The organism is Azospirillum endophyticum (genome assembly GCF_016595245.1).
In the GTDB taxonomy this organism is placed as follows: domain Bacteria; phylum Pseudomonadota; class Alphaproteobacteria; order Azospirillales; family Azospirillaceae; genus Azospirillum; species Azospirillum endophyticum.
In genome coordinates this window covers 55,566-104,278 of the sequence record NZ_JAENHM010000028.1, presented here as the reverse complement: position 1 = coordinate 104,278, position 48,713 = coordinate 55,566, and the positions used below count along the sequence as shown (strand labels likewise).

Genomic DNA, 48,713 nt, shown 5'->3' with positions numbered 1-48,713 from the left:
GGGTCGGCAAAACGCCGTTGGCGTTTGGCCGATCCCGCCCCGCAAGGGGAGAAGGGCTATTTACCACCAGAGGCTGTACCTTCTTCGCGGATGCGAGATCTGTGAATGCCGTAGCCGCTGGGCGGGGGAGGGACTGCCGCCGCCTTCCCGATCAAGCACTCAATCCCCTCCCCCGCCCAACTCTCGCACAAAGCTATGCTTTGTGCTGACGCGGCAGGCGGACCGTAGGTCCGCTGAGAGCGGGGGAGGGGCAGGGTGGGGGCAATCGAAGACTGAACGTCCTCAATCCAGCTGCAGCACGATCGCTTTCAGATAGGCCGATTCCGGCAGGTGCGGGTGGACCGGGTGGTCGGGACCGGCGCCGGCGCTGCGCAGGATACGGCCGGTGCGGCCGGCGTCGTGCAGGCCGCGGGCGACCTGTTCGGCGAAGGTGGGCGAGTCGACATTGTGGCTGCACGACCCGCAGAGCAGATAGCCGCCCGGCGCCGTGATCTTCGCAGACAGCCGCGCCATCTTGCGGTAGGCGCGGCTGCCGGCCGCCAGATCCTTCTTCGACTTCACGAAGGCCGGCGGGTCGGCGACCACCACCTGGAAGGTCTCGCCGGCCGTGCCCAGCCGCTCCATCTCCTGGAAGGCGTCGGCCTTGCGCGTCTCGAAGCGGTCGGCGACGCCGTTCGCCTCGGCGGCGCGGGCGGCGTTCTCCAGCGCCAGGGCGGAGCGGTCGACGGCGACCACCTGGGTGGCGCCGGCCACCGCGCACTGGATGCCGAAACCGCCATTGTAGCTGTAGAAGTCGATGGCCCGCCCGCCCGCGGCGAGCGAGGCGATGAAGGCGCGGTTGTCGCGCTGGTCGTAGAACCAGCCGGTCTTCTGGCCGTCGAGCGGATTGGCGAAGAAGGTCACGCCATTCTCTTCCAGCCGGATCGGACCGTCGATCTCGCCCTTGGCCAGCCGGGTCTCCTCCGTCAGCCCTTCCAGCGCGCGCTGGCTGCCGTCGTTGCGCAGGATCACCGCGCGCGGCGCCATCACCTCGTCGATGGCGGCCAGGATGTCGTCGATCCGGAGATCCATGAAGACGGAGTTGGCCTGCACCGTCACCACATCGTCGAAGCGGTCGACGATCAGGCCGGGCAGCCCGTCGGCCTCGGCATGGACGACGCGGTAGAAAGGACGGGAGAACAGCCGGTCGCGCAGTTCCACCGCGCGGCGCAGCCGGCCGGCGATGAAGGCCTGGTCCACCACGGTCGCCGGATCGCCGGACAGCAGCCGGGCGGCGATCAGCGTGTGCGGATTGAAGGTGTAGATGCCCAGCGGCACCCCGCCGGGGTCCAGCAGCCGCACCGGGCTGCCGGGCGGCACCGCCTTGGCGGTGGTGTCCATCTGGACTTCGTTGGAATAGACCCAGGGATGTCCCTGCATGACGCGCCGTTGGCGGCCGGCCTGCAGGTGGATCGCCGGGTATTTCTTGACGGGTTTGGTGACGGTCTCGCTCATGGGCCCGCATCCTAGCGGCAAATCGGCGGCGCGCAATGGCCGCGGTGTTCCTGCCATTCCGCTCCGGCGGCGCCTTCCCGTTCGCTGCCCGGTCCGCTGCTCGATCCGCTGCCCGCTTCGCCGATATGGATCGCCAGCCACACCGTCGGCCCGCCGGCCGCCGTGGCGGCGACGCGGTGGCGGGTGCGGGCGGGCAGCAGCGTCCAGTCGCCGGCGGTCAGCCGGCGGTCGCCCTCTCCCTCCACCTGCAAGGTGGCGGTGCCGGCGACCAGCAGGACGAACTCGTCCCACCCCTGATCGTACCAGAAGCCATCCGGCGAGGCCTGCCCGGTGGAGACGATCCGCTCGATCCGCACATTGGGCAACGCCGCCAGCGTCGCGAAGGTTTCGTCGGGCTGCGGGCCTGAGGGAAGCCCCTCCAGCAGGCTGCCGAATCGCGCTGCGCTCATCCGCAAAGTTCCGGGTTCGGTGGGGGCGGCGCGGCACCGTCATGGGCGAGACCGCGACCGCGATCCTGCACCAGCCGCAGCGGCGGGTCGAGATCGAGGAAGCGTCCTCTTGGTCCGTCGGGTGCTATTCCGCGCCGAGCTGGCCGTCGGCCGCCGCCGGGGCGTTGTCGTTGACCACCAGCAGATCCTTGCAGAAGCGGACCGTTTCCTGCCGGTGGCCTTCGATGTGGAAGCAGTCGGGGATCGGGCTGCGGCGGGACGCCCGGGGCAGGTAGCGCTCCGGCAGGGTGGTGTGGATGGCGGTGCAGCCGAGCCGCCGGGCCAGCCCCTCCATCGCCCGCAGCAGCGTCTCGGCGATGCCGGCGACGTCGAACAGGTCGAGCACGACGAAATTGTCGACGCAGAGCGTCCGGCCATGGAAAAGCTGCGGCTCGACCGCATAGGAAAACAGTCCGTGCATGTAGCCTTGGGCGTTCTGCACAGTCATGATGCCCCTGTCCGCCGGCGGACCGCTTCCGGTGCCGCCGCCCGTTCCGCCTCCCCGGGTTGCATCGTCCAGCACCGCTGCGGCAAATGCGCGCCATTGGTCGACCCCCAGTCCAGGCGCGATGGCGCAGACCAGCGGGTAGGCCTGGTCGATCTGGCGCCGACCAAGGGGTTTTGCGATGAAGCCGTCGTCCATTTCTGCCTGGCCGATTGCAAGGACGCTGAACGATGGCAGCCCCGGGCCGGAAGGGTCGTTGACGTAGATCAATGTTGCTGGCGCCCCCCCTCCACATAGTGGGGGCCATTGGAGACAGGCGCGCCCGGCGTCCCTCTTGGCATTTCCGAGTGCAACCTGTCCCGCTCCTTAACAGTACGTACCCAGTGGTGGTGCAACCCAGAAGGCGCGGCCTCGCGGCCGCCCGGGGCAAACGGGAGAGATTGTATGACATCAGCGACTCTGACTTCAGGGGCCACCCTGGGCAGCCAGCGGGTGTCGGAAGACGTGCGTTACCATGAGGACGCCATCCGACTCTTCGTCATCGCTGCAGTGTTCTGGGGCGTCGTCGGTTTCCTGGCCGGCACCTTCATCGCTCTGCAGCTGGCCTTCCCGGCGCTGAATCTCGGGCTGGAGTGGACAAGCTTCGGGCGCCTGCGCCCCGTCCACACCTCGGCCGTGATCTTCGCGTTCGGCGGCAACGTGCTGCTCGCCACCTCGCTCTATTCGGTCCAGCGGACCTGCCGCCAGCATCTCTTCGGGGGCGAAGGGCTGGCGAAGTTCATCTTCTGGAACTACAACGTCTTCATCGTGCTCGCGGCGCTGAGCTATGTCATGGGCTTCACCCAGGGCAAGGAATACGCCGAGCCCGAGTGGATCCTCGACCTGTACCTGACGGTCGTCTGGGTGCTCTATGCGGTCCAGTTCATCGGCACGGTGATGACGCGGCGCGAGTCGCACATCTATGTGGCCAACTGGTTCTTCATGGCCTTCATCCTGACCGTCGCCATCCTGCACATCGGCAACAACGTCAACGTTCCGGTGTCGCTGTTCGGCATGAAGTCCTACACCTACGTGTCGGGCGTTCAGAGCGCGATGGTCCAGTGGTGGTACGGCCACAACGCGGTCGGCTTCTTCCTGACCGCCGGCTTCCTGGGCATCATGTATTATTTCGTGCCCAAGCGCGCCGAGCGGCCGGTCTATTCCTACCGGCTGTCGATCGTCCATTTCTGGACGCTGATCTTCCTCTACATCTGGGCCGGCCCGCACCACCTGCACTACACCTCCCTGCCGGACTGGGCGCAGACGCTGGGCATGACCTTCTCCGTCATGCTGTGGATGCCGTCCTGGGGCGGCATGATCAACGGAATCATGACCCTGTCGGGCGCCTGGGACAAGCTGCGCACCGATCCGGTCCTGCGGTTCCTGGTCACCTCGGTCGCCTTCTACGGCATGTCGACCTTCGAAGGCCCGCTGATGTCGGTCAAGCCGGTCAACGCCCTGTCGCACTACACCGACTGGACCGTCGGCCACGTGCACTCCGGCGCGCTCGGCTGGGTCGCCTTCGTCTCCTTCGGCGCGATCTACTATCTGGTGCCGGTGCTGTGGAAGCGCTCGCAGCTCTACAGCATGCGTCTGGTCAGCTACCACTTCTGGACCGCCACCATCGGCATCGTGCTCTACATCACCGCCATGTGGGTGTCGGGCATCATGCAGGGCCTGATGTGGCGCGCCTACGACAACCTGGGCTTCCTGCAGTACTCCTTCGTGGAGACCGTCGCGGCGATGCACCCGTTCTACGTGATCCGCGCGATGGGCGGCGTCCTGTTCGTCACCGGCGCCCTGATCATGGTCTACAACCTGTGGCGCACGGCGAAGGGCGATGTCCGCATCGAGAAGCCCTATGTCACCACGCCGCACAAGGCGACGGTCGGCGCGGCCTGACGCTAGGGAAGGATGCGAGAAATGGCTCAGGATAAAAAGGGCTTCAGCCACGACCTGATCGAGCGGAACACCCTTCTGCTGATCGTGCTCGTGCTGATCACCGTGTCGATCGGCGGTCTGGTTCAGATCGTCCCGCTCTTCACCATCGAATCGACCATCGAGAAGGTGGAGGGGGTCCGTCCCTACTCCCCGCTCGAACTGGCCGGGCAGAACATCTACTTCCGCGAAGGCTGCTACAACTGCCACAGCCAGCAGATCCGTCCGTTCCGCGACGAGGTCGAACGCTATGGCCACTACTCGCTGGCGGCGGAGTCGATGTACGACCATCCGTTCCAGTGGGGCTCCAAGCGCACCGGTCCCGATCTGGCCCGCGTCGGCGGCAAATACTCCAACGACTGGCAGGTCGCCCATCTGGTGAACCCGCGCGCGGTCGTGCCGGAGTCGATCATGCCGACCTACGGCTGGATGAAGGATCGTCCGCTGAGCTACGGCGACATCGCCGATCACCTGAAGACGCTGAAGATCGTCGGCGTTCCCTACACCGACGAGCAGATCGCCAACGCCAAGGCCGACGTGGAAGCGCAGAAGAACCCGGACGGCGACACCGCCGGGCTGATGAAGCGCTACCCGAAGGCCGTGGTCGCGAACTTCACCGGCAACAAGACCGTCACCGAAATGGACGCTCTCGTCGCCTACCTGCAAGTGCTGGGCACGATGGTGGACTTCACCAAGTACCAGTCCAAGCAGCTGCAGCAGTAATCGGGGGAGGAATCCATGGACTTGGATTCGATCACGGTGATGCTTCGGTCCTTCTGGACGGTGTGGTTGATGCTGCTGCTGACGGGCATCCTGGTTTACGCCATGTGGCCCGGCAACCGCCGCACCTTCGACGACGCCGCCCAGATCCCGCTCAAGGATGATGGTCAGGAGCTTTAGACCATGGCACAGAATTACAAGGACGAGCTGTCCGGCGTCGAGACCACCGGCCACGAGTGGGATGGACTGCGCGAGCTGAACAATCCGCTGCCCAAATGGTGGCTGTACCTGTTCTACGTCTGCATCGCCTGGGCGATGGTGTACTACGTGTTCTACCCGGCCTGGCCGCTGGGCAAGACCTACACGAAGGGCATCCTGGGCTATTCCCAGCGCGAGGAGCTGGACACCAAGCTGGCGGAGGCGAAGGCCGGCCAGGCCAAGTACCTGACCGCCATCGCCGCCAAGTCGGTCGACGAAATCCAGAAGGACAAGGACCTGCTGGGCTTCGCCATGGCCGGCGGCCGGTCCTATTTCAACGAGAACTGCGCCGCCTGCCACGGCGCCGGCGGCCAGGGTGCCAAGGGCTTCCCGACGCTGGCCGACGACGTGTGGCTGTGGGGCGGGGCCTCCGCCGACATCTACAAGACCATTCAGCACGGCGTCCGGTCCGACGACGGCGACACCCGCGGCACGCCCAACGTCGGCATGACCGCCTTCGGCAAGGACGGCATCCTCACCCGCGAGCAGATCGATCAGGTGACGGACTATGTGCTGTCGCTGAACGGCAAGCCCGCCGAGGCCGGCAAGGTCGCCAAGGGCAAGACCGTCTATGACGAGAACTGCGCCGCCTGCCATGGCGACGCGGCCCAGGGTGCGGTCGCCGCCGGCGTCGACGGCGTCGGCGCTCCGCCGCTGAAGCAGGCCAACTGGCTCTATGGCGGCGACAAGGCGACGCTGGTGGAGACGGTGACCAACGGCCGCGCCGGCGTCATGCCGGCCTGGTCGAAGCGCCTGGACGACGCGACGATCAAGTCGCTCGCCGTCTACGTCCACAATCTGGGCGGCGGCAAGTAAGCCGAACGTCCGGGCGGACCAGTTCGGAACCGACCGGAAGGGCGTCGGGGAGGTCTCTCCCCGGCGCCTTTTCTTTACGGCTCGGGCGGCCAGCCGGCCGGTTCGTTAACTTCCTGTCATTTGATCCATCGCAATGTCCCTGCGGCAATCGGTCGCCATAGTTTCCGCGATCAGACGCCGCCGACCAGTCGAAGGGCAGCCAGCGACCATGAGCATCAGCACCACCACCGGAAACCGCCCCGTCTCCCCGAAACGCCTGCCAAAGCTCCCTGGGGCGCCGCGCCAGCCGGGATGGTACATCCCCTGGATCTTCGTCGGCGTCTTCATGGTCGTCCTGGCGGTGAACGGGGTGATGGTCCATTTCGCGCTGTCGAGCTGGACCGGGATCGAGACCGAGAACCACTTCATCAAGGGGCTCGGCTACAACAACGATCTGGCCGGTGCCCGCGCCCAGGCGGAGCGCGGCTGGCAGATCCAGCCCGAATTCACCAGCACCGAACCGCGCAAGGGCCTGATCGCCATCACCGCCCGCGACAAGCAGGGCCAGATCCTGAAGGACGCCACCGTCACCGTGACGATGATCCGTCCGATCGCCGAGGGGCACGACAAGACCCTGTCGCTGCCCTATCTGGGCGAGGGCCGCTATGGCGCCCCGGTGGAGCTGGATCTGGAAGGCCAGTGGGACATGCGCTTCGTCATCACCCACGTCACCGGCGACTACCAGGACCAGAAGCGCGTCTGGGTGCAGTGACCCGGGTGCAGTGGCGACGGCGTGATGGCCGGCATTCTCCAAGGTGACGTTGAGATGACCGTCTGCCTCCATTGCGGACAAGAGCTGGGCGAAGGCGCACAGACCGGTACGATGAAGACCGGTACGATGACTGCCGGTGACGGCACGGGTCCCTTCTGCTGTACCGGCTGTGCCGCCGCCTACGACCTTGTCCGCGGGCTGGGGCTGGAGCGTTATTACGAGCGCCGCAGCGTCGATCCCACCGCCCGCCCGCTGCGCCCCGACGACGCTCCGGCGGTCGATTACGAACCGCATGCGCGCGACGAGGCCGACGGCAGCCGCAGCCTTCACCTGATGGTCGACGGCATGCAGTGCGCGGCCTGCGTCTGGCTGATCGAATCGGCGCTCAGCCGCCGGCCGGGCGTCGGCCATGCCCGCATGAACATGACCACGCGCCGGCTGACCGTGCGCTGGGATCCCAAGGCGACCGACGCCAACGCGGTGGTCGGCACCGTGGCGCAGCTGGGCTATCGCGCGGTGCCCTTCGACCCCGACCGGCTGGGCGGCGCCCAGGCCAGGAGCGAGAAGGAACTGCTGCGCGCGATGGCGGTGGCGGGCTTCGCCATGGGCAACGTCATGCTGCTGTCGGTGTCGGTCTGGGCCGGCCACAGCCAGGGCATGGGCACCGCCACCCGCGACCTGATGCACTGGATCTCGGCGCTGATCTGCATGCCGGCCATCGCCTATGCGCTGCGCCCCTTCGCGCGCTCAGGCTTGTCGGCACTGCGCCACGGCCGCACCAACATGGACGTGCCGATCACCATCGGCGTCCTGCTCGCCACCGGCATGAGCCTGTTCGAGACGATCCACAGCGGCGAGCACGCCTATTTCGACGGCGCGGTGATGCTGCTGTTCTTCCTGCTGATCGGCCGCTATCTCGACCAGCGGGCCCGCGGCCGGGCACGCTCGGCGGCGGAACAGCTGCTCGGCCTGCGCGCCAACGCCGTCACCATCCTGAACGAGGACGGCACCAGCGCCGTGGTGGCGCCGGAGCAGATCGGCATCGGGACCATCATCCTGGTCGCGGCCGGCGAGCGTATTCCCGTCGACGGGCGGGTGTCCGACGGCGTGTCGGACCTCGACACCGGCCTGATCACCGGCGAGACGGTGCCGGGCACCGCCCGGCCCGGCGATCAGGTCTTCGCCGGCACCCTCAACCTGACGGCGCCCCTGCGCCTGACCGTCACCGCGGTGGGGGAGGGCACGCTGCTGGCCGAGATCGTCCGGCTGATGGAGGTGGCGGAGCAGGGCCGCGCCCGCTATGTCGCCATCGCCGACCGGGTGTCGCGCCTCTACGCCCCCGTCGTGCATCTGGCCGCGCTGACCACCTTCGCCGCCTGGATGCTGCTGGGCGGGGTGGTGTGGCAGGACGCGCTGATGAACGCCATCGCCGTGCTGATCATCACCTGCCCCTGCGCCCTGGCGCTGGCGGTGCCGGTGGTGCAGGTGATCGCCAGCGGCCGGCTAATGCGCCAGGGCACGCTGCTGAAGAGCCCGACCGCGCTGGAACGGCTCGCCGCCATCGACACGGTGGTGTTCGACAAGACCGGCACCCTGACCGAAGGACGGCCGCTGCCGCAGCTCGGCGGGCTGCCGGCGGAGGATCTGACGCTGGCGGCCTCGCTGGCGGCGGCGAGCCGCCATCCGCTGGCCCGGGCGCTGGCCGCCGCCGCCCCGGAGGTTCCGGTTGCCCTCGGCGTGCGCGAGATCGCCGGTGCCGGCCTGTCCTTGCCGACGGCGGACGGCGAGGTGCGGCTGGGCAGCCGCCGCTTCACCGGTGCGCCGGCCGACGCCGAGGATGCCGCCGGTCCGGAGCTGTGGCTGGCCCGTCCGGGCGAGGAGCCGCGCCGGATCGTCTTCCTCGACGCCCCGCGCCCGGACGCCGCCGCGGTGGTGGCGGCGCTGAAGGCGCGCGGGCTGGAGGTGACGCTGCTGTCGGGCGACCGCAAGGGGGCGGTGGCGTCGGTGGCGGAGCGGCTGGGCATCGCCGACTGGCGGGCCGAGCAGACGCCGGCCGACAAGACCGCGGTACTGGCCGAACTGGCGGCACGGGGCCGTACCGTGCTGATGGTCGGCGACGGGCTGAACGACGCCCCGGCGCTGGCCGCCGCCGCGGTGTCGATGTCGCCCTCCACCGCGGTGGACGTCAGCCAGACCGCCGCCGACGTGGTGTTCCAAGGCCGGCTGCTGCGTCCGATCGTCGAGACGGTGGAGGTTGCCCGCCGGTCCGGCCGTCTGGTCAGGCAGAATTTCGGCATCGCGCTGGTGTATAACCTGTGCGCCGTGCCGCTGGCGATGGGCGGCATGCTGACGCCGCTGCTGGCGGCGCTGGCGATGTCGTCGTCGTCGCTGATCGTCATTCTGAACGCGCTGCGGCTGGCCCGCGGCGCCGTCGTCGAGGATCTTCCCGCGCGGGACATCGCCGTCCGGGAATTGCCGGGTAAGGATTCGGGTGATGGACGAGCTTCTCTATCTGATCGCGATCGCGCTCAGCCTGGGCGGTCTGGGGCTGGCGGCCTTTCTGTGGGCGCTGAAATCCGGCCAGTTTGACGACCTGGACGGGGCGGCCCATCGCGTCCTGTTCGACGACGATCTGCCGCCGCCCACCCGCAACGGGCGTGAAGCAGCCGACCCGGTGGAAGCCGCCCACGGAAAATAGTGCCAAATTTCATATGGGCAAAGAAAAGGTTGTATGCCTGCGAGGTTGCGATTCCTGGCGATTGGCACCAATATGAGCCCATGCGGAATGAAAGGCTGGGTTCCTCCATGCCACCCTTCGATACGGTCCGCGCTCGGGAAAAGAGCGCTGCGACGGAAATGAATCCCTGCGGTGCCTGTCCCGTGCGCAGCCTGACGGTGTGCGCCGCGCTGGAGCCGGAGGAGCTGCGCCGTCTTGCCGACATTCTGCAGAATGTGCGCATCGATGCCGGCCACACCCTGTTCGCCGAGGGGGACGCCTCCGACGCGCTCTACAACGTCACCTCCGGCACGGTGAAACTGTACAAGCTGCTGCCGGATGGGCGCCGCCAGATCACCGGCTTCCTGGTGACCGGCGATTTCCTGGGATTGGCCGTCAATGACAGCTATGCCTACACCGCCGAATCGGTGACCAGCGCGTCCCTCTGCCGCTTCCCGCGCAAGAAGATCGATGCGCTGCTGGAGGAGTTTCCCAAGATGCAGCGGCGCCTGTTCTCGATGGCGTCGAACGAGCTGGCCGCCGCCCAGGACCAGATGCTCCTGCTCGGCCGCAAGACGGCCAAGGAGAAGATCTGCTCGTTCCTGCTGATGCTGTCGCAGCGCGCCGCCCGCCGCGGCCACAAGGAAAACCCGGTCTTCGTGCCGATGAGCCGCGCCGACATCGCCGACTATCTGGGCCTGACCACCGAAACCGTCAGCCGCACCTTCACCCAGTTGAAGACCGTCGGCGTGATCTCGCTCCAGGAAGGCAACAAGGTCCTGATCGCCGACCTCGACGCGATGTACGACCTGGCCGAAGGGGCGTGACGCTCGAACTCGCGCTTTTGCGAGGGGCGGGCGTGTTTTGCAAGATCGACACGGATTTCACGGATGTTTCCCCGCAAGTCGTAGGCTTGCCGGGGAACGTCCGCTTTGGCAATCCATAGAAAAATCCGTGAAATCCGTGTCTAAATTCGTGTAATCCGTGTAAATCTTGCCGCCCGCGCCCACACGCCGGCAAGACTACAGCGCGAATTACCCGCGCCCAACCGGCCGCAGCTCGAACAGCAGCCACACCAGCATCGACACCACCATGATCGCGCCGGCCTGATGGGCGGCGGCGACGGGGATCCAGACCACGGTCAGCAGCGTGGCGATGCCCAGCGCGATCTGCAGCAGAACCATGGCGGCCGACGCCAGCGCGGCGCGGCCGGCGCGGCCGGGCAGGCCGGCATTCAGGACGCGGCCGGCCAGCACCAGCACCACCACGCCGGTCAGGATCGCCAGCACGCGGTGGATCAGCTGGATCGCCGCGGTGTTCTCGACCGGGTTGAGCCACCAGGGGGTCAGCGTGTTCACCTCCGGCGGGATCCAGTGGCCGGCCATCAGCGGGAAGGTGTTGTAGGCGAAACCGGCATCCGATCCGGCGACGAAGGCACCCCAGACGATGGTGACGGCGACCAGCCCCAGCGCCCAGCGGGCATGGCGGCGGAAGGACGCCGATTCCGGCCGCCAGCCCGCCAGCGGCAGCGGATCAAGCAGGCCGAGCGCGGTGCGCAGCAGCAGGGCGTAGATCAGGATGGCGGTGCCGAGATGCAGGGCCAGCCGGTAGTGGCTGACATTCGGCGAATCGACCAACCCGCTCTTCACCATGAACCAGCCGATGCCGCCCTGGAGACCGCCCAGCAGGAACAGGCCGGCCAGCTTCGGCCACAGCTCGGACGAGATGCGCCCCTGCATCCAGAAGCGCAGGAAGGGGATCAGGAAGACGAAGCCGATCAGCTGGCCCCACAGCCGGTGGAACCATTCCCACCAGAAGATCGACTGGAATCCGGCCAGATCCATGTGATTGTTGTAGATCCGGAACTCGGGCGTCGCCTTGTAGAGGTCGAAGACCCGGTTCCATTCAGCCGAGGACAGCGGCGGCAGAATGCCGATCAGCGGCTTCCACTCCACCATCGACAGCCCGGATTCCGTCAGCCGGGTGATGGCGCCGATCACGGCCATCGCCAGCACCATGGCGGCGCAGACCAGAAGCCAGACGGCGATGGGCCGGTTCGGGTTGGAAGGGGCGGCGGCGAGACGGTCGGAGGCAAAGGCGGTCAAGGCGGCATTCCGGAGCGCGGCGGTGGGATGTCCGCAAATGTGGGGCGAACCTCCCGTCCCGTCAAACGCCTCTTGTTCCGCCGGCCTGTCGGGAGAGCCCCGGAGCGCTGGTCGGCGCCGGTTCAGGCGGTGCCGTCGGCCGTGGTCACCCCGGCCCGGGTCTGCGCAGTCTGGCCCTGGAACAGCGCGGCCTCGGCGGCCCGGCGGGCGACGAGGCCCGGCAGCTTGGTCGGCTTGCCGTTGACCGTGGCATAGACCCAGCGGCCGAACTGGCCATCGGCCCCGGCATAATCGCCGGCGTTCAGCAGCTTCAGCAGGGTCGAGCTCTGCAGGCTGCCGGCGCCCAGGTTGAAGACGAAGGAGGACAGCGCGCCGCGCTGGTCGTCGTTCAGCGCCACCGTCACCAGGGCATCGACGTGGCCGGCCGCCGCGGTCAGGTCGGCGGCGAGGAAGGCGTCGGCCTGCTCGGCGGTGATGGTCTCGCCCATCGTGACGTTCGCGGTGTGGCCGTAGCCGATGGTGGGAACGCCTGCCGGGCAGAGATAGGCGGTGAGATAGAGCCCTTCGAAATGCTTCACGAGATCGACCGCTGCCTGACAGATCGGCTTGGTGGTCATGACTGGAAACTCCCGGCTGGCGCGCTGTACGGACGATCGCCGGCCGCATCGACGGTGATCCTATCCGGGATGCACGCGTAGCGGGAAGCATGGGTTGAAATTTGTCGCAACTGTCGAAAAACCGGAGCGGCGGATGTGCGGCAGGGCCGTCGGGCCGAGAGAGCCTCAGGGCGAGAGAGGCTGCGCGACGCCGAACAGCACGATCAGGGCGAACAGCAGCGCGAACAGCCCGGCGATGGTCGTGAATTCCAGAATCGCTTCCACCAGCCGGGTCTCGTGATCCTGCCAGTTCTCCGCTTTCCGCTTCGCCATCATCGCGTCCTCCGCCTCTCCAATGCCGGTATGCGTAAAATTTTACCGAATGGCGGAGGGTGGCGCTGTGATGGCAATCACAGGGAAAGGGGTCGGCACGGCCGTCCTGTCCGTGACCGTTTGAAGAAATCTTGATCCGACACGGGAGTGGATTGTGATGAAAAAATCGATTTTTCTCAATGGGTTATCAGATGGTGTGTTTGGGTGTGAACGGCATTTGCATCAATTTCCGCAACGAACCTCTTGAATCGGAAAACCGCTTCGATTAGCTGTCTGGCACTCGCCGGGCGTGAGTGCTAACAGCATCCGACCCGCGCCAATTCTCGTCAGTCAGAAACAAGCCTTGATCCAAGGAGGCATTCCCATGAAGTTCCGCCCGCTGCACGACCGCGTCGTCGTCAAGCGTCTGGAGTCCGACACCAAGACCAAGGGTGGGATCATCATCCCCGACACGGCCAAGGAAAAGCCGCAGGAAGGCGAGATCATCGCCGTCGGCCCCGGCGCCCGTGACGAGGCCGGCAAGGTCGTGGCGCTGGACGTCAAGGCCGGCGACCGCATCCTGTTCGGCAAGTGGTCGGGCACCGAAGTGAAGATCGAAGGCGTCGATTACCTGATCATGAAGGAATCCGACATCATGGGCGTCATCGAGGCCTAAAGACCTCCGCCCGTTCCCTTCGATACTCGACATTCAGAGGAATTGAGACATGGCTGCCAAAGACGTCAAGTTCGGCCCCTCCGCGCGCGAAAAGCTGCTGCGTGGCGTCGACATCCTCGCCGACGCCGTCAAGGTCACGCTGGGCCCGAAGGGCCGCAACGTCGTGATCGAGAAGTCCTTCGGCGCTCCGCGCATCACCAAGGACGGCGTGTCGGTCGCCAAGGAAATCGAGCTGGCCGACAAGTTCGAGAACATGGGCGCCCAGATGGTCCGCGAGGTCGCCTCGAAGACCAACGACCTGGCCGGTGACGGCACCACCACCGCCACCGTGCTGGCCCAGGCCATCGTCCGCGAAGGCGTGACGAAGGTCGCCGCCGGCCTGAACCCGATGGACCTGAAGCGCGGCATCGACATCGCCGTCGCCACCGTCGTCGCCGACATCCAGGCCCGCGCCAAGAAGGTCACGACCAACGACGAGATCGCCCAGGTCGGCACCATCTCCGCCAACGGCGAAGTCGAAATCGGCAAGATGATCGCCCAGGCGATGGAGCGCGTCGGCAACGAGGGCGTCATCACGGTGGAAGAGGCCAAGAGCCTGGACACCGAGCTGGACGTCGTCGAGGGCATGCAGTTCGACCGCGGCTACCTGTCGCCGTACTTCATCACCAACGCCGACAAGATGATCGCGGATCTCGAGAATCCGTACATCCTGCTGCACGAGAAGAAGCTGTCGGGTCTGCAGCCGCTGCTGCCGGTCCTGGAGTCGGTCGTGCAGTCGTCGCGTCCGCTGCTGATCATCGCCGAGGACATCGAGGGCGAGGCCCTGGCCACGCTCGTCGTCAACAAGCTGCGCGGCGGCCTGAAGATCGCCGCCGTGAAGGCCCCGGGCTTCGGTGATCGCCGCAAGGCGATGCTGGAGGACATGGCCATCCTGACCGGCGGCCAGGTCATCTCGGAAGACCTCGGCATCAAGCTCGAGAACGTCACCCTCGACATGCTGGGCACTGCCAAGAAGGTCGTGATCTCCAAGGAGACCACCACGATCGTCGACGGCGCCGGCGAGAAGGCCGACATCGAAGCCCGTTGCGGCCAGATCCGCGCCCAGGCCGAGGAGACCACCTCGGACTACGACCGCGAGAAGCTGCAGGAGCGTCTGGCCAAGCTGGCCGGTGGCGTCGCCGTCATCCGCGTCGGCGGTGCGACCGAGGTCGAGGTGAAGGAGCGCAAGGATCGCGTTGACGACGCCATGCACGCCACCCGCGCCGCGGTGGAAGAGGGTGTGGTCGCCGGTGGCGGTTCGGCCCTGCTGTATGCCGGCAAGGCGCTGGACAAGCTGGTCCCGGTCAACGACGAGCAGCGCGTCGGCATCGACATCATCCGCCGCGCCCTGCAGGCCCCGGTCCGTCAGATCGCCTACAACGCGGGCACCGACGGTTCGATCGTGGTCGGCAAGCTGCTGGACCAGAACGACGCCAACTACGGCTACGACGCCCAGAAGGGTGAGTTCACCGATCTGGTCGCCGCCGGCATCATCGACCCGGTGAAGGTGGTTCGCACCGCCCTGCAGGACGCGGCCTCGATCGCCGGCCTGCTGATCACCACCGAGGCGATGATCGCCGAGAAGCCGGAGAAGAAGGCTGCTCCGGGCGGCATGCCGGGTGGCATGGGCGGCATGGACGACATGGGCTTCTAATAGCCCGTCGTTCGACCGTTCGTCGGTTCGGGAAGGGGCGCCTCCGCAAGGGGGCGCCCTTTTCCTTTGGCGAATGGGGATCCCGGTTGTCGCATCCCGCCGTCCCGAAAAGTCTCAGCGTCAAAAAGTCCCAGGTTCGAAAAGCCCCAAGTTCGAAAAGTCAAGGTGAAGTCCGCCTTGCTTTGCCGCGGTCGCCTCCCAATAATCCGCCCCTCTCGCCGGCCCCCCCAGTGTGGGGCACCGGCCTCCGACTTCCGTATTTTTGAACGAGGGCTTGTTCCATGCGCTCCTTCGAGGGCCAGCATTCCGACAACGTCGCCATCAAGCGCAGCCGCGAGGAGAAACAGCGCCAGCTGGTTCAGCTCAAGGAACAGCTGGCGATGCTGAAAGCCCACGCAGCCCCCGCCATCCGTGAAGCGTTGGTCAAGCGCATCACCGAACTCGACGCCGAACTGCGCCAGCCCGCCAAGCCGCCGCGCGAGGGGCGGGAAGGCCGTGGCGAAGGTCGGGAGGATGCGCCGCGCCAGCCTCGCCGCGACTCCCGTGCAAGCGTCTTCCGCGCGGAAGACAGCACCGACCGCAGTGCCGCCCTGACCGCATCCAGCGTCTTCTCCTCGCCCCGCCGCCGCAGCTGAGGACGGACAGTTCGATGGCCACCGACCGCGCCGCCCCAGCCAAAGCTGCCCGTCTCGCCGATCAGGCTTGGCTGCTGATGATGCTGCCGCCCCTGTTCTGGGCGGGCAACGCGGTTCTCGGGCGTGCGGTCGCCGGGGCGGTGCCGCCCATCGGGCTGGCCTTCTGGCGTTGGTGCCTGGGCATGCTTGTGGTGCTGCCCTTCGCCTGGCCGCATCTGCGCCACGACATCACGCCGATCCTGGCGCGCTGGAAGAGCGTCCTGCTGCTGGGCACGCTCGGCATCGGCGTCTACAACACCTTCCAGTACATCGCGCTGAACGCGACGACCGCCCTGAACTGCGTGATGCTGCAGTCGTCGATGCCCGTGATGATCGTGCTGATGAGCCTCGTCCTGTTCCGCGACCGGATCGGGGCGATGCAGGGGCTGGGCATCGTCGTCTCGCTGACCGGCGCGATGACCCTGATCTCCCATGGCGACCCGGCGACGCTGTTGGGGCTGGAGCTGAATGCCGGCGACGTCTGGATGCTGGCGGCGGTGGTGATCTATGCCGCCTACACCACGCTGCTGCGCCGCCGACCCGCCATCCACGGCCTGAGCTTCGTCGTCGTCACCTTCGCCATCGGCGCGGTGGAACTGCTGCCCTTCTACGTCTGGGAGAGCCTCAGCGGGCATCCGGTCCAGGCCAGCGGCATCACGATGCTGGCGGTCGGCTATACCGTGCTGTTTCCATCCATCGCCGCCTATCTCTGCTTCAATCGGGCGGTGGAACTGCTCGGTCCCAACACCGCCGGTCTCGCCATCCATCTGGTGCCGGTCTTCGGCAGCCTGCTGGCCATCCTGTTCCTGGGCGAGCAGCTGCATCTCTATCATGGGATCGGCATTGCCCTGATCGCCGCCGGCATCGTCCTGGCCGCCCGCCGCCGAGCTTGAGCGACGCTGGAAAGTAGGCGGGAAAGAAAATTTCCAGCAAATATAATTTTCCTCTGTATCGATGAAATGATGCGAATTTGACGCTTTCGTCCTGGGTGAGTTAAAAATGAGTCGCAATTCCTCGACGGCGACTGGGTGCCCCATTGCAGGATTCGCGAAAATACTTCTGCTGCTCGCCGTCTGGTTTTGACGGATAGCGGGGTGTAGCGCGAGAATTGGGAGTCTTGTTGAGGGGTGCGCGCGTATAGTATCCCCGATATCCTTTTAGACAGCCCCGCTATCCCTCGCGCCAGCAGCGGTCAATAGGGGATGACCGCTAAAATGACGGCCATGATGACGGTCCGGCGCTGATCGGTCGTCATGTGGAGCCGGCGCTGTCCGCCGGTCCGATGTGGGGGAGGTCCCAAGATGCCCGTGCAAATGTCCATGTCCGCTCAGCCGCATACCGCCTGTCTCGTTCATATCGTCGACGGCGACCTGCTGTCGCGCAGCACGCTCTCGCGGGCATTGGGCGCCGTCGGGATCGCCTGCCGGGTCCACAGCACCGCCGCCGACGCGCTGGCCGTGCTGGGCACAGGGTCCTCCTGCATCGTCCTGCGCAGCGACCTGCCGGATATGACCGCGGTCGAATTCATGGCCGAGGCCTCGCTCCACGGTCACGACCTGCCGGTCCTGGTGGTGACCGAGCAGGGCGACGTCGACGCCGCCGTGGCTGCGATGAAGGCCGGGGCCGTGGACTGCATCGCCCATCCCTTCGGCATTCCGGCTTTCCTGGAGCGCCTGCGCGCCTGTCTGTCGTCGGGCAGCCCCCATGTCCAGCAGCGCGACCGCAGCCGTGATGCCGTCCGCCGGCTGGCTCTGCTGAGCCGCCGCGAGTCGGAGGTTCTGGAGTTGATCGTCGACGGCAAGCAGAGCAAGACCATTGCCTGGGAATTGGGCATCAGCATCAAGACGGTGGAGGTTCACCGCGCCCGCATCATGGAAAAGACCGCCTGCCGGTCGATCGTCGGGTTGGGCCGCCTTTGGGAATCGGCGGAGATGCTGCGCGGGCGGGAGTGGTCGCAGACGCTCCCGATCCGCCGGACCGCTCAGCCGGTGCTGATGGAGGCGGCGGCGTCCTGACCCGGCTCCGGATGCCGACCCCTCCCGACCATCGCCGACCTTGCCGGCTTCTTGAAGGATGGGCCACCGTCGGCGCCGATGGGTTGAAAAGTGCGAACGGTCGAGTCCTTTTCTTGGGTTTGACCAGAAGAGGATTGTAAAGTTCTGGAGAAGAGCAACCAGAACGCCGACAGGAGCGCTTCGATGTTCCCCGACCATGGTCACCGTCGCATCGCCGTGGCGTCGCCCGACGATATCGCTACGGCACGTCGGATAGCAGCGGAGCAGGCCGAGGGAGTGCTGGCCGCCGACGAGGCATCCCGGCTGGACCGCTTGGTGACCGCGGCGGCCGACCACGCGCTGGGCCGCCCGTCCGGGACGCTGCTGATCGCGCGGATGCGATCGGGGGCCGGCATCGAATGCTTGGCCTACGACCGTGATCCCGCCACGGCCGAGCTGCCGGTGTCCTCCGCCGAAGACGCTCCGCGCGGGTTGAGCGCTGCGCTGGACGCCGTCCGCACGCAGGCCGACCGTTTCCACATCCATGCCACTCCGGGGATCGGGTCGGCGCTGCTGGCCCGCGTCCTGCGGCTCGGTGCCGATGACGCGCCGCCGGACGATGCTCTGGCGCAGGCCGGGGCGGTGATGGTCGAACGGAGCGGGGGCAAGGCCGCCAGGGGCGGTCCCTTCCTCGACCATTGGTCCGTCACTTGCGCTCCCGCCCGGAATGGGGACGGTCCCTGCGGAATCGCGTTGATGATCGATGGCGACACGGCGGCCGATGCCGTCGACGCAGTTTCCGGGGTGGGGTCCGGGGCCGATTTCGCGGAGGATGGCGGCAAAGGCGACGGCCATTCCCCAGCTTCCCTCACCATGATGACACCGGAGGTGGTCCGGCAGGTGGAGGCGGTGGTCGGCGCCACGGTGCCCGGATTGCCAGCCCCCGTGGTGGTCAACGCCATCCGGCGCGACCTGAAGGGGCGGCCCGAGCTGGGGCTCTCCCACGACCGCACCCTGGCGCGGATCGGGCGGTCCGCCGTCGCGGTCCTGCGCTTCGACGCCGATGCGGTGGACTATACCGCGCTCGGCACCCTGGCCGGGGCGGTGGTGCGCCCGCAGGAGATCACGGCACTCGGCGCGCGCTGGGCAATGGTCGGCTTCAATCCGCTGGCCCCGGCCTCGGTCCATCTGCGGTGGGGACCGGGCGAGCATGTCGTGCTTTACACCGGCGGATGCGCCCGGCTGCCGGCGCTGTTCATTCACCGCCGCCTGCACGAGGTCGAGCCGACGCTGGCGGCGCTGGTCCTGCTGCGCGACGGCGTGGTGCGCGACGACGACCACACCATCCTGGTGCTGCGCAACCGCGCCGACCGCATGCCGGCCGTCCCGGCCGTCTGAGTTCGACGCAAGCTTCCCGATCAGCGCCAGCCGCGCGGTCCGCCGGGACCCCACCCACCACGCCCCCGGCCGGACCAGCCGCGGTCGCCATGCCAGTGGTCATGCCACGGACGGCCATAGTAGCCGGGTCTCACCACCACCGGCGGCGGTACCGCGTAGACGGTCGGCGGCGGAACCACCACCGGTTCGCTGTAGGCGGGATAATAGGGATCATAGGCGACGCAGCCGGACAGCGAGGCAGCACCCGCGGTCAGGAGCAAAGCGGTCAGTATGGTAGAGCGGATGGTGGGCATGGCCTTGCTCCCTGCCCAGGCGCACTGCCCGAGCTTTCTGTCTGGAAAAGACCTGAATCGGCGACGAAACCGGTCATCGGTACAAACACCCCGACCCGGCGGGCTATTCCATACCCCTTCGGCGCAATTCTCCCGGGGGAGCTGACTTCCCCCGGCAGATCGTCCATCGCGGATTCGGATGGGTGAAACAAGAACTATGAATTTCACATATCGGACCGGTACCGCCATCTTTCGTCTCGACTTCCTTCCCATGCTGAAGACGAGGCCATCATGAAAGCCATCGGTTACCGCAAGTCCCTGCCCATCGGTGATGCCGACGCGCTGATCGACGTCGAGATCGACCGCCCGACCCCCACCGGCCGCGACCTGCTGGTCCGGGTGGAGGCGGTGTCGGTCAACCCCGTGGACACCAAGCTGCGCCGCAACGCCTCCCCGGCCGAGGGCGACCTGCGCATCCTGGGCTTCGACGCCGCCGGTATCGTCGAGGCGGCCGGTCCGGACGCGACCCTGTTCCGTCCCGGCGATGCGGTGTTCTATGCCGGCTCGATCGACCGCCCGGGCACCAACAGCGAATATCATCTGGTCGACGAGCGCATCGTCGGCGCCCGCCCGGCCAGCCTGAGCGTCGCCGAGGCCGCCGCCCTGCCGCTGACCGCCATCACCGCCTGGGAAATGCTGTTCCACCGCTTGGGCCTGCCGCGGGATGCCCATGAGGGCAAGGGAGGCGAGGGCAAGTCGCTGCTGATCGTCGGCGGGGCCGGCGGCGTCGGCTCCATCGCCATCCAGCTGGCCCGACGGTTGAGCAAGGTCCGGGTGCTGGCCACCGCCTCGCGGCCGGAGACCGCCGACTGGGTTCGCGAATTGGGCGCCCATGACGTGATCGACCACAGCCGGCCGATGGCGGAGCAGGTGAAGGCGCTGGGACTGGCCGGTGTCGATTACGTCTTCTCCACCAACGCGACCGACCGCCATTTCCAGGATCTGGTCGAGCTGGTGGCGCCTCAGGGCCATATCGGCCTGATCGACGATCCGGAGCCGATCGACGTCCGCCTGCTGAAGCGCAAGAGCGTCTCGCTGCATTGGGAGCTGATGTTCACCCGTCCGCTCTACCAGACCGACGACATGATCGCCCAGCACGAGCTGTTGACCGAGGTGTCGCGGCTGGTCGACGCCGGCACGCTGCGCACCACCCTGACCGAAACGCTGGGCCGCATCGATGCCGCCACCCTGCGCAAGGCCCATGCCCTGATCGAGTCGGGCAAGGCCCGTGGCAAGGTGGTGCTGGAGGGCTTCTGATCCGCGTTCCCCGGCCCGCTCCTACCCTGCGAGGGCGAGCGGCGGGCGGGCCGGGCGCAGGGACGACAGGCTGTCCAGGATGAAGCCCACCAGCGGTTCGGCGAGGCGGCTGTTGCGCGCGGTCTCGCCGAAGACCGCCATTTCGACGTCGCCCAGTTCGGGCAGGCCGTCCTCCGCCCCCAGCCGGCGCACGCCGTCGGGCACCGAGGACTCGCTCAGCACCGCCACGCCCAGCCCGGCGCGGACGGCGGCCTGCACCCCCATGACGCTGGCGCTGGTATAGACCACCCGCCAGGGCCGCCCGGTCTCGCCCAGTGCCGCCAATCCGCGGTTGCGGAAGACGCAGGGCGCCGGCAGGGCGCAGAAGGGCAGGGGGCCGTCGGCCGGGATCTCCAGCCCAGGGGCGGCGATCCAGCGCATCGGCTCGGTCCAGATGACCCGGCCGCGGCTGTCGCCCGCATCGCGGCGGGAGATGACGAGGTCCAGTTCACCCCCATCCAATGCCGACACCAGATCGCTGCACAGGCCCACCCGCACGTCGATGTGCAGGCGCGGGTGCAGCTTGGCGAAACGTCGCAGCACATTGGGCAGATGGTCGGACAGGAAATATTCGGCCACGCCCAGGCGCAGCTCGCCCTCCGCGGCCGGCTCGGCGAAGCGCCGCACCGTCTCATCGTTCAGGTCGAGCAGGCGGCGGGCATAGCCGATCAGCAATTCGCCGTCCTGGGTCAACGCCAGCGATCGGCTGGTGCGCTCGAACACCCGGCGGCCGAGGACATCCTCCAGCTTCTTGATCTTGACGCTGACCGCCGACTGCGTCCGGCCCAGCCGTTCGGCCGCTGCGGTAAAGCCGCCGGCCTCCGCCACGGTGACGAAAGCGCGCAGCGCGTCGATCTCCAGATCGGGCAAGGGCATGGGGATGCATTCCGGATAATCATCAATCTGCAGAATGCTATTCGATATGTTCATGAATTGCGAGTGGGGCATTGGGGCAAGCGGCGGCCCGGCCGTTGAAGCGCGGTGGGGGCGTCCTCATTGTCAGCCTTCCGGGCCTCGCCGCCCGGATGCCTGACGATCTTGTGGAGAGAGACGCCCGATGACCCGTTTTTCCGCTCCGGCCGGCAGTCTGGCCCTTGCGCTTGCCGCTGCGGCGCTGCTCGCCGGCTGCCAGATGCCGGGCCTCATGCCGCCGCCGCAGCAGACCGCCGCGCTTCCTCCGCCCGCCGCGCCCAAGCCGCCGCCGGAGGCCCGCGGCATCTGGATCGTCGGCAGCCCGGCCCTGCGCGGCACCATCGATCAGGCGGCGGTCAACTATGCCGGCGGTCCCGACACCAAGCCGCACCTTGATGCCCACGGCACCGCCGCCGGCTTCCGCACCTTCTGCGGCGGTGTCGGGCTGGACCATCCCGACATGGTCGCCGCCGACCGGCCGATCACCGCCGCCGAGTATCAGCGCTGCCGCGCCGCCGGCATCACGCTGACCGAATACGGGTTCGGGCCGAAGCGCTTCGTCTACGTCAAGGATTCGCACATGATGGCGGTTCCCGGCGTCAGCGACTTCGTCACCAGTTGGAGCCAGAGCGGCAAGCCGGTCAGCGCACCGACGGCAGGGAGTTGATGGGCCGGGAGTTGAGGCGCGCAGGGAAAGCTTCACTCTCTTTTCCCTTTCACAGGGCCGCTCCATGAGCGGCCCTTTTCCTTGTCGCGGATTTTGCGCGAGAGCGGGACAAGACGATCAATTTAATGGAAATAAATCCATTATAGTGGAATCCTGGCTTGATCGCCGATGGCACTGCATTGGCGACGTGAGCCGGAGAAGCGAACCATGACACACGCCATACGGGCGGCGACGGATGCCGACCTTCCTGCAATCCTCGCCATCCTGAACGAGGCCATCCTCAACACCACGGCGGTATGGAGCCTGACGCCGACCACGCTGGAGCAGCGCCGTGCCTGGATGGCGGAGCGTCGGGCGAAGGGGATGCCGGTGCTGGTTTCCGAGCTTGACGGCACCGTGGCCGGTTTCGCGTCCTACGGCGAATTTCGCCCCTGGGAAGGCTACAAGCACACCGTCGAGCATTCGATCTATGTGGATTCGACAATGCGGGGCAGGGGGATCGGGCGAGGTCTGCTGGCTGCCCTGCTGGACGATGCCAAGCGCAACGGCAAGCATATGATCGTCGCAGGCATCGAAGCGGAAAACACCGCGTCGATCCGTCTGCATGCCGGTTTCGGTTTCGTCGAAGCCGGTTGCCTGCGTCAGGTCGGCCGCAAGTTCGACCGCTGGCTCGACCTTCTGCTCCTGCAAAAGCAACTGGCCGCGTGAACGCTCACCCCGCCGCGAACAGCCCGCCCTCGTCGGGGGCGTCGGCTGCATCAGCGGTATCGGCGGCATTCGGGTCGCCCAGCGCGGTTTCCCAGCCGAGCGCCGGCAGGGTGATGGCGCGGGTGTTGCCGAGGCCGCTGCGGCTGGCGATGAAGCCGCGCTGTTCCATGTAGGTCAGCAGGCGGCGGCCGCGACCCTTGGACCGGCTGCCGCAGGCGCGCGCCACGTCGGCGTCGGACGGGCAGGGGGCATGGTCCAAGGCGGCGCGGGCCAGCATCAGGAAGACCGGCTGGATGTCCTCCGCCAGGGTGGCGGCGACCTCCGTCGCGCGCTGCCAGGCGGGATCGTCGCCGCTGCCGGCCCCGGCGCGGGCGGTCGCCAGACGGCGGCGGAAGGCGGGCAGGGCCAGCCGGTCGCCGTCCACCCCGCGGCCCCGGCAGCGCACCAGGAAATCCTGGTACAGCACGGCCAGCGAGCGGTAGGGCGCCTCCGGGTCGGCCAGCACCTCGGCCAGCACACCGTCGTACTGGGCCTCGCGCTCGGCCGCCTGTTCGGGCGTTTCCTCCGGCTCCAGCGGCAGCAGGGCGGGTTGGTCCTCGTCGTCGGCATCGTTGCCGGGCGACGGCGGCGGAACGGCGGTCCGGCCGCGCGCCAGCTGCGCCATCAGGTCGGCGCTGGCCGAGGTGGAGGGGCGGCGCACGTAGCGCGGCGGCTCCGGCCCGGTCGTGGTGAAGATCAGGTCGCGCGCGTCCTCCACCGGGGTGGCGGGGGGCGGCATCAGGGTCGGGCTGCCGGTGCGGCCCTGGGTCTCCACCGCGCCGATGCGCAGCGGCAGCGGCCGGCGCGACAGGGCGGGGCCCAGCGCGATGAAGTGGCCGCGCTCCAGGTCGCGGAACATCTCCGCCTGCCGACGCTCCATGCCCAGCAGGTCGGCGGCACGCGCCATGTCGATATCGAGGAAGGTGCGGCCCATCAGGAAGTTGGAGGCCTCGGCCGCGACGTTCTTCGCCAGCTTCGCCAAGCGCTGGGTGGCGATCACCCCGGCCAGCCCGCGCTTGCGCCCACGGCACATCAGGTTGGTCATGGCGCCGAGCGAGACCTTGCGCGCCTCGTCCGACACCTCGCCGGCGGCGGACGGGGCGAACAGCTGCGCCTCGTCCACCACCACCAGCATCGGATACCAGAAATCGCGGTCGGCATCGAACAGCCCGCCCAGGAAGGCGGCGGCGTGGCGCATCTGCATTTCCGAGTCCAGCCCTTCCAGGTTCAGGACGACGGAGACGCGGTGCTGGCGGACGCGGGCGGCGACGGATTGCAGCGACGCCTCGCTGTGTTCGTCCGCCTCGACCACCACATGGCCGAAACGCTCGGCCAGCGTGACGAAGTCCCCTTCCGGATCGATCACCGCCTGCTGCACCCATTGGGCGCTCTGTTCGATCAGCCGGCGCAGCAGGTGCGACTTGCCGGAGCCGGAATTGCCCTGGACCAGCAGACGGGTCGCCAGCAGCTCCTCCAGGTCGAGCGTCGCGGCGCCGCCCGCATTCGTCGCCCCCATGTCGATGCCGACCTTCATGCCGCTCGCCTCCCGCTCACCCGAACCGCCCCGTGAAGAAGGGGGGCTCTCCTATAGCGCAGGCGGGCGCGGCGATACGAGGATTCGATTCGGGACAGGCGGGCCAGGGCCGGGCGGCCATTCTCCGGTCGATTGAACGGGGAGGGCCTGGATGACCGCTCCGGTGGTGGGGCGGGTCTTGCGGCGGAGGACGGTTTGACCATATTGTTGCGGACAGGAGGGTGCGGTGCCTGCCGCACCCCCCGTCCGGTCCGGTTACTTCAGCAGATCGAGGATCGCCTTGATCAGCTGAAGCACCAGGACCAGGAGTACGAGTGTCTTTTCCACTCGGTGCTCCTCGGTAAGTGGGACGCGGGCGGTGGCCACTCCGCCGCCCGGTTCCCACGCCTGCATGCATAGCGATGCGCAGCGGGGTGGACAATGCGTATTCCACCATGCCGTGCGTTCATGGCCCGTCGATCAACTCAAATTCCAGGCTTGCTCGCTCTCCCGACTCTCCGGCGGGTGATCTCGTCGCACAACAACGTGACGCTGCGGTCATGAAACCGCAAACAAGCTCTGTTACAAACGAGTGCTGATTCTATGCGGGACCGGCGCTGGCGGACCGAGCGATGACTGTGCTGACCACGACTAAAGCCGGAGCCAATTCCGGGAGGGCGGAAAGCGACCGTGCCGGGTCCTATGGCGCGGGCTGGACCGCCATCGGCTCCGCGGACGGCGCTGCCGAAGCGTTTGACTGGGCATCGGCGGTCGGTGCCCTGCGCTACGCCTTCCAACCCATCGTCCAACTGCGGTCCGGCCGCTGCCATGGCTATGAGGCTCTGCTGCGCGGCTTCGAGCGCACGAGCTTCGCCAATGCCGGTGCGTTGCTCGACGCCGCCGAGGCCGCCGGACTGCTGGCGACGGTGGAGACCGCGCTGCACGCCAAGGCGGTCGCCGCGTATCGCGCGCTGGCGGGCTGGAGCGAGTCGAAGCTGTTCCTGAACCTCGACGCCCGGCTGATCGGCCATCCCGACTCGCCGTGGTTCACCCATGACCCGGCAGCCTCGCGCAACAGCGGCATCGTGCTGGAACTGTCGGAAAGCCGGCCGGTCGCCAGCGGCGTCGCGGTGGACGCGGCGGTCGACCGCTATCGCCAGAACGGGACCGGCATCGCCATCGACGATTTCGGCGTCGGCCATTCCGGCCTGCGCACGCTCTACGAGGCACGGCCGGATTACGTGAAGATCGACCGCTTCTTCATCGCCGGCATCGACGCGGACTCGCGCAAGCGGGGGCTGGTGGCGGCGCTGGCCGGCCACGCCCATGCGCTGGGCATCCAGATCGTGGCGGAGGGGGTGGAGACCGCCACCGAGTTCTACACCTGCCGGGATCTCGGCTGCGATTTCGCCCAGGGCTTCCTGATCGCCCGGCCGCGCGCCGACCTGACCAGCCTGCCGAACCGCTATCCGGTGGTCGAGGAGCTGAACCGCAAGGATCGCCGACAGCCGAGCGAGTCGCACCGCCGCCTGTCGGAGGTGATCGAACGGCTGCCGCCGCTGCGCGCCAATTCGCGCAAGACCGAGCTGCTGGACTATTTCCGGCGCGAGGGCAGCGCCCCCATCGCCCCGATCATCGACGAGCATGACCGGCCGCTGGGCCTGATCCGCGAACGCGACCTGAAGCGCTTCGTCTACTCGCGCTTCGGCGGGGAGTTGCTGCGCAACCGCGGCCTGGGCGACCGGCTGGACGACCTGGTCATCCGCTCGCCGGTCTGCGACATTTCCACCCCGCTGGACCGGGTGATCGAGGCCTTCTCCACCGAATCCGCCGCCGACGGCATCGTGATCGTCGAGGGGGGCGCCTATGCCGGCGTGCTGTCGAGCGGAGCGCTGCTGCGTCTGGTGCACGAACGCAATCTGGCGATGGCGACCGACCAGAATCCGCTGACCCGGCTGCCCGGCAACGCGGCGATCCTGCGCCATATCGAAGGGGCGCTGGCCGACGACGGGCGCGTCCATGTGCTGGCCTACCTGGATTTCGACAACTTCAAGCCCTTCAACGACAATTTCGGCTTCCGTCAGGGCGACCGCGCCATCCTGATGTTCAGCGAGCGGCTGAAGGCCTGGGCCGGCAGCGCCGGGGCATCCAGCGACGCCGACGCCTTCGCCGGCCACATCGGCGGCGACGACTTCTTCCTCGGCGTCAGCGGCGGCGAGGAGGGCGAGGTGCTGGCTCGGCTGGCCGAACTGCTGGCGCTGTTCCGGTCCGACGCCGAGAGCCTGTACGACACCGAAACGCGGGTCAGCGGCGGCTTTCTGGCGAAGGACCGCTACGGGGCGGTCCGGCGCTTCCCGCTGCTGGCGGCCAGCGGGGTGGCGGTGGTGATCCCGCCGGGTCCGCATGGGTTGACACCCGACGCCATCAACGCCGCCATCGCCGACCACAAGGCCGCCGCCAAGGGGGCGGAGGACAAGCTGTGCGTGGTGCGGCTGGTGCATTTAGCTCCCTCTCCCGCCCCGGGAGAGGGAAGGGGCCCATGCGGAGCATGGGAAGGGTGAGGGGCATTCCAAGAAGCCATGCGCTTCTGGACTCTTGGATTTCCCCTCACCCTCCCCCCGCCTTTGGCGCGGGTCCCCTCCCTCTCCCGGGGCGGGAGAGGGCGATTACCACTTGATGCAATTTCTTTTTTTGCCTTCCCTCACGCGTAATCCCGGAAGCTCTCCGCCGTCGCACGGTCGTAGCCTTGGCTGGCGCGCAGCAGTTGCAGGGTGTAGGGCTCGCGCGCCGCGCCCCGGCGCAACTCCTCGACGGTCATCTCCTCCACCAGCCGGCCGCGGTTCATCACCGCCAGCCGGTCGCACAGGTTGGCGACGACCGCGAGGTTGTGGGTGACCAGCACCAGGGTCAGGCCATGCTCCGCCCGCAGCCGGCGCAGCAGGTTCAGGATCTCCGCCTGGACCGACACGTCGAGCGCCGAGGTCGGCTCGTCCAGCAGCAGGACCCGCGGTTCCAGCACCAGGGCGCGGGCGATGGCGACGCGCTGGCGCTGGCCGCCCGACAGCTGGTGCGGGTAGCGGAAGCGGAAGGCGGGGCCGAGCCCGACGTCGCGCAGCACCCGGACGATGCGGGCGTCGGCATCGCCCAGCCCATGGATGGCGATGGGCTCGGCCAGGATGCGGTCGACGGTGTGGCGCGGGTGCAGCGAGCCGTAGGGGTCCTGGAACACCATCTGGCAGAGCTTGTAGAAGCCCCTCGGCCGTTTCGCCCCCTGCTCCGTGCCGGCGACGGCGATGCGGCCGGTCCACTCGTCGTTCAGGCCGCTGACCGCCCGCAGCACCGTCGATTTGCCGGAGCCGGATTCGCCGACGAGGCCGAAGCTCTCCCCCTCCCGCACCGACAGGGTGACGCCGTCCACCGCGGTGACGGCGTCGGCGCCCTGGCCGAAGCGGATCTGCAAATCCTGGATGTCGATCATCATCCTCAGGCCTCCAACCCAGCCGTCAACCAGGCCGGATCGCGGCTCAGCACCGGCAGGTCGCCCGGCGGTTCGCCGATCCTCGGCAGGCTGGCGAGCAGGCCGCGGGTGTAGGGGTGGGTCGCCGTGTGCAGTTCCGACGCGCGGCAGCTCTCCACCACCCGGCCAGCATACATGATCAGGATGCGGTCGCAAAAGGAGGCCACGAGGTTTAGGTCGTGGCTGACGAAGATCATGCCCATGCCGCGCTGGGAACACAGGTCGTCGAGGATCGCCAGCACCTGCATCTGCACGGTGACGTCGAGGGCGGAGGTCGGCTCGTCGGCGATCAGCAGGTCGGGGCCGGGAATCAGCATCATGGCGATCATGATGCGCTGGCCCATGCCGCCCGACACCTCGTGCGGGTAGCGGTCATAGACCCGTTCCGGGTCGCGGATGCGTACGGCGGCCAGCATCTCCAGCGCGCGGCGCTTCGCTTCGGCCGCGCCGGCGTGGCTGTGGACGCGGTAGGCCTCGGCGATCTGGCGGCCGACGGTCATCACCGGGTTGAGCGAGTATTTCGGGTCCTGCATCACCATGGCGATGCGCCGGCCGCGGATGTCGCGCAGGCGCCTGGGCGATGCCGCCAGCAGATCCTCGCCGCGGAAGGCCAGCCGGTCGGCGCTGACCCGGCCCGGCGGCGGCACGAGGCGCAGGATCGAGCGGCCGGTCATCGACTTGCCGGAGCCCGACTCGCCGACGATGCCCAGTTTCTCGCGGCCCAGGGTGAAGGAGACGCCGCGCACCGCCTCGGCCATGCCGGTGCGGGTGGGGAAGGCGACGCGGAGGTTGGAGACCTCGAGGAGGGGAGCGTCGTCCGTCATTTTCAGTCCCCCTTCGGGTCCAGCACGTCGCGCAGACCGTCGCCCAGCAGGTTGAAGCCCAGGCTGACGATGAAGATGGCAAGGCCGGGCATGGCGGCGACCCACCATTGCTCCAGCACATATTGCCGGCCGTTGGCGATCATCGCCCCCCATTCCGGCAGCGGCGGCTGGGCGCCGAGGCCGAGGAAGCCGAGGCCGGCAGCGGTCAGGATCACGCCGGCCATGTCCAGCGTCGTCCGCACGATCAGCGAGGCGACGCACAGCGGCATGATGTGGCCGAGGATGATGCGCAGGCTCGACGCCCCCTGCAGCCGGGCGGCGCTGATGAAGTCGGCGTGGCGGACGGTCAGCGTCTCCGCCCGCGCGATGCGGGCATAGGGCGGCCAGGAGGTGATGGCGATGGCGATCACCGCATTCTCGATGCCGGGGCCGAGCGCGGCGACGAAGGCCAGTGCCAGGATCAGCTTGGGGAAGGCGAGAGCGATGTCGGTGATGCGCATCAGCACGGTGTCGACCCAGCCGCCGAAATAGCCGGCGGCCGTGCCGATCGCCAGCCCGGCCAGCGGCGCCGTCGCCGCCACCAGCGCCACGATCATCAGCGTCAGCCGCGCGCCATGGATCAGGCGGGACAGGATGTCGCGGCCGAAGGCGTCGGTCCCCAGCCAATGGGCGAGGCTGGGCGGCAGCAGCCGGCCGTTCAGGTCCTGGGCATAGGGATGGTAGGGCGCCAGCACCGGGGCCAGCGCCGCGACGACGACCAGGGCCAGCACGATCAGCAGCCCGGCGACGGCCAGCCGGTTGCGGCGGAAGGCGGTCCAGCCGGCCCAGGCGCGGCCCAGCCGGGCCTGGGTGCGCGACTGCGGCGTGTCGGTGGTCAGCCAGTCCCGCCAGCCGGCGGGTGGGATATCGGAGCGCGCGGTCATCGGGCCCGGGGATCCAGAAGGCGGTAGAGCAGGTCGGACAGCAGGTTCAGCGCGATGAAGACCGCGCCGACCACCAGCGTCCCGCCCAGCACCGCGTTCATGTCGGCGCTGAGCAGCGAATTGGTGATGTAGAGCCCGAGGCCGGGCCAGGCGAATACCGTCTCGGTCAGCACCGATCCCTCCAGCAGCCCGGCGTAGGACAGGGCGATGACGGTGATCAGCGGCACCGCGATGTTGCCCAGCGCATGGCGCCAGACCACGCGGGTCTCCGACAGGCCTTTCACCCGGGCGGTGGTGATGTATTCCTGCCGCAGCTGGTCGAGCATGAAGCCGCGTGTCATCCGCGCGATGTAGGCGACGCTGTAGAGGCCGAGGATGGCGGACGGCAGCACCAGATGATGCAGCGCGTTCCAGAAGATGTCGGGCTCGCCGGCCAGCAGGGCGTCGACCGTGACGATGCCGGTCACCGCGTCGACCATCCCCTCATAGAAGACGTCGACCCGGCCCGGTCCCGGCGCCCAGTCCAGCTTGGCGTAGAACAGCAGCAAGGCCATCAGCCCGAGCCAGAAGATCGGCAGCGAATGGCCGATCAGGCCGAGCAGGCGGATGGCATGGTCGGGCCAGCGCCCGCGGTGGGTGGCGGCGAACACCCCGGCCGGAACGCCCAGCACCGCACCGATGACGACGGCGACCGTCGCCAGCTCCATCGTCGCCGGGAAGACGCGCAGTACATCCTCCAGCACCGGGCGGGAGGTCAGCACCGAGGTGCCGAGGTCGCCCTGAGCCACGTCGCCGAGATAGCGGAGGAACTGCTGCCACAGCGGCAGGTCGAGGCCGAGCTGCGTGCGCATCTGCGCGTAGCTTTCCGCGCTGGCGCGGTCGCCGAGCGCCGACAGCACCGGGTCGATCGGCACGACGCGGCCGATCAGGAAGGTGACCAGCAGCAGGCCCAGCAGGGTGGCGGCCACCGTGGCCAGCAGGGCCAAGCCGCGTTTCAGCGTAGGCAAGAGGATTCCCTCGCGGTTTGAACGCCAAGGGAATCACAGTCGGAGCTTTGTGCAAAGCCCGTCAAGGGCATAGGGGGGTATGGGGAGGTGGTTGCCGTGGGTGCCCCCTCCCTATCCCTCCCCCGCTTTGCGGGAGAGGGGATTGGACGCTTGTCAGCTTGATGCAATGCAAGGTAGAGGCGGAGTTCCCTCTCCCGCGCTAGCGGGGGAGGGTCAGGGAGGGGGCAAACGCCTCAGATCACCAAGTCCCGGCCGGGCTGGGATCGCCATGGGCGCCGGCCGCCGGCTCGTGGTGGGCGAGCCAGCGCTCGGCCTCCAGCGCGGCCATGCAGCCCATGCCGGCGGCGGTGACCGCCTGGCGGTAGACCTTGTCCTTCACGTCGCCGGCGGCGAAGACGCCGGGGATGTCGGTGGCGGTCGAATCGGGCACCGTGACGATGTAGCCCGCGTCGTCCATCTCCACCTTGCCCTGGAAGATGCCGGTCGCTGGCACATGGCCGATGGCGACGAAGACGCCGGCCACCGGGATCACGCGCTCTTCGCCCGACTTGACGTTCTTGACGCGGACGCCGGTGACGGCGCGCGGGTTGCCCATGGTGCCGTCGCCCTCGCCGACGATCTCCTCGACCGTGCTGTCCCACACCACCTCGATCTTCGGGTGGCGGAACAGGCGGTCCTGCATGATGCGCTCGGCGCGGAAGCCGTCGCGGCGGTGGATGACCGTCACCTTGGACGCGTGGTTGGTCAGGTACAGCGCCTCCTCGACCGCGGAGTTGCCGCCGCCGACGACCGCCACCTCCTTGCCGCGGAAGAAGAAGCCGTCGCAGGTGGCGCAGGCCGAGACGCCGAAGCCGCGATAGATCTCCTCGGTCGAGATGCCGAGCCAGCGCGCCTGGGCGCCGGTGGCGATGATGACGCTGTCGGCGGTGTAGGTGTCGCCGCTGTCGCCCTTGCAGACGAAGGGGCGCTGCGTGAAGTCGACGTCGGTGATCAGGTCGAAGACCATCTTCGTGCCGACATGCTCGGCCTGCTTCTGCATCTGCTCCATCAGCCAGGGGCCTTGGATCGGATCGGCGAAGCCGGGGTAATTCTCCACATCGGTGGTGATCATCAGCTGGCCGCCCGGCTGCATGCCCTGGACCATCAGCGGCTGAAGGTTGGCGCGCGCGGCATAGATGGCGGCGGTATAACCGGCCGGGCCGGCGCCGATGATGAGAACCTTGGTGTGGTGCGTGGTGGCCATGGACGTGATCCCGCAAAATCCCGGCGAAGGGAGTCGTGATTAAAACGGCTCTAGAAACCGAACATATGGTCGAGGCTGAAGGCGCTGTCACCCGCAAGGCAGCCATGGTAGCCGAACAGGCGGCAGGTGGTGTCGCGGATCAGCACATAGGCATGGTCGCCCGCCGCCATCCGTTCCGCTTCCGCAAACATCTCGTGATAGCGCCAGAAACGCGAGCCGCCGCAGGGGATCGCCAGCCGCTTGCGCGCCACTTCGACACCGTCGCGCCGCATCAGGACGAGGCTGGTGTCGGAGGTGGCATGCCACTGGGTCGAGGCAGGGTAGACGAGGTGGCAGAGCGTGTCCCAGGGCGCGGTGCCCAGCCGCAGGAACAGGCGGGTCGACAGGCCGGGCGGCCGGCCATGGTAGCTCTGCGGCTCGTCGCGGTAGACCATCGCCATGTTGAACATGTGGCTGCCGAAGCTGGTCTCCGCCACATGGCCGGACTTCAGGTCCTCGTAACGGACCAGCGCGTGCAGCCAGCCGTCGGCAACCGTTCCGGCGTCGAAGTCGTAGACCAGCTCGACATGGCCCCAGCCATCGGTGACCACCGTGTCGGCGACCAGCCCGGTGACGTCCAGCGCCACGCTGTCGGAGCGCTTGAGGTTGCCGAAGCGGTGTTCGGCCATGGCGGCGCCGTTGCGGTCGTAGACCACGGCCTTCACCGGCAGCTCGGTCTGCGCCGTGCTCATTGGCGTCGGCAGCAGGATGGTGCGCCAGCGGCCCATCGGCAGCAGCGGCGCCGGCAGGATGTGGCCCTTGCCGACGACGCCCCTGTCCACCGCGCCACCGGTCAGTTGCGGCAACTTCGGGTCCGGCTTCAGGTCGGTGCGCTCGACATTGGCATGGGCGATGCGGCGACGGCCGTCGGCGGCGACGATCTCGTAGCGCGGGCGGACGAAATGCTTGCCGGCCTGCACCTCGAACTGCTGCGGCCAGCGCGCCTCGGGGAACAGGCCGGCCAGGTCCAGTTCGACGGTGGCGAAGGGCGGAACCGTCCGGTCGAGCACGCGGATTTCCGGCGACCCCATTAGGTTCAGGCCGACGGCGCCGGCCGGGATCGGCGTCGGGTGGCTGTTCTGGATCCACAAGGACACCCGCTCGCCCTCGCGCGGGGCGGGCAGCCCGGCATAGAGGTCGGCCGGCCAGGCGTTGGCGTCGTGGGTGCAGGACAGCACCGTGTCGTCGTCGCCGTAGGTGTCGAGCGCGTATTTCACCACGTCATGGCCGGCGGCGCCGATGACGTGCAGGAACAGCGACCCGCAGAAGGGCGACAGGTCGAAGCGCTCGCGCACCTGACGGCTGTCGATCACCACCGTGCCGTCGGTCGGCGGCATCGGCTCCGTCCAGTCGGCGAGCGGGCGGCCCTCGCCGTCGAACAGGCAGGCCCACAGCCGGGTGCCCTTGGCGCCGTAGCGCGGCCAGTAATTGGCCGACACCACCCGGGTGTGGTGGCCGTCGCCGTCGCGGAACCAGGCGAAGTTGGTCGCCCAGTTGAACTTCGACAGGTAATGGCCGGGATCGTTCAGCATGTCTTCCGGCACGCGCATGGCGTCGAGCGAGACAACGCCGGCCTGCTTGGGGATCAGATGGGCGATGTGCCCTTCCAAGCGCTGCGAATCGAAGGCGACGACGAAGACGGTGCGGGCGCCGCTGGCGGGCAGGTCGGTGACCGGGCGGGCGGCATGGCCGAAGACCTCCTTGCCCAACTGCTCCACGTCCTGGACGTAGATGCCGCAGACCGGCACCGACGACAGGTCGTAGAACTCGGCCAGTCCCGACAGCAGGCCCAGCGGATCGTAGACCGCGACCGGACCGAAGGAGGCCAAGCGCGCGATCAGGATCGCCGCCTTGGGCGCCGCCAGCGGATGGCTCGCCGCCTTGAAAAAGCTGGAGCCGCCGGTGACGTTGGAAAAGGTCTCGATCCGCAGGGACATCAGGGCACACACGCGCGAAGGCAAAGCCGGGGCGTCGGTTATAGCCCGTTCGGCCGGGCCGGCGACAGTGATTTGCGGGCGCCGGCATTTCGTCGGAGCGGCAGGGCGTCGGATGCGCATCCGGCCGAACGGTTCCCCTTGTCAAAGACCGTGTTTCGATATATCTAATATTTCGTTATATCGAAACTGCATCGAGAGAGGGTTCCATGCTTCGGCATCTGTTTCACAAACACGGTCGCCGCTTCTCGCGTCCGGACTTCGACGACGAAGCGCCTGAGGGGCGCGGCCGTCACGGGCGTCATGGCCGCCACGGTCATCCGGGCGGCTGGGAAGGCTGGGGCGGTTCCGGACGGGGTGGCCGGGGCGAGCGGCGGGTCTTCGACCATGGCGACCTGCGCCTCGTCCTCCTGTGGCTGATCGCGGAGAAGCCGCGCTCCGGCTACGACCTGATCAAGACGATCGAGGAGATGGTCGGCGGCGCCTACAGCCCCAGCCCCGGCGTCGTCTACCCGACGCTGACCCTGCTGGAGGAGCAAGGCCACATCCGCGTCGGCGCCACCGAGGGCAACAAGAAGCTCTATGAGATCACGCCGGAGGGGGCGGAAGCGCTGAAGGCGGCGGACTCCACGATGGCTGCGGTGCGTGAGCGCGTCGCCCATGCCCGGGCCCGCCAGCAACGCGAATCCTCGCCGCAGATCCACCGCGCCATCGAGAACTTCAAACTGGCCCTGCGGCTGCGGCTGTCGCGCGGCGACCTGACGGCGGAGCAGACCCAGGCCATCGCCGACATCATCGACGGCGCCGCCCGCAGCGTCGAACGCATCTGATTGGAGGAAAAGGACGATGGCCGTATCGACCGCGCGCATCGCGAGCCCGAACGGGCGCCGCTACATGACCCAACTGTGCAAGCACTGGGCGCACAAGTTCGAGGTCGCCTATGACGAGACCCAGGGCCTCGTCCCCTTCGCCGCCGACCGCCGCTGCCGCATGGCGGCCGATGCCGAGGGGCTGACCCTGACCATCGAGACCGGGGAGGACGGACAGATGGAACGCCTGCAGGGGGTGGTGATCGACCACCTGAAGCGCTTCGCCTTCCGTGAGGATCTGGGGGAGGTGGTCTGGATGCCGGCGGGGTGACCGCCATTCCGCAAGAGGACGCAGGGTATTTTCCCGAATCCGTCTGCGACAAATCCTGTTGAGAATTACCGCATTGGCGGTGTAAAACGGTTCTTAACCAACAGGTGGGAGTGGGGGAGATGACGGTGTTTCCACCTTCGGACCACCCGCAGTCGGAAAACCGGGAGTCGTTCGTGATGCTCCGCATCTCCAAGAAGCTGATGTTCGCCATCGAGGCGGTCCTCGACATTGCCTACAACGCGGGCACCGAGCCGGTGCAGTCCGGGGAGATCACCCGGCGCCAGGGCATCCCGAAACGGTATCTGGAGCAGGTGCTGCAGCAGCTGGTGCGCGAGGGCGTGCTGGCGGGGGTGCGGGGGCCGCGCGGCGGCTACCGGCTGGCGCGCGAGCGCCGGCGGATCACGCTGGGGGAGATCGTGAAGGTCGTCCGCGCGATGGAGACCGCCACCGATCCGATCGAAGAACCGGCGGGTTCGGTGCTGGGCCATCAGGTGGTGCGCCCGCTGTGGGGCGAGTTGCAGGACGAATGCATGGCGAAGCTCGACACCATCACCATCGAGGATCTGTGCATGCGTGCGCGGCGCGCCGGGGTGGAGAGCGAGACCGAGGACCGGATCGACTTCACCATCTGATGTCCTGGGCTGATGTCCTGGGCTGATGCTTTGGAACTGACGGCTTGCGGCCGGGCGCGCGCTCGGTTGAGGCTGGCCGGTTCGGACGGACGGGCGTTCCCACTTCGCGTTTGACAGGCTCCCCATGCTGGATAATGCTCCGCCTGGGGTGTTGAAATCGCTTATAACACAAATATCAGAGGTGGAATCATGGCTGCACCGGAGTTCCGCGGCAAGATCTACGACAGCATCCTCGACACGATCGGCGCGACGCCGCTGGTGCGGCTGGACCGCCTCGCCGCCGAGGCGGGGGTGAAGGCCCAGATCATCGGCAAGCTGGAGTTCTTCAACCCGCTGGCCAGCGTCAAGGACCGCATCGGCCGCGCCATGATCGAGGCCGCCGAGGCCGCCGGCACCATCGCCCCCGGCCGCACGACTCTGGTCGAGCCAACCTCCGGCAACACCGGCATCGCGCTGGCCTTCGTCGCCGCCGCCAAGGGCTACAAGCTGATCCTGACCATGCCGGAAAGCATGTCGGTGGAGCGGCGCAAGATGCTGAAGCTGCTGGGCGCCGAACTGGTGCTGACCCCGGCCGCCGAGGGCATGAAGGGCGCCATCCGCAAGGCGGAGGAGATCCTGGCCGCCGACCCGAACGCCTATCTGCTGCAGCAGTTCAAGAACACCGCCAACCCGGCTGTCCACCGCGCCACCACGGCGGAGGAGATCTGGAAGGACACCGACGGCCAGGTCGATTTCCTGATCTCCGGCGTCGGCACCGGCGGCACGCTGACCGGCACCGCCGAAGTCATCAAGGCGCGCAAGCCCTCCTTCAAGGCGGTGGCGGTGGAGCCGGAGGACAGCCCCGTCCTGTCCGGCGGCATGCCCGGCCCGCACAAGATCCAGGGCATCGGCGCCGGCTTCGTGCCCGAAATCCTGAAGAAGGAGCTGATCGACGAGGTGGTGCGCATCTCCAACCAGCGCGCCTTCGAGACCGCCCGCAACGTCGCCCGGCTGGAAGGCGTTCCGGTCGGCATCTCGTCGGGGGCCGCGCTGGCCGCCGCCCTGGAGATCGGCACCCGTCCGGAGAACGAGGGCAAGCAGATCGTCGTGATCCTGCCGTCCTTCGCCGAACGCTACCTGTCGACCGCCCTGTTCGAAGGGCTGGAATAAGGGGCATCGATGCGGGCGGGGGTGTAAGTCATCCCCGCTCCGCAGCCTCCGGGCGAAATTGCGGGCCGAAATTTGACGGATTTCGCGCTTTCGGGTAAGCTCCTCGGCGATCGCAACGTCGTTTCCGTCCGTGCCGCCGCCGGGGAGTGACCGCCATGACGGATATTTCCGCTTCCACCTACGTCCCGAACCTGTCGAGCAGCGCCTTCTCCCAGCTCAAGGGGAAGACGACCAAGATCGGTGCCGACGGAGCCAACGCCGACACCCAGACCTTCACGGTCGGCAAGGCCGGCGAGTTCAATTTCAAGATCAACGACACCTTCACCAACGTCGAGATCCGCAACGACCGCAACGAGGTGGTGACCACCATCCGGTCGAAGGAATCGGCCGCGGACGCCAGTGCGCGGCTGGGGCCGGGGACTTATACGGCGACCTTTTCGCAAGCCAACCGGGCGGCCGGGGTGCGCGACTATTCGCTGGACGTCACCGAACGGCAGAACATCCTGGTAACCGGCGGCGGCGCGATGCTGAAGGGTACCGCCCAGCCGCCGGGGAACGGCGACACCGGCATCCAGAAGCACACCTTCAACGTCGTACAGGGCGGCACCTTCACCGCCAACCTGACTCTGCCCAACACGCGCTGGGCGATGATGGACAAGGACGGCAAGGTCGTCGCCGCCAGCGATTCAGGGAAACCCGACGACCAGCAGACTTTCCTGCAGAAGCCGACCTACAAGCTGGAGCCCGGCCAATACACCATGGTGGTGGTGCCGCCATCCAGCCTGCAGTCGCCGACCGACTTCCAGTTGAGCCTGGTGCCGCGCAACGCGGACTTGTCCGAGTCCGGCCTCACCCAGGAAAGCGCCATCCAGAAGACGCTGCGCGAACGGCAGGACCGGCTGCGCCAATGGGCGTCGGACACGAAGACCACCACCACATCGAAGAAAGTCTGACGGGATCCCCCGCCAGGCCGTGACGATTGCCCGCCCGCTGCCGGCGCGCCGCCGGCCTGCGGAAAACGCGGCATCGAATGTTGCCGCCCCGCCCCGTCCTTGCGTTATGCTGCCGGCCATGGACTTCACGGATACCCAGCTTCACCGCTATTCCCGCCACATCGTGCTGCCGGAAGTCGGCGGCATCGGGCAGGAAAAGCTGTTGCGTTCCAAGGTGCTGGTCGTCGGTGCCGGCGGCCTGGGCGCGCCCCTGCTGCTCTATCTGGCGGCGGCCGGCGTCGGCACCATCGGCATCGTCGACGACGACACCGTCGATCTGTCGAACCTGCAGCGGCAGGTGATCCATGACGAATCGACGCTCGGCCATCCGAAGGTGGACAGCGCCGCCGCCCGCATCCAGGCGCTCAATCCCGATGTCCGGGTGGAGGCCCACCGGATGCGGCTGAGCCGCGACAACGCGATGGAGTTGATCGCCGGCTATGATCTGGTCGCCGACGGGTCGGACAATTTCGCCACCCGCTTCCTGCTGAACGACGCCTGCTTCCTGGCCGGCAAGACGTTGGTCTCGGCGGCGATCCTGCGCTTCGACGGGCAGCTGAGCACCTTCAAGGCGCATCTTGGCGCCCCGCACCCCTGCTATCGCTGCCTGTTCCCCGAACCGCCGCCGCGCGGCCTCGTGCCGTCCTGCTCGGAAGGCGGGGTTCTGGGGGCGCTGGCCGGTTCGGTCGGTTCGCTGCAGGCGACGGAGGTGCTGAAGGAACTGCTGGGGTTGGGCGAGAGCCTGTCGGGCAGCTTGCTGATGATGGACACGCTCTATGCGTCCTATCAGCGCATCGCCATCAAGCGGGATCCCGACTGCGCGCTTTGCGGCGATCATCCGACGATCCATGACCTCTCCGCCCACTGACGGGCGCCGCGGCAAAGACGGGAGGCGGCCATCATGTCCATCGCCATGCCTGAAACCACGTCCGGTCCAACAGCCGCAACCAGGATCGGCGGCACAGCGGCGCTGTCGATCGTGCTGTTCGCCGGCGGCTTCGACCGTGTCCATTACGCGCTGGTGATGGCCAGCGCCGCGGCGGCGACCAACCGCAAGGTCACGCTGTTCTTCACCGGCCGCGCGCTGCGCGCCCTGGTGCATGAGAGGGAGCCGGGGGTGCTGGGCTGGCACGACCTGGACCCGGCGGATGACGGCAGCACGCCGGTGGCGCGCGACCGCTATTTCGCCACCCACGGCCTTGCCACCTTCGAGGAGCTGCTGGAGGCCTGCGTCGCCATGGGCGTCATGATGATGGCCTGCGAAATGGGGCTGCGGGCGCTGGGGCTGCCGCCCGGCGTCCCGCTGCGCCCCGACGTCCCGGTCGCCACCGGCGGCGTCGTCACCTTCCTGAACGAGGCGCCCGGCGGCGGCGCCATGCTGTTCGTCTGAAGCCGTTGGAAAGAGCATGAGCGACAACCACGAGATCCTCGACCTTGCCAACCGGTTCGAGTCGATCGCCACCGACGGGTTCGAGGGGCGTGCCTATCGTCCGGCGCTGGCCGAACTCGCCCACCGTATCCGTGAACGGCCGGGGATGGCGCCGCGCGTCGCCCATGCCTTGGGGGTGATGATCCGGTTGATCGGCGAGGGCGATCCCGAGGGCCGGTTCGCCGCCAAGATCGCCATCCTGCGCGAAGCCGTCGGCATGCTCGGCGATGCGTGAGGGGCGACATGAGGGGCGAAGTATGACATGCGATGCTTGATGTAGGCGCAAGCCAGCCATGCGTCACGCCGGGACGGTCCGCTCCGTCATGGGGGCGATGACAATCCAGACGAGGATGAGGACCATGGCTTTCCGTTTCACCGTCGCCGCCGATGCGCCGTCCCTCTATGCCACGATGTCCGCCACCACCAAGGCGATCCGCGGCGGCGGCGGCCTGCCGGCCGGGCTGATCCACCTGATCGACCTGCGCGTGTCGCAGATCAACGGCTGCGCCTATTGCATCGACATGCATGGCAAGGAAGCCCGCCACGCCGGCCAGTCGGAAGAGAGGATCGCCGCCGTGGCGGCATGGGAGCGCTCGGACCTGTTCCTGCCGGACGAGCGCGCCGCCTTCGCCTGGGCCGAGACGCTGACCCGCAACCGGCATGACGGCATCGACGGCGCACACCGGGAGCTGCAGCGCCATTTCAGCGCCGGGCAGATCGCCCAATTGACAGTGGTGGTGGCGCAGATCAACGCCTGGAACCGGGTCGGCATCGCCCAGCATGTCGAAGGCACCGCTGTGGGCATGGCGGCGTGACGGCTCTGGCCGACCCGGAGACCGCGCTTGCCGCCTTCGCCGGCGAGCGGGCGCGGTTGCGCGGCTTGGCCTACCGGCTGCTCGGCTCGGTGGCGGAGGCGGAGGATGTCCTGCAGGACGCCTGGCTGCGCTGGTCCGCGGTGGTGCCCGGCAGCGTCGGGTCGGCCGCCGCTTTCCTCACCACCCTGGTGACGCGGCTGGCGCTCGACCGGCTGCGCTCGGCCAGGGTGGCGCGGGAACGCTATTATGGGCTGTGGTTGCCCGAGCCGGACGTCGCCGGCTGGGACGCACCGGCGGCGGCGGATGCGGAGCCCGAGTCGGTGCCGATGGCAATGCTCCTGTTGCTGGAGCGGCTGGGGCCGGACCAGCGGGCGGTCTTTGTCCTGCGCGAGGCGATGGACCTGGATTATGCGGAGATCGCGGCGATGCTCGGCAAATCGGTCGAGGCCTGCCGCCAGATCATGCGGCGTGCCCGCGCCCGTCTGGCGGAGCCCGCCGGCGCCTGGGTCGATCCGGCGGACTCCGTCGATGCGGGGCGGCGCTTGGCCGCCGCCTTCGCCGAGGCCAGCGCGCGGCGCGATTATGCCGCCATCGTCGCTCTGCTGTCCGACGACGCCCAGTGGCTGGGCGACGGCGGCGGAATGGTGCTGACGGCGGTCAATCCGTTGTTCGGTGCCGACCGCATCGCCCGTTTCCTGATCGGCGTCCAGCGCAAGCGCGGCGTCAGCTTCGGCTTCACCCCGGTGCGGGTGAATGGCGCGCCGGGATTGCTGGCCGAACTGGGCGGGTCGGTCCGCAGCGTGCTGGCCTTCGACATCGTGGCCTTCGACAACGCCGGGGGCCGGATCCAGCGGATCTATCAGATCGCCAACCCGCAGAAGTTGCAGCGTGTCCCCAGTTTCACTTTTTAAGCCGTCGCCTCGTCCAGCCAGCGGTCGAGGGCCGTCAGGTCGACCGGGCGGGGCAGGACGGGGAAGGGCAGGTTCGGTATGCAGGGGCCGGTCATCAGGATTCGGGTCTGCGGATAGAGCATGGCCGCCAGCGCCGCGGCGCGGTCGCCATCGTCGCCCTCATGGTCCAGCGGCAGCAAGGCCACGACCGGCGCCTCCGCACCGATGATGCTCAGTGCTTCCAGCGCGTCGGCGGTCTGCGAGACCTGGAAACCGCGGCCGGACAGATGGCCGGCGAGCAGCTCGCGGTTGACGCGGTCGGCATCGGCGACCACGGCCCGGCGCCCGCCATAGCCCGGCATCCGGATGTCGGCATCGATGCTGAAAACCACGTCCCCCTCCGTCCATCATGTTTTCGTCATGGACGGGTCGAGTATGCGGGCGGGGCGGTGGGTTGTAAACGGCAGCTGCCTGTGGTTCGACTATCGTCGAATGCGGACCACTTCGCCCTTGTGCATCAGCGCCAGCATCGGCAGGTCGCTGGGATGGTTGCCATAGCCCCAGGTGGCGGCGACCGGGCCGTTGCCGGCGATCCAGGCGGTCACCCGGTCCGCCTTGTCGCGGCGCACGCAGTTGGCGGTGCCGAGCCGCCCGGTCAGCGTCCCGTCCACCACCTCCATGCCCGTGGCCAGCAGGTCATCCACCTCCAGCCCGCGCAGCAGCGCCGGCATGTAGAGGTCGAGCGCCCCGGTGGCGACGACCACGCGGCGGCCCTGGCGGCGGTGTTCCGTCAGCACGTCCAGCATGGGCTGATGCCAGCGGACACGGGGGACCATCCGTTCCGCCGCGGCCAGCGCATCGGCCACCGGCAGCCCGCACAGGGTGCGCTTCAGGTAGATCGCCTTGACCGATCCCGGAAAGTCACGGCCCGGCCCGCGGCCGCGGACGTGGCGGTGCATGGCCGATCGGATGGCATCGGCGAGCGCCAGGGCCGCGCGGCGCCTGCCGATCACCTCGCCGACGAACATCGGCAGGCTGTCGCCATGGATCAGCGTCCCGTCGAAGTCGAAGAAGGCGACGCCGGCCGGGCCGGATATCGGTGACCCGGAAAGCGAATCCCCGGAGGGCGAGTGTCCGGAAACCGGCAGGTCGGGCGCGGCTGCCGGCAGTGGGGCAGGCGGCGCGGTCCCGATACGGGGGTCGGTGACGCAGGGCGAGGCGGAAGTCGTTTGCATGACCGCGTTTATCCGGCTGCCGTGGCGCGGCGGGCAAGGGTTTTTATATCAACCCGGCTGCGGCGGTTCAGCCTCGCATCCCGCTCAATGCAGCATGGTGGGGCCGCAGGGCGCCTCGAAGAACGGTCCGTCCTCCGCCTCGTCGTCGGACCCATCCTCCGACCCGGTGGTGTCGTCGGCCTCTTCCAGCTGGGCGATCAGGTCGCCTGACGCTTCCTCCAGCCCGGCCTTGACGGCGATCAGCAGGTTGATGATTTCGCCATTGTCCTGCTCCAGGCTGCGGACCCGCTCCTCCAGCCGGTCGATGCGGCGCAACAACAGGTCGGACAGACGGTCCAGCCGTTCGAGGACCGGATCGGGGCTCGAGGTCCTGGCGACGGCTTCCGTCTTGGCCTCGGTCTTGGAAAGAGCCGGCCCGGCCATGCTTGGCGGGCTTTCGGGCCGGGCATCGGGGCGTTGGTCGGGGCGATCATCCATGGTGCGGCCGGTTCCGGTGAGTGAGGTTTGCTCCTCGCCTAACCTTGGCCCAGCGGCCGGCAAGGTCCAGACCGGCACCCGATGCACCCCGCAAGCGATGTCCGCCTGACCCTCCCGTCCCGCGTGTGGCGATTCCGGGTGGGTGCCGATTCAGCCGGCACCCCTTGTGCGCGTTGCCGGAAAGGTCCGCATATAGTTAAGACTCAGATTTATCGGCACGGCGTTTGCGCGGGACGCCATACAGTTCCAACCGATGGCCGATCAGGTCATAGCCAAGTTCGCGGGCTATGCTTTCCTTCAGCCTTTCCATCTCATCGTTGGTGAACTCGATCACTTCGCCCGAGTCGACGTCGATTAGATGATGATGATGATCGGTTCTAGTTTCTTCATACCGTGCGCGGCCGTCGCCGAAGTCGAGCCGGTCGATGACGTGCGCCTCCTCGAACAGCCGCATGGTGCGGTAGACCGTGGCGATGGAAATGCGCGGATCGATCGCGGATGCGCGGCGATGCACTTCCTCCACATCGGGATGATCCGTCGCCTCCGACAGCACGCGCGAGATCACGCGCCGCTGGTCGGTCATCTTCAATCCCTTCTTCACGCACAGCTCTTCGAGGCGCGAGGGCATGGACATCCCCTGTAATCCTGTCTTCGTGTGACGGGCGGCGGTTCGCCCCTCCGGTCTCCCTGATGCCCGGAACGCCGGCAACCGACACCGGCACGGAAGCCCATCAGGCAGTCCGTTCCGGCCAGCCGTTCGCGGCACCCCGAATACCCGACCATCATACTGTGTTTCGTAGGCATTCTCAAATGCCCACGTCCCCGCCGGAGGGCCGAGTGGATAGAGCATCGCCGATCAAAGGCATAATACTTTCAGTCTATTGTCGAGGTCGGTCCGACTGTCGGGGTGGAAACCAATTGCTCATAATCCCTTGCTAGGTTTTTGCCGGAGGGAGCGTCGTGCAATCCGGGACGGCGCCGAATCGGACGTGATACTGCCGGATGGACCATGCCGGACGGGAAGGGGGGAGCCGCAATGAAGCCAGTCGATTTCCCGCCCTCCGCCCCTTCGATCATGGCGGAGCCGCATATGGATGAACCCGCCTTCACCGCAGCCGGGCTGGCCGTCCCGGTGCCGCCGCTGGCGCCGGTCGAGGACTGTGCGGTGGCGCTCGCCCGCTTCCGCCGTCAGCCGGAGCTTGCCGCCCTGCCGGTGGTCGATGGCGACGGCCGCGTCGCCGGGCTGCTGGAGCGCAGTCGGCTGCCGGCCGGCGACGGAGAGGACGGAGCCGTGCAGCCGGCGCCCGAAAGTCGGATGCGCCCTGCATCGGTGGCCGGGATGCCGGTCTCCGGGCTGATGGACCCGAGTCCCTTGCTGATCGACGGATCGACCCCCCTGGCCGAGATCGGACGGCAGTTGGCCAAGCTGAAGCCGGCGGCGCTGGTCACCGGCTTCCTGGTGGTGGAGCAGGGCCGCTACCTCGGCGTCGGCACCGTGACCGGGCTGATGGCGCGCTCGGCCGAACAGACGGAGCTGCGTGCACGCGAGTTGGAGGAGGCGCGCCGGCAGGCCGAGCGGGCGATCCGCGCCAAGACCGCCTTCCTTGCCAACATGAGCCACGAGATCCGCACGCCGCTGACCGCGATGATGGGCTTCGCCGAATTGCTGGAGCAGGAGGTGCTTGGGCCGCATGCCAACCCGCTCTATCGCGAATACGCCCGCGACATCGCCGAGGGCGGCCGGCACCTGATGGAACTGATCAACGACCTGCTCGACCTGTCCAAGGCCGACGCCGACCGGCTGGAACTGGTGGACGGCACGGTGGATGTGGTGCGGGTGGCGATCGGCACGGCGCGGCTTTTGACCGAACGGGCCTCGCGCCATGGCGTCAGCATCGCCACCGCGGTGCCGCTGGACCTGCCGCCGCTGCGGGCGGACGAGCGCAAGCTGCGCCAGATGCTGCTGAACCTGCTGTCCAATGCGGTGAAGTTCACGCCCAACGACGGGATCGTGATGCTCCGTGGCCGCGTGGCGGCGGACGGTGCCTTGTGGCTGTCCGTGCAGGACACCGGCATCGGCATGACCGGGGAGGAGCTCGCCAAGGCGCTGGAGCCCTGGGGACAGGTGGACAACGCGCTGGCCCGCGCCCAGGTCGGCACCGGTCTGGGACTTCCCCTGACCAAGCGGCTGATCGAACTGCATGGCGGTCGCCTGGACGTCGCCAGCCGGCGTGACGAAGGCACCACCATGTCGCTGGTCTTCCCGCCGGAGCGGGTCGGGCGGGGATGAACGGAAAGCCCTCTCCTCGGGAGAGGAGAGGGTGTTCCGTTGGAAGCGACCCCTTACGCCAGCCCCTTCTCCATCGCGCTCGCCAGACGGCGGGCGAAGGCGGCGGGGTCGGGCAGGGCCTCGCCCTCGACGATGCGGGCCTGGTCGAGCAGGAGCCAGGCCGCATCCTCCAGCGCGTCGGTGGCGCCGCTGCCCTTGGCCCGTTCGGCCAGCCGCTTGATCAGGGCGTGCGACGGGTTGATCTCCAGGATGCGCTTGCCCGCCTCGCCGTTCAGCTGCTTGTGCTGCTTCAGCAGGCGCTCCAGGTGCATGTCCATGTCGTTGTCGTCGGCCACCAGACAGACGGCGCTGTCGGTCAGGCGTTCGGACTTGCGGACGTCCTTCACCGCGTCGGACAGGGTCAGCTTCAGCAGGGCCAGCAGGTCGGTCAGCTCGCCCTCCGGCGCCTTCTCCTCCGGCTTCTCGGTCTCCTCGCCCTTGATCTTGCCGAGGTCGGCGCCGCCGCGGGTCACCGACTTGAAGGGCTTGCCCTCATAGACGCCGACCGACGGCATCCAGAACTCGTCCACCGGGTCGGTCAGCAGCAGCACCTCGACGCCCTTGGCCTTGAAGCCTTCCAGCTGCGGGCTGCGCAGCAGGGTGTCGAGGTCGTCGCCGCTGATGGTGTAGATGGCGTCCTGGCCCTCCTTCATGCGGGCGACATACTGCTCCAGCGAGACGAGATCCTCGCCGGCGGTGGTGCGGAAGCGCAGCAGCTTCAGCAGCTCGTCTCGATGCTCGTAGTCCTCATAGAGGCCTTCCTTCAGCACCGCGCCGAAATTCTCCCAGAAGCTGTCGTATTCGGCGGCGTTCTCGCTGTCCTTGGCCTTCTTCGACAGCTCCGACAGGACGCGCCGGGTGATGCCGGCCTTGATCTTGGCCAGCATCGGGTTGTGCTGCAGCATCTCGCGGCTGATGTTCAGCGGCAGATCCTCGCTGTCGACCACGCCGCGCAGGAAGCGCAGGTAGGGCGGGATCAGCCCCTCCGCCGAGTCGGTGATGAAGACGCGCTTGACGTACAGCTTCACCCGGTGGGCACGCTTGGGGTCGAACAGGTCGAAAGGCTTGGTCGAGGGCACATAGAGCAGGTTGGTGTATTCCAGCGCCCCTTCGGCCCGCCAGTGCAGGGTCAGCCACGGATCGTCGAAGGCGTGGCCGACATGGTGGTAGAATTCCTTGTACTGGTCGGCGGTGATCTCCGACTTCGACCGGGTCCACAGGGCCGACGCGCTGTTCAGCGCCTTGGCGTCCTCGCCCTCGCCGAACAGGATCGGGATGGCGATGTGGTCGGAATATTTGCGGACGATGCCGCCGAGCCGGTCCTCGTCGAGATATTCGTCGTCGCCTGCGCGCAGGTGCAGGACGATCTTTGTCCCGCGCGGCAGGCCGTCGGCCTCGGATATCGTGAACTCGCCCTTGCCGTCGGATTCCCAGCGCCAGCCGGTCGCTTCGCCGGCCTTGCGGGTCAGGACCGTGACCGTGTCGGCGGCCATGAAGGCGGAATAGAAGCCGACGCCGAACTGGCCGATCAGGTTGACGTCCTTCTTGCCGTCACCCGTCTCCGCCCCTTCCAGCGACTTCATGAAGGCGGCGGTGCCGGAGCGGGCGATGGTGCCGAGATTCTCGACCAGATCCTCGCGGTTCATGCCGATGCCGTTGTCGGCGACGGTCAGGGTCCGCGCGTCCTTGTCGACCAGCAGGCGGACCTTCAGGTTCGGATCCTCGGCCGAGAGTTCCGGCTGGGTCAGGGCCGCATAGCGCAGTCGGTCGCAGGCATCCGACGCGTTGGAGACCAGTTCGCGCAGGAACACTTCCTTCTCGCTGTAGAGCGAGTGGGCGACGATGTCGAGCAGGCGGCTGACCTCGGCTTGAAAACTGAGCCGTTCCTCGGTCATGGGGGCACCTTCGTTGGTTTTGCACGGGTGATGGCGTCAAGACGGCGGAGATATGTGAAAGCGCCCCCGCCGTTCAAGAGGCTTGTTCCCTGCAACCGCGGGAGGTGCGCGGCGGCATGTCGCGGAGGGAGGCGCCGCCCCCCTCCGCAATGGCTCACTTCTTCTTCTTCGGCGGCTCCGCCGGGGCCGGGGCCGGTTCGGCGCCGCCGGCCAGCAGCGGGGTCATGTCGGCGCCGTTCAGCAGGAGCTGTCCGGCCTCCGTCACGTCGATCTTGTAGGTGCGGGTGTCGGCGCCGCTCTCGTCCTTGCCGGCCTGGCCCAGGGCCTGGATCATCGCCAGCCCGCCCAGCAGGTCCTGGGTCTCCTTGTCGGGCTTGGCGCCCGGGGCCGGCTGCATCGCCTTCACCGCGGCGTCGATGCCGCGCAGCAGCACGGTGGCGCCGCCGGTGACGCCGAAAGCGGCCTGGGTGGCGACCTTGAGCGCGCCGTTGGCGGTGCCGGCCGTGGCCGGGGTATCCAGGTTCAGCGCGTCGATCCGCAGTTCCGTCCCGGCCTCCGCCATCGCGGCCATGGCCTGCTGCATGACGACTTCGGAGGAGGGCGGCGGCGGCGGGGCGGCCTTGGCCTTGGCGCCCTTCTTCGGCGGGGCCTCTTCCGCCTCGGCGGTCTTGGCCAGCTCGGTGAAGGCCTTCCACAGGGCGGTGTTCGGCAGCTTGGCGACCGACAGCTTCATTTCGAAGGCGCGCGGGGTGAAGGCGACCGGTGCCGGCGACGGCGTCATGACGAAGTCGCGGGCCTCGATGCCCATGCTGACGGTGGACATCGCCTGGTCGAGATCGGTCAGGCCGCTGCGGAAGGCGAGCTGGCCCAGGGCCACCGTGGTTCCATCCTCCGGATTGACGAAGGACAGGTTGGACATCCGCATGGCGCCGGTGATCCCGCCGAACATGCCCTGCATCTTCGGCAGCAGTTCCGCCGGGGTCGGCGGCACGCCCCTGGCAGCGGCTTGTTCCGACAGCTTCTGCAGCGCGCTGACCTTGGTCAGGTCGACGCGGGTGTAGGTGGCCTCGGTGGTGACGCTGCCGATCTTCACCAGCTCCTTGTTCTTGTCGTCCTGTACCGACAGGTTGCCGAAGGCGAAGGCGGCCGGGCCGCTCCACAGGGTGGCGCCGCCGGCTCCCGCCTCGGGTTTCAGCTCCTGGACCATGGTCATCGAGGCGATGGAGACCTTGCCCTTGCCGTCGGCGGCGCTGACGGTGATGTCGTTGTAGGCGCCGTCGACCGCCAGCAGCGTCTCCAGCGTGCCCGACCAGACGCTGGTGAGGGACTGCTTGCCGATGGAGATGATGGCGGCATCGACATACTCGTCGTTTTCGTCGAGGTTCTGCACCTTCATGCTGCTGGGCAGCGTGATCGCCACGCCGTATTGGCCGTCGTCCTTCGGCGTCACCGACAGGAGCACGGTGCCGATGTCGAACAGGGTGCCTTCCGCATCCTCGGCCGACAGGCGGGGGAGGGCGACGTCGTAATGGTCGCCGGCCGGCTTGACGGTCGGCTCGCCCTGCCATTCGAAACCGACGCCCTCGCCATCCTCGCTGGGCGGCGGGAACCAGCGGGGCAGATCCTTCTTCAGCGAAGCGGCAAGCGCCTTGGCGCCGGCATC

50 protein-coding genes (1 of these 50 only partly in view) are annotated in these 48,713 nt (G+C 67.9%); 29 read left to right on the top strand and 21 right to left on the bottom strand.

Annotated features, from left to right (window positions below; all coding sequences use genetic code 11):
* Positions 1–282 precede the first annotated feature (282 nt).
* From JHL17_RS09320 to JHL17_RS09310, 3 genes are all read right to left on the bottom strand, one after another.
* Entirely contained in the window at positions 283–1,494 is a 1,212-nt protein-coding gene (locus JHL17_RS09320) for a class I SAM-dependent rRNA methyltransferase (protein ID WP_200192351.1), read from the bottom strand.
* An 11-nt stretch (positions 1,495–1,505) separates the two neighbouring features.
* On the bottom strand, positions 1,506–1,943 hold the full coding sequence (locus JHL17_RS09315; protein ID WP_200192349.1) for a cupin domain-containing protein: 438 nt from the start codon (positions 1,941–1,943) through the stop codon (positions 1,506–1,508).
* A gap of 124 nt (positions 1,944–2,067) precedes the next feature.
* On the bottom strand, positions 2,068–2,430 hold the full coding sequence (locus JHL17_RS09310) for a hypothetical protein (protein WP_247893423.1): 363 nt from the start codon (positions 2,428–2,430) through the stop codon (positions 2,068–2,070).
* A gap of 441 nt (positions 2,431–2,871) precedes the next feature.
* Here JHL17_RS09310 and ccoN point away from each other — a divergent pair, with 441 nt between their 5' ends.
* The 8 genes from ccoN to JHL17_RS09270 all read left to right on the top strand — a co-directional run bounded on the left by ccoN (position 2,872) and on the right by JHL17_RS09270 (position 10,492).
* Complete coding sequence (gene ccoN / locus JHL17_RS09305) at positions 2,872–4,368, top strand: cytochrome-c oxidase, cbb3-type subunit I (protein ID WP_200192345.1); 1,497 nt, start codon at positions 2,872–2,874, stop codon at positions 4,366–4,368.
* Positions 4,369–4,389: 21 nt separating this feature from the next.
* Complete coding sequence (gene ccoO, locus JHL17_RS09300) at positions 4,390–5,127, top strand: cytochrome-c oxidase, cbb3-type subunit II (RefSeq protein WP_200192343.1); 738 nt, start codon at positions 4,390–4,392, stop codon at positions 5,125–5,127.
* Positions 5,128–5,142: 15 nt separating this feature from the next.
* Positions 5,143–5,304 (top strand): cbb3-type cytochrome c oxidase subunit 3, encoded by a 162-nt coding sequence (locus JHL17_RS09295; RefSeq protein WP_012972963.1) that lies wholly within the window; start codon positions 5,143–5,145, stop codon positions 5,302–5,304.
* A gap of 3 nt (positions 5,305–5,307) precedes the next feature.
* Positions 5,308–6,198: a cytochrome-c oxidase, cbb3-type subunit III gene (gene ccoP / locus JHL17_RS09290; RefSeq protein ID WP_200192341.1), complete on the top strand. Its 891-nt coding sequence runs from the start codon at positions 5,308–5,310 to the stop codon at positions 6,196–6,198.
* A 208-nt stretch (positions 6,199–6,406) separates the two neighbouring features.
* Positions 6,407–6,949: a FixH family protein gene (locus JHL17_RS09285; RefSeq protein WP_200192339.1), complete on the top strand. Its 543-nt coding sequence runs from the start codon at positions 6,407–6,409 to the stop codon at positions 6,947–6,949.
* Between the two features lie 54 nt (positions 6,950–7,003).
* Positions 7,004–9,538: a heavy metal translocating P-type ATPase gene (locus JHL17_RS09280; protein WP_200192337.1), complete on the top strand. Its 2,535-nt coding sequence runs from the start codon at positions 7,004–7,006 to the stop codon at positions 9,536–9,538.
* Positions 9,444–9,647 carry a cbb3-type cytochrome oxidase assembly protein CcoS gene (ccoS, locus tag JHL17_RS09275; RefSeq protein WP_200192335.1) on the top strand — a complete coding sequence of 68 codons (204 nt, stop codon included), beginning with the start codon at positions 9,444–9,446 and terminating at the stop codon, positions 9,645–9,647. The genes JHL17_RS09280 and ccoS overlap by 95 nt, the downstream gene beginning before the upstream one ends.
* Before the next feature lie 182 nt (positions 9,648–9,829).
* A complete protein-coding gene (locus tag JHL17_RS09270; protein WP_345773776.1) occupies positions 9,830–10,492 on the top strand; it encodes a Crp/Fnr family transcriptional regulator in 663 nt (220 codons plus the stop codon).
* A 207-nt stretch (positions 10,493–10,699) separates the two neighbouring features.
* Here JHL17_RS09270 and JHL17_RS09265 read toward each other — a convergent pair whose 3' ends face one another.
* From JHL17_RS09265 to JHL17_RS09255, 3 genes are all read right to left on the bottom strand, one after another.
* Complete coding sequence (locus JHL17_RS09265) at positions 10,700–11,770, bottom strand: COX15/CtaA family protein (RefSeq protein ID WP_200192333.1); 1,071 nt, start codon at positions 11,768–11,770, stop codon at positions 10,700–10,702.
* 122 nt (positions 11,771–11,892) lie between these two features.
* Positions 11,893–12,387 (bottom strand): lysozyme, encoded by a 495-nt coding sequence (locus JHL17_RS09260; RefSeq protein ID WP_200192330.1) that lies wholly within the window; start codon positions 12,385–12,387, stop codon positions 11,893–11,895.
* 165 nt (positions 12,388–12,552) lie between these two features.
* The gene (locus JHL17_RS09255) at positions 12,553–12,702 is read right to left on the bottom strand and encodes a hypothetical protein (protein ID WP_200192328.1); all 150 of its coding nucleotides are present in this window, start codon (positions 12,700–12,702) and stop codon (positions 12,553–12,555) included.
* Positions 12,703–13,063: 361 nt separating this feature from the next.
* On the opposite strand from JHL17_RS09255, the gene groES reads away from it, so the two are divergent.
* From groES to JHL17_RS09225, 6 genes are all read left to right on the top strand, one after another.
* On the top strand, positions 13,064–13,354 hold the full coding sequence (gene groES / locus JHL17_RS09250; RefSeq protein WP_014248860.1) for a co-chaperone GroES: 291 nt from the start codon (positions 13,064–13,066) through the stop codon (positions 13,352–13,354).
* A 49-nt stretch (positions 13,355–13,403) separates the two neighbouring features.
* Positions 13,404–15,047, top strand: a complete 1,644-nt coding sequence (groL, locus tag JHL17_RS09245) for a chaperonin GroEL (protein ID WP_200192326.1) — start codon at positions 13,404–13,406, stop codon at positions 15,045–15,047.
* Positions 15,048–15,328: 281 nt separating this feature from the next.
* The gene (locus JHL17_RS09240) at positions 15,329–15,682 is read left to right on the top strand and encodes a hypothetical protein (protein ID WP_200192324.1); all 354 of its coding nucleotides are present in this window, start codon (positions 15,329–15,331) and stop codon (positions 15,680–15,682) included.
* A 14-nt stretch (positions 15,683–15,696) separates the two neighbouring features.
* Positions 15,697–16,614: a DMT family transporter gene (locus tag JHL17_RS09235; RefSeq protein WP_200192322.1), complete on the top strand. Its 918-nt coding sequence runs from the start codon at positions 15,697–15,699 to the stop codon at positions 16,612–16,614.
* Between the two features lie 420 nt (positions 16,615–17,034).
* On the top strand, positions 17,035–17,736 hold the full coding sequence (locus tag JHL17_RS09230) for a response regulator transcription factor (protein ID WP_247893422.1): 702 nt from the start codon (positions 17,035–17,037) through the stop codon (positions 17,734–17,736).
* Between the two features lie 183 nt (positions 17,737–17,919).
* The gene (locus tag JHL17_RS09225; protein ID WP_200192318.1) at positions 17,920–19,113 is read left to right on the top strand and encodes a hypothetical protein; all 1,194 of its coding nucleotides are present in this window, start codon (positions 17,920–17,922) and stop codon (positions 19,111–19,113) included.
* A gap of 20 nt (positions 19,114–19,133) precedes the next feature.
* On the opposite strand, the gene JHL17_RS09220 is transcribed toward JHL17_RS09225, so the two are convergent.
* Positions 19,134–19,406, bottom strand: coding sequence for a hypothetical protein (locus JHL17_RS09220; RefSeq protein WP_200192316.1), 273 nt, complete (start codon positions 19,404–19,406; stop codon positions 19,134–19,136).
* A 270-nt stretch (positions 19,407–19,676) separates the two neighbouring features.
* Here JHL17_RS09220 and JHL17_RS09215 point away from each other — a divergent pair, with 270 nt between their 5' ends.
* Positions 19,677–20,702 carry a zinc-binding alcohol dehydrogenase family protein gene (locus JHL17_RS09215; protein WP_200192314.1) on the top strand — a complete coding sequence of 342 codons (1,026 nt, stop codon included), beginning with the start codon at positions 19,677–19,679 and terminating at the stop codon, positions 20,700–20,702.
* Between the two features lie 21 nt (positions 20,703–20,723).
* Here JHL17_RS09215 and JHL17_RS09210 read toward each other — a convergent pair whose 3' ends face one another.
* Entirely contained in the window at positions 20,724–21,617 is an 894-nt protein-coding gene (locus JHL17_RS09210; RefSeq protein WP_200192312.1) for a LysR substrate-binding domain-containing protein, read from the bottom strand.
* 181 nt (positions 21,618–21,798) lie between these two features.
* Here JHL17_RS09210 and JHL17_RS09205 point away from each other — a divergent pair, with 181 nt between their 5' ends.
* A complete protein-coding gene (locus JHL17_RS09205) occupies positions 21,799–22,320 on the top strand; it encodes a substrate-binding domain-containing protein (protein ID WP_200192311.1) in 522 nt (173 codons plus the stop codon).
* Between the two features lie 207 nt (positions 22,321–22,527).
* Positions 22,528–23,028: a GNAT family N-acetyltransferase gene (locus JHL17_RS09200; protein ID WP_200192309.1), complete on the top strand. Its 501-nt coding sequence runs from the start codon at positions 22,528–22,530 to the stop codon at positions 23,026–23,028.
* 4 nt (positions 23,029–23,032) lie between these two features.
* On the opposite strand, the gene JHL17_RS09195 is transcribed toward JHL17_RS09200, so the two are convergent.
* Positions 23,033–24,601 (bottom strand): ATP-binding protein, encoded by a 1,569-nt coding sequence (locus JHL17_RS09195; protein ID WP_200192307.1) that lies wholly within the window; start codon positions 24,599–24,601, stop codon positions 23,033–23,035.
* 611 nt (positions 24,602–25,212) lie between these two features.
* On the opposite strand from JHL17_RS09195, the gene JHL17_RS09190 reads away from it, so the two are divergent.
* The gene (locus tag JHL17_RS09190; RefSeq protein WP_211113364.1) at positions 25,213–27,141 is read left to right on the top strand and encodes a GGDEF domain-containing protein; all 1,929 of its coding nucleotides are present in this window, start codon (positions 25,213–25,215) and stop codon (positions 27,139–27,141) included.
* 140 nt (positions 27,142–27,281) lie between these two features.
* Here the strand turns inward: JHL17_RS09190 and JHL17_RS09185 are convergent, their stop codons facing one another.
* The 6 genes from JHL17_RS09185 to JHL17_RS09160 form a co-directional block, all read right to left on the bottom strand.
* Positions 27,282–28,061, bottom strand: a complete 780-nt coding sequence (locus JHL17_RS09185) for an ABC transporter ATP-binding protein (protein WP_200192305.1) — start codon at positions 28,059–28,061, stop codon at positions 27,282–27,284.
* A gap of 2 nt (positions 28,062–28,063) precedes the next feature.
* Positions 28,064–28,921 carry an ABC transporter ATP-binding protein gene (locus tag JHL17_RS09180; RefSeq protein ID WP_200192303.1) on the bottom strand — a complete coding sequence of 286 codons (858 nt, stop codon included), beginning with the start codon at positions 28,919–28,921 and terminating at the stop codon, positions 28,064–28,066.
* Positions 28,922–28,923: 2 nt separating this feature from the next.
* Entirely contained in the window at positions 28,924–29,844 is a 921-nt protein-coding gene (nikC, locus tag JHL17_RS09175; protein ID WP_200192301.1) for a nickel transporter permease, read from the bottom strand.
* Positions 29,841–30,851 (bottom strand): ABC transporter permease, encoded by a 1,011-nt coding sequence (locus JHL17_RS09170; protein ID WP_200192299.1) that lies wholly within the window; start codon positions 30,849–30,851, stop codon positions 29,841–29,843. The genes nikC and JHL17_RS09170 overlap by 4 nt, the downstream gene beginning before the upstream one ends.
* Before the next feature lie 238 nt (positions 30,852–31,089).
* Positions 31,090–32,094 (bottom strand): thioredoxin-disulfide reductase, encoded by a 1,005-nt coding sequence (gene trxB, locus JHL17_RS09165; protein ID WP_200192297.1) that lies wholly within the window; start codon positions 32,092–32,094, stop codon positions 31,090–31,092.
* Positions 32,095–32,144: 50 nt separating this feature from the next.
* Entirely contained in the window at positions 32,145–34,070 is a 1,926-nt protein-coding gene (locus JHL17_RS09160) for a hypothetical protein (protein ID WP_200192295.1), read from the bottom strand.
* Positions 34,071–34,276: 206 nt separating this feature from the next.
* On the opposite strand from JHL17_RS09160, the gene JHL17_RS09155 reads away from it, so the two are divergent.
* The 10 genes from JHL17_RS09155 (at position 34,277) to sigJ (ending at position 41,135) form a co-directional block, all read left to right on the top strand.
* Entirely contained in the window at positions 34,277–34,897 is a 621-nt protein-coding gene (locus JHL17_RS09155) for a PadR family transcriptional regulator (protein WP_200192293.1), read from the top strand.
* Between the two features lie 16 nt (positions 34,898–34,913).
* Positions 34,914–35,207 carry a DUF2218 domain-containing protein gene (locus JHL17_RS09150; protein WP_200192291.1) on the top strand — a complete coding sequence of 98 codons (294 nt, stop codon included), beginning with the start codon at positions 34,914–34,916 and terminating at the stop codon, positions 35,205–35,207.
* A 176-nt stretch (positions 35,208–35,383) separates the two neighbouring features.
* Complete coding sequence (locus JHL17_RS09145) at positions 35,384–35,839, top strand: RrF2 family transcriptional regulator (protein WP_012972993.1); 456 nt, start codon at positions 35,384–35,386, stop codon at positions 35,837–35,839.
* A 189-nt stretch (positions 35,840–36,028) separates the two neighbouring features.
* Complete coding sequence (gene cysK / locus JHL17_RS09140) at positions 36,029–36,988, top strand: cysteine synthase A (protein WP_200192289.1); 960 nt, start codon at positions 36,029–36,031, stop codon at positions 36,986–36,988.
* Positions 36,989–37,143: 155 nt separating this feature from the next.
* Positions 37,144–37,941, top strand: a complete 798-nt coding sequence (locus JHL17_RS09135) for a hypothetical protein (RefSeq protein WP_200192287.1) — start codon at positions 37,144–37,146, stop codon at positions 37,939–37,941.
* A gap of 118 nt (positions 37,942–38,059) precedes the next feature.
* Positions 38,060–38,848, top strand: a complete 789-nt coding sequence (locus JHL17_RS09130) for a HesA/MoeB/ThiF family protein (protein ID WP_200192285.1) — start codon at positions 38,060–38,062, stop codon at positions 38,846–38,848.
* A 33-nt stretch (positions 38,849–38,881) separates the two neighbouring features.
* A complete protein-coding gene (locus JHL17_RS09125; protein ID WP_247893421.1) occupies positions 38,882–39,370 on the top strand; it encodes a DsrE family protein in 489 nt (162 codons plus the stop codon).
* Positions 39,371–39,386: 16 nt separating this feature from the next.
* Positions 39,387–39,644, top strand: a complete 258-nt coding sequence (locus tag JHL17_RS09120; RefSeq protein ID WP_200192283.1) for a hypothetical protein — start codon at positions 39,387–39,389, stop codon at positions 39,642–39,644.
* Between the two features lie 124 nt (positions 39,645–39,768).
* The gene (locus JHL17_RS09115) at positions 39,769–40,224 is read left to right on the top strand and encodes a carboxymuconolactone decarboxylase family protein (RefSeq protein WP_200192281.1); all 456 of its coding nucleotides are present in this window, start codon (positions 39,769–39,771) and stop codon (positions 40,222–40,224) included.
* Complete coding sequence (sigJ, locus tag JHL17_RS09110; protein WP_200192279.1) at positions 40,221–41,135, top strand: RNA polymerase sigma factor SigJ; 915 nt, start codon at positions 40,221–40,223, stop codon at positions 41,133–41,135. Before JHL17_RS09115 ends, sigJ begins: the two co-directional genes overlap by 4 nt.
* On the opposite strand, the gene JHL17_RS09105 is transcribed toward sigJ, so the two are convergent.
* The 4 genes from JHL17_RS09105 to JHL17_RS09090 form a co-directional block, all read right to left on the bottom strand.
* The gene (locus JHL17_RS09105) at positions 41,132–41,506 is read right to left on the bottom strand and encodes a response regulator (RefSeq protein ID WP_200192277.1); all 375 of its coding nucleotides are present in this window, start codon (positions 41,504–41,506) and stop codon (positions 41,132–41,134) included. The two genes, sigJ and JHL17_RS09105, sit on opposite strands and share 4 nt — an antisense overlap.
* Before the next feature lie 90 nt (positions 41,507–41,596).
* Positions 41,597–42,349: an HAD family hydrolase gene (locus JHL17_RS09100; RefSeq protein ID WP_247893420.1), complete on the bottom strand. Its 753-nt coding sequence runs from the start codon at positions 42,347–42,349 to the stop codon at positions 41,597–41,599.
* A gap of 84 nt (positions 42,350–42,433) precedes the next feature.
* Entirely contained in the window at positions 42,434–42,826 is a 393-nt protein-coding gene (locus JHL17_RS09095; RefSeq protein ID WP_200192275.1) for a hypothetical protein, read from the bottom strand.
* 196 nt (positions 42,827–43,022) lie between these two features.
* Positions 43,023–43,454: a Fur family transcriptional regulator gene (locus tag JHL17_RS09090; protein ID WP_042701979.1), complete on the bottom strand. Its 432-nt coding sequence runs from the start codon at positions 43,452–43,454 to the stop codon at positions 43,023–43,025.
* 462 nt (positions 43,455–43,916) lie between these two features.
* Here JHL17_RS09090 and JHL17_RS09085 point away from each other — a divergent pair, with 462 nt between their 5' ends.
* The gene (locus JHL17_RS09085) at positions 43,917–45,116 is read left to right on the top strand and encodes an ATP-binding protein (protein ID WP_247893419.1); all 1,200 of its coding nucleotides are present in this window, start codon (positions 43,917–43,919) and stop codon (positions 45,114–45,116) included.
* Between the two features lie 53 nt (positions 45,117–45,169).
* Here the strand turns inward: JHL17_RS09085 and htpG are convergent, their stop codons facing one another.
* Both htpG and JHL17_RS09075 read right to left on the bottom strand, forming a co-directional pair.
* A complete protein-coding gene (gene htpG, locus JHL17_RS09080) occupies positions 45,170–47,050 on the bottom strand; it encodes a molecular chaperone HtpG (RefSeq protein WP_200192271.1) in 1,881 nt (626 codons plus the stop codon).
* A 154-nt stretch (positions 47,051–47,204) separates the two neighbouring features.
* Positions 47,205–48,713, bottom strand: the 3' portion of a protein-coding gene (locus JHL17_RS09075; protein WP_200192269.1) for a hypothetical protein. It continues 129 nt past the right edge of the window; the window shows 1,509 of its 1,638 coding nt (coding positions 130–1,638); its start codon lies beyond the right edge, outside the window — the gene reads right to left on this strand; it ends in the stop codon at positions 47,205–47,207.

Coding starts and splice junctions, on each gene's coding strand:
- JHL17_RS09215 (WP_200192314.1), top strand. CDS start 19,677: ATGAAAGCCATCGGTTACCGCAAGTCCCTGCCCATCGGTGATGCCGAC.
- JHL17_RS09315 (WP_200192349.1), bottom strand. CDS start 1,943: ATGAGCGCAGCGCGATTCGGCAGCCTGCTGGAGGGGCTTCCCTCAGGC.
- JHL17_RS09210 (WP_200192312.1), bottom strand. CDS start 21,617: ATGCCCTTGCCCGATCTGGAGATCGACGCGCTGCGCGCTTTCGTCACC.
- JHL17_RS09090 (WP_042701979.1), bottom strand. CDS start 43,454: ATGCCCTCGCGCCTCGAAGAGCTGTGCGTGAAGAAGGGATTGAAGATG.
- ccoN (WP_200192345.1), top strand. CDS start 2,872: ATGACATCAGCGACTCTGACTTCAGGGGCCACCCTGGGCAGCCAGCGG.
- ccoS (WP_200192335.1), top strand. CDS start 9,444: ATGGACGAGCTTCTCTATCTGATCGCGATCGCGCTCAGCCTGGGCGGT.
- groES (WP_014248860.1), top strand. CDS start 13,064: ATGAAGTTCCGCCCGCTGCACGACCGCGTCGTCGTCAAGCGTCTGGAG.
- JHL17_RS09280 (WP_200192337.1), top strand. CDS start 7,004: ATGACCGTCTGCCTCCATTGCGGACAAGAGCTGGGCGAAGGCGCACAG.
- JHL17_RS09200 (WP_200192309.1), top strand. CDS start 22,528: ATGACACACGCCATACGGGCGGCGACGGATGCCGACCTTCCTGCAATC.
- JHL17_RS09135 (WP_200192287.1), top strand. CDS start 37,144: ATGACGGATATTTCCGCTTCCACCTACGTCCCGAACCTGTCGAGCAGC.
- JHL17_RS09185 (WP_200192305.1), bottom strand. CDS start 28,061: ATGATGATCGACATCCAGGATTTGCAGATCCGCTTCGGCCAGGGCGCC.
- JHL17_RS09235 (WP_200192322.1), top strand. CDS start 15,697: ATGGCCACCGACCGCGCCGCCCCAGCCAAAGCTGCCCGTCTCGCCGAT.
- ccoO (WP_200192343.1), top strand. CDS start 4,390: ATGGCTCAGGATAAAAAGGGCTTCAGCCACGACCTGATCGAGCGGAAC.
- JHL17_RS09160 (WP_200192295.1), bottom strand. CDS start 34,070: ATGTCCCTGCGGATCGAGACCTTTTCCAACGTCACCGGCGGCTCCAGC.
- cysK (WP_200192289.1), top strand. CDS start 36,029: ATGGCTGCACCGGAGTTCCGCGGCAAGATCTACGACAGCATCCTCGAC.
- JHL17_RS09095 (WP_200192275.1), bottom strand. CDS start 42,826: ATGGATGATCGCCCCGACCAACGCCCCGATGCCCGGCCCGAAAGCCCG.
- nikC (WP_200192301.1), bottom strand. CDS start 29,844: ATGACCGCGCGCTCCGATATCCCACCCGCCGGCTGGCGGGACTGGCTG.
- ccoP (WP_200192341.1), top strand. CDS start 5,308: ATGGCACAGAATTACAAGGACGAGCTGTCCGGCGTCGAGACCACCGGC.
- JHL17_RS09230 (WP_247893422.1), top strand. CDS start 17,035: ATGTCCATGTCCGCTCAGCCGCATACCGCCTGTCTCGTTCATATCGTC.
- JHL17_RS09295 (WP_012972963.1), top strand. CDS start 5,143: ATGGACTTGGATTCGATCACGGTGATGCTTCGGTCCTTCTGGACGGTG.
- JHL17_RS09225 (WP_200192318.1), top strand. CDS start 17,920: ATGTTCCCCGACCATGGTCACCGTCGCATCGCCGTGGCGTCGCCCGAC.
- JHL17_RS09145 (WP_012972993.1), top strand. CDS start 35,384: ATGCTCCGCATCTCCAAGAAGCTGATGTTCGCCATCGAGGCGGTCCTC.
- JHL17_RS09125 (WP_247893421.1), top strand. CDS start 38,882: ATGTCCATCGCCATGCCTGAAACCACGTCCGGTCCAACAGCCGCAACC.
- JHL17_RS09180 (WP_200192303.1), bottom strand. CDS start 28,921: ATGACGGACGACGCTCCCCTCCTCGAGGTCTCCAACCTCCGCGTCGCC.
- JHL17_RS09150 (WP_200192291.1), top strand. CDS start 34,914: ATGGCCGTATCGACCGCGCGCATCGCGAGCCCGAACGGGCGCCGCTAC.
- JHL17_RS09320 (WP_200192351.1), bottom strand. CDS start 1,494: ATGAGCGAGACCGTCACCAAACCCGTCAAGAAATACCCGGCGATCCAC.
- htpG (WP_200192271.1), bottom strand. CDS start 47,050: ATGACCGAGGAACGGCTCAGTTTTCAAGCCGAGGTCAGCCGCCTGCTC.
- JHL17_RS09220 (WP_200192316.1), bottom strand. CDS start 19,406: ATGCCCACCATCCGCTCTACCATACTGACCGCTTTGCTCCTGACCGCG.
- JHL17_RS09130 (WP_200192285.1), top strand. CDS start 38,060: ATGGACTTCACGGATACCCAGCTTCACCGCTATTCCCGCCACATCGTG.
- JHL17_RS09240 (WP_200192324.1), top strand. CDS start 15,329: ATGCGCTCCTTCGAGGGCCAGCATTCCGACAACGTCGCCATCAAGCGC.
- JHL17_RS09100 (WP_247893420.1), bottom strand. CDS start 42,349: ATGCAAACGACTTCCGCCTCGCCCTGCGTCACCGACCCCCGTATCGGG.
- JHL17_RS09255 (WP_200192328.1), bottom strand. CDS start 12,702: ATGATGGCGAAGCGGAAAGCGGAGAACTGGCAGGATCACGAGACCCGG.
- JHL17_RS09190 (WP_211113364.1), top strand. CDS start 25,213: ATGACTGTGCTGACCACGACTAAAGCCGGAGCCAATTCCGGGAGGGCG.
- JHL17_RS09285 (WP_200192339.1), top strand. CDS start 6,407: ATGAGCATCAGCACCACCACCGGAAACCGCCCCGTCTCCCCGAAACGC.
- JHL17_RS09120 (WP_200192283.1), top strand. CDS start 39,387: ATGAGCGACAACCACGAGATCCTCGACCTTGCCAACCGGTTCGAGTCG.
- JHL17_RS09205 (WP_200192311.1), top strand. CDS start 21,799: ATGACCCGTTTTTCCGCTCCGGCCGGCAGTCTGGCCCTTGCGCTTGCC.
- JHL17_RS09115 (WP_200192281.1), top strand. CDS start 39,769: ATGGCTTTCCGTTTCACCGTCGCCGCCGATGCGCCGTCCCTCTATGCC.
- groL (WP_200192326.1), top strand. CDS start 13,404: ATGGCTGCCAAAGACGTCAAGTTCGGCCCCTCCGCGCGCGAAAAGCTG.
- JHL17_RS09310 (WP_247893423.1), bottom strand. CDS start 2,430: ATGACTGTGCAGAACGCCCAAGGCTACATGCACGGACTGTTTTCCTAT.
- JHL17_RS09155 (WP_200192293.1), top strand. CDS start 34,277: ATGCTTCGGCATCTGTTTCACAAACACGGTCGCCGCTTCTCGCGTCCG.
- JHL17_RS09195 (WP_200192307.1), bottom strand. CDS start 24,601: ATGAAGGTCGGCATCGACATGGGGGCGACGAATGCGGGCGGCGCCGCG.
- JHL17_RS09260 (WP_200192330.1), bottom strand. CDS start 12,387: ATGACCACCAAGCCGATCTGTCAGGCAGCGGTCGATCTCGTGAAGCAT.
- trxB (WP_200192297.1), bottom strand. CDS start 32,094: ATGGCCACCACGCACCACACCAAGGTTCTCATCATCGGCGCCGGCCCG.
- JHL17_RS09085 (WP_247893419.1), top strand. CDS start 43,917: ATGGATGAACCCGCCTTCACCGCAGCCGGGCTGGCCGTCCCGGTGCCG.